This is a genomic window from Nocardioides sp. YIM 152588 (assembly GCF_040191335.1).
Classification (GTDB): domain Bacteria; phylum Actinomycetota; class Actinomycetes; order Propionibacteriales; family Nocardioidaceae; genus Nocardioides.
The window spans coordinates 55,458-103,848 of record NZ_JBEGDJ010000011.1 but is presented as its reverse complement, the minus strand read 5'-3'; the positions used below and the strand labels follow the sequence as shown (position 1 = coordinate 103,848).

49 protein-coding genes (1 of these 49 running past the window's edge) are annotated in these 48,391 nt (G+C 70.3%); 33 read left to right on the top strand and 16 right to left on the bottom strand.

The features are described from left to right. Nucleotides 1-260: HNH endonuclease signature motif containing protein (locus ABLM29_RS22325; protein ID WP_502889194.1), on the bottom strand; the 260-nt coding region annotated here is incomplete at its 3' end. A 70-nt stretch (nt 261-330) separates the two neighbouring features. After that, on the bottom strand, nt 331-1,065 hold the full coding sequence (locus ABLM29_RS08250; protein WP_349713608.1) for a response regulator transcription factor: 735 nt from the start codon (nt 1,063-1,065) through the stop codon (nt 331-333). A gap of 122 nt (nt 1,066-1,187) precedes the next feature. On the opposite strand from ABLM29_RS08250, the gene ABLM29_RS08245 reads away from it, so the two are divergent. After that, nucleotides 1,188-1,460, top strand: a complete 273-nt coding sequence (locus ABLM29_RS08245) for a MoaD/ThiS family protein (RefSeq protein WP_349713607.1) — start codon at nt 1,188-1,190, stop codon at nt 1,458-1,460. A 48-nt stretch (nt 1,461-1,508) separates the two neighbouring features. Beyond that, nucleotides 1,509-2,486, top strand: coding sequence for a GDP-mannose 4,6-dehydratase (gene gmd, locus ABLM29_RS08240; RefSeq protein WP_349713606.1), 978 nt, complete (start codon nt 1,509-1,511; stop codon nt 2,484-2,486). 95 nt (nt 2,487-2,581) lie between these two features. Here gmd and ABLM29_RS08235 read toward each other — a convergent pair whose 3' ends face one another. Then, nucleotides 2,582-3,616 carry a hypothetical protein gene (locus ABLM29_RS08235; protein ID WP_349713605.1) on the bottom strand — a complete coding sequence of 345 codons (1,035 nt, stop codon included), beginning with the start codon at nt 3,614-3,616 and terminating at the stop codon, nt 2,582-2,584. Between the two features lie 199 nt (nt 3,617-3,815). On the opposite strand from ABLM29_RS08235, the gene ABLM29_RS22320 reads away from it, so the two are divergent. The 8 genes from ABLM29_RS22320 to ABLM29_RS08200 all read left to right on the top strand — a co-directional run bounded on the left by ABLM29_RS22320 (nt 3,816) and on the right by ABLM29_RS08200 (nt 7,926). Then, nucleotides 3,816-3,962, top strand: a complete 147-nt coding sequence (locus ABLM29_RS22320) for a putative leader peptide (RefSeq protein ID WP_502889193.1) — start codon at nt 3,816-3,818, stop codon at nt 3,960-3,962. A 236-nt stretch (nt 3,963-4,198) separates the two neighbouring features. Then, entirely contained in the window at nt 4,199-5,047 is an 849-nt protein-coding gene (locus ABLM29_RS08230; protein WP_349713604.1) for a sulfurtransferase, read from the top strand. After that, a complete protein-coding gene (locus tag ABLM29_RS08225; RefSeq protein WP_349713603.1) occupies nt 5,047-5,343 on the top strand; it encodes a DUF1416 domain-containing protein in 297 nt (98 codons plus the stop codon). The genes ABLM29_RS08230 and ABLM29_RS08225 overlap by 1 nt, the downstream gene beginning before the upstream one ends. A 75-nt stretch (nt 5,344-5,418) precedes the next feature. Then, the gene (locus tag ABLM29_RS08220; RefSeq protein ID WP_349713602.1) at nt 5,419-5,883 is read left to right on the top strand and encodes a TlpA family protein disulfide reductase; all 465 of its coding nucleotides are present in this window, start codon (nt 5,419-5,421) and stop codon (nt 5,881-5,883) included. After that, nucleotides 5,880-6,311, top strand: coding sequence for a DUF4395 domain-containing protein (locus tag ABLM29_RS08215; RefSeq protein ID WP_349713601.1), 432 nt, complete (start codon nt 5,880-5,882; stop codon nt 6,309-6,311). Before ABLM29_RS08220 ends, ABLM29_RS08215 begins: the two co-directional genes overlap by 4 nt. Before the next feature lie 136 nt (nt 6,312-6,447). Further along, the gene (locus ABLM29_RS08210; RefSeq protein ID WP_349713600.1) at nt 6,448-7,155 is read left to right on the top strand and encodes a class E sortase; all 708 of its coding nucleotides are present in this window, start codon (nt 6,448-6,450) and stop codon (nt 7,153-7,155) included. 85 nt (nt 7,156-7,240) lie between these two features. Next, nucleotides 7,241-7,498, top strand: coding sequence for a type II toxin-antitoxin system Phd/YefM family antitoxin (locus ABLM29_RS08205; protein ID WP_349713599.1), 258 nt, complete (start codon nt 7,241-7,243; stop codon nt 7,496-7,498). Beyond that, nucleotides 7,495-7,926, top strand: a complete 432-nt coding sequence (locus tag ABLM29_RS08200; protein ID WP_349713598.1) for a type II toxin-antitoxin system VapC family toxin — start codon at nt 7,495-7,497, stop codon at nt 7,924-7,926. The genes ABLM29_RS08205 and ABLM29_RS08200 overlap by 4 nt, the downstream gene beginning before the upstream one ends. Before the next feature lie 3 nt (nt 7,927-7,929). Here ABLM29_RS08200 and dtd read toward each other — a convergent pair whose 3' ends face one another. Then, complete coding sequence (gene dtd / locus ABLM29_RS08195; protein ID WP_349713597.1) at nt 7,930-8,358, bottom strand: D-aminoacyl-tRNA deacylase; 429 nt, start codon at nt 8,356-8,358, stop codon at nt 7,930-7,932. A 152-nt stretch (nt 8,359-8,510) separates the two neighbouring features. On the opposite strand from dtd, the gene ABLM29_RS08190 reads away from it, so the two are divergent. After that, the gene (locus tag ABLM29_RS08190) at nt 8,511-9,623 is read left to right on the top strand and encodes a Fic family protein (RefSeq protein ID WP_349713596.1); all 1,113 of its coding nucleotides are present in this window, start codon (nt 8,511-8,513) and stop codon (nt 9,621-9,623) included. 10 nt (nt 9,624-9,633) lie between these two features. On the opposite strand, the gene ABLM29_RS08185 is transcribed toward ABLM29_RS08190, so the two are convergent. Further along, nucleotides 9,634-9,996, bottom strand: coding sequence for a DsrE family protein (locus tag ABLM29_RS08185; RefSeq protein ID WP_349713595.1), 363 nt, complete (start codon nt 9,994-9,996; stop codon nt 9,634-9,636). A 35-nt stretch (nt 9,997-10,031) separates the two neighbouring features. On the opposite strand from ABLM29_RS08185, the gene ABLM29_RS08180 reads away from it, so the two are divergent. The 19 genes from ABLM29_RS08180 (at nt 10,032) to ABLM29_RS08100 (ending at nt 32,123) form a co-directional block, all read left to right on the top strand. Then, on the top strand, nt 10,032-10,526 hold the full coding sequence (locus ABLM29_RS08180) for a heme-binding beta-barrel domain-containing protein (RefSeq protein WP_349713594.1): 495 nt from the start codon (nt 10,032-10,034) through the stop codon (nt 10,524-10,526). Next, a complete protein-coding gene (locus tag ABLM29_RS08175; protein ID WP_349713593.1) occupies nt 10,519-10,935 on the top strand; it encodes a Fur family transcriptional regulator in 417 nt (138 codons plus the stop codon). Before ABLM29_RS08180 ends, ABLM29_RS08175 begins: the two co-directional genes overlap by 8 nt. Then, complete coding sequence (gene ygfZ, locus ABLM29_RS08170; protein ID WP_349713592.1) at nt 10,932-11,930, top strand: CAF17-like 4Fe-4S cluster assembly/insertion protein YgfZ; 999 nt, start codon at nt 10,932-10,934, stop codon at nt 11,928-11,930. Before ABLM29_RS08175 ends, ygfZ begins: the two co-directional genes overlap by 4 nt. Before the next feature lie 183 nt (nt 11,931-12,113). Continuing rightward, nucleotides 12,114-13,208 (top strand): glycosyltransferase, encoded by a 1,095-nt coding sequence (locus ABLM29_RS08165; RefSeq protein ID WP_349713591.1) that lies wholly within the window; start codon nt 12,114-12,116, stop codon nt 13,206-13,208. 146 nt (nt 13,209-13,354) lie between these two features. Beyond that, a complete protein-coding gene (locus ABLM29_RS08160; protein ID WP_349713590.1) occupies nt 13,355-13,963 on the top strand; it encodes a Wzz/FepE/Etk N-terminal domain-containing protein in 609 nt (202 codons plus the stop codon). Continuing rightward, nucleotides 13,960-15,993, top strand: coding sequence for an O-antigen ligase family protein (locus ABLM29_RS08155; protein ID WP_349713588.1), 2,034 nt, complete (start codon nt 13,960-13,962; stop codon nt 15,991-15,993). The genes ABLM29_RS08160 and ABLM29_RS08155 overlap by 4 nt, the downstream gene beginning before the upstream one ends. Continuing rightward, nucleotides 15,990-17,174 (top strand): glycosyltransferase family 4 protein, encoded by a 1,185-nt coding sequence (locus tag ABLM29_RS08150; protein ID WP_349713586.1) that lies wholly within the window; start codon nt 15,990-15,992, stop codon nt 17,172-17,174. Before ABLM29_RS08155 ends, ABLM29_RS08150 begins: the two co-directional genes overlap by 4 nt. Next, a complete protein-coding gene (locus tag ABLM29_RS08145) occupies nt 17,171-18,205 on the top strand; it encodes a glycosyltransferase family A protein (protein ID WP_349713585.1) in 1,035 nt (344 codons plus the stop codon). Before ABLM29_RS08150 ends, ABLM29_RS08145 begins: the two co-directional genes overlap by 4 nt. After that, nucleotides 18,202-19,713: an oligosaccharide flippase family protein gene (locus ABLM29_RS08140; RefSeq protein ID WP_349713583.1), complete on the top strand. Its 1,512-nt coding sequence runs from the start codon at nt 18,202-18,204 to the stop codon at nt 19,711-19,713. Before ABLM29_RS08145 ends, ABLM29_RS08140 begins: the two co-directional genes overlap by 4 nt. Before the next feature lie 213 nt (nt 19,714-19,926). Next, nucleotides 19,927-20,778 (top strand): hypothetical protein, encoded by an 852-nt coding sequence (locus ABLM29_RS08135; protein WP_349713582.1) that lies wholly within the window; start codon nt 19,927-19,929, stop codon nt 20,776-20,778. Between the two features lie 39 nt (nt 20,779-20,817). Further along, nucleotides 20,818-21,948, top strand: coding sequence for a glycosyltransferase family 4 protein (locus tag ABLM29_RS08130; RefSeq protein ID WP_349713580.1), 1,131 nt, complete (start codon nt 20,818-20,820; stop codon nt 21,946-21,948). Further along, entirely contained in the window at nt 21,945-23,144 is a 1,200-nt protein-coding gene (locus ABLM29_RS08125; protein WP_349713579.1) for a glycosyltransferase, read from the top strand. Before ABLM29_RS08130 ends, ABLM29_RS08125 begins: the two co-directional genes overlap by 4 nt. A 64-nt stretch (nt 23,145-23,208) precedes the next feature. Further along, nucleotides 23,209-24,414, top strand: coding sequence for a hypothetical protein (locus ABLM29_RS08120; RefSeq protein ID WP_349713578.1), 1,206 nt, complete (start codon nt 23,209-23,211; stop codon nt 24,412-24,414). A 362-nt stretch (nt 24,415-24,776) separates the two neighbouring features. After that, nucleotides 24,777-25,178: a hypothetical protein gene (locus tag ABLM29_RS08115; protein ID WP_349713577.1), complete on the top strand. Its 402-nt coding sequence runs from the start codon at nt 24,777-24,779 to the stop codon at nt 25,176-25,178. Between the two features lie 139 nt (nt 25,179-25,317). After that, entirely contained in the window at nt 25,318-27,075 is a 1,758-nt protein-coding gene (locus tag ABLM29_RS08110; RefSeq protein WP_349713576.1) for a DUF4012 domain-containing protein, read from the top strand. Between the two features lie 26 nt (nt 27,076-27,101). Further along, the gene (locus ABLM29_RS08105) at nt 27,102-28,502 is read left to right on the top strand and encodes a tyrosine-protein kinase domain-containing protein (RefSeq protein ID WP_349713575.1); all 1,401 of its coding nucleotides are present in this window, start codon (nt 27,102-27,104) and stop codon (nt 28,500-28,502) included. Next, nucleotides 28,499-29,605, top strand: coding sequence for a glycosyltransferase (locus tag ABLM29_RS22315; RefSeq protein ID WP_502889191.1), 1,107 nt, complete (start codon nt 28,499-28,501; stop codon nt 29,603-29,605). Before ABLM29_RS08105 ends, ABLM29_RS22315 begins: the two co-directional genes overlap by 4 nt. 85 nt (nt 29,606-29,690) lie before the next feature. Further along, nucleotides 29,691-30,647 carry a glycosyltransferase family 4 protein gene (locus ABLM29_RS22310; protein ID WP_502889195.1) on the top strand — a complete coding sequence of 319 codons (957 nt, stop codon included), beginning with the start codon at nt 29,691-29,693 and terminating at the stop codon, nt 30,645-30,647. Between the two features lie 207 nt (nt 30,648-30,854). Continuing rightward, nucleotides 30,855-32,123 carry a hypothetical protein gene (locus ABLM29_RS08100; protein ID WP_349713573.1) on the top strand — a complete coding sequence of 423 codons (1,269 nt, stop codon included), beginning with the start codon at nt 30,855-30,857 and terminating at the stop codon, nt 32,121-32,123. A 935-nt stretch (nt 32,124-33,058) separates the two neighbouring features. On the opposite strand, the gene ABLM29_RS08095 is transcribed toward ABLM29_RS08100, so the two are convergent. The 5 genes from ABLM29_RS08095 to manA form a co-directional block, all read right to left on the bottom strand. After that, nucleotides 33,059-33,865: a hypothetical protein gene (locus ABLM29_RS08095; protein ID WP_349713572.1), complete on the bottom strand. Its 807-nt coding sequence runs from the start codon at nt 33,863-33,865 to the stop codon at nt 33,059-33,061. A gap of 503 nt (nt 33,866-34,368) precedes the next feature. Further along, on the bottom strand, nt 34,369-35,280 hold the full coding sequence (locus ABLM29_RS08090; protein WP_349713610.1) for a sulfotransferase: 912 nt from the start codon (nt 35,278-35,280) through the stop codon (nt 34,369-34,371). A 575-nt stretch (nt 35,281-35,855) separates the two neighbouring features. Beyond that, nucleotides 35,856-37,142, bottom strand: a complete 1,287-nt coding sequence (locus tag ABLM29_RS08085; protein WP_349713571.1) for a sulfate adenylyltransferase subunit 1 — start codon at nt 37,140-37,142, stop codon at nt 35,856-35,858. After that, entirely contained in the window at nt 37,142-38,056 is a 915-nt protein-coding gene (gene cysD / locus ABLM29_RS08080) for a sulfate adenylyltransferase subunit CysD (protein ID WP_349713570.1), read from the bottom strand. Before cysD ends, ABLM29_RS08085 begins: the two co-directional genes overlap by 1 nt. Before the next feature lie 123 nt (nt 38,057-38,179). Then, nucleotides 38,180-39,361 carry a mannose-6-phosphate isomerase, class I gene (gene manA, locus ABLM29_RS08075; protein ID WP_349713569.1) on the bottom strand — a complete coding sequence of 394 codons (1,182 nt, stop codon included), beginning with the start codon at nt 39,359-39,361 and terminating at the stop codon, nt 38,180-38,182. 183 nt (nt 39,362-39,544) lie between these two features. Between manA and ABLM29_RS08070 the strand changes: the two genes are divergently transcribed. Then, nucleotides 39,545-40,858, top strand: coding sequence for a UDP-glucose dehydrogenase family protein (locus ABLM29_RS08070; protein WP_349713568.1), 1,314 nt, complete (start codon nt 39,545-39,547; stop codon nt 40,856-40,858). Nucleotides 40,859-40,863: 5 nt separating this feature from the next. Here the strand turns inward: ABLM29_RS08070 and ABLM29_RS08065 are convergent, their stop codons facing one another. From ABLM29_RS08065 to cysC, 6 genes are all read right to left on the bottom strand, one after another. Then, nucleotides 40,864-41,553, bottom strand: coding sequence for a hypothetical protein (locus ABLM29_RS08065; RefSeq protein ID WP_349713566.1), 690 nt, complete (start codon nt 41,551-41,553; stop codon nt 40,864-40,866). Further along, nucleotides 41,546-43,660: a hypothetical protein gene (locus ABLM29_RS08060; RefSeq protein WP_349713565.1), complete on the bottom strand. Its 2,115-nt coding sequence runs from the start codon at nt 43,658-43,660 to the stop codon at nt 41,546-41,548. The genes ABLM29_RS08065 and ABLM29_RS08060 overlap by 8 nt, the downstream gene beginning before the upstream one ends. A gap of 222 nt (nt 43,661-43,882) precedes the next feature. After that, entirely contained in the window at nt 43,883-44,272 is a 390-nt protein-coding gene (locus tag ABLM29_RS08055; RefSeq protein WP_349713564.1) for an HNH endonuclease signature motif containing protein, read from the bottom strand. Nucleotides 44,273-44,902: 630 nt separating this feature from the next. Beyond that, on the bottom strand, nt 44,903-45,889 hold the full coding sequence (locus tag ABLM29_RS08050) for a sulfite exporter TauE/SafE family protein (protein WP_349713563.1): 987 nt from the start codon (nt 45,887-45,889) through the stop codon (nt 44,903-44,905). After that, the gene (locus ABLM29_RS08045) at nt 45,886-46,443 is read right to left on the bottom strand and encodes an arsenate reductase/protein-tyrosine-phosphatase family protein (RefSeq protein ID WP_349713561.1); all 558 of its coding nucleotides are present in this window, start codon (nt 46,441-46,443) and stop codon (nt 45,886-45,888) included. Before ABLM29_RS08045 ends, ABLM29_RS08050 begins: the two co-directional genes overlap by 4 nt. Continuing rightward, a complete protein-coding gene (cysC, locus tag ABLM29_RS08040) occupies nt 46,436-47,704 on the bottom strand; it encodes an adenylyl-sulfate kinase (RefSeq protein ID WP_349713560.1) in 1,269 nt (422 codons plus the stop codon). The genes ABLM29_RS08045 and cysC overlap by 8 nt, the downstream gene beginning before the upstream one ends. A 114-nt stretch (nt 47,705-47,818) precedes the next feature. Here cysC and ABLM29_RS08035 point away from each other — a divergent pair, with 114 nt between their 5' ends. Both ABLM29_RS08035 and ABLM29_RS08030 read left to right on the top strand, forming a co-directional pair. Then, entirely contained in the window at nt 47,819-48,298 is a 480-nt protein-coding gene (locus ABLM29_RS08035) for a helix-turn-helix domain-containing protein (protein ID WP_349713558.1), read from the top strand. A 5-nt stretch (nt 48,299-48,303) separates the two neighbouring features. Then, nucleotides 48,304-48,391, top strand: partial view of a hypothetical protein gene (locus ABLM29_RS08030; protein WP_349713557.1) — the 5' end (the start) only. 731 nt of this gene lie beyond the right edge of the window; only the first 88 of its 819 coding nucleotides appear in the window; it begins with the start codon at nt 48,304-48,306; its stop codon lies beyond the right edge, outside the window.

Here is a 48,391-nt window from a genome sequence, read left to right as displayed (position 1 = left end):
GCCGGATCGTGGGTCCGGTGGTGGTGGAACCCGCACAACAAGACCGCGTTGGCCAGGTCCGTGCGGCCGCCGGCTGACCAGGGGGCGGCGTGATGAGCCTCGCACCAGGAGTCGACCGCGACCAGCCCGTGGTGCTTGATCAGCAGCGACGCCGCCTCGTCCAGGGGGTCCTGGCCGTCGTCGCGGCGGCAGGCGCGGCGCACGCCCTCGATGGCGTGCAGAGCCGGATCGCCGGCGAGCAGGGCGGCGGTGAGGAACACCTCCGTCACGCTACCGGCGATCCGGGTCGCATCTCCGATCTTCGACCACTGGGTCGAAGGCGGCACCGGCTCAGGCGTCCTGGTGCTCCGGGTCGGCGATCCGCGCGGCGTCGGAGGCGGCGTCCTTGGAGGGGAGCACGAACCGGTAGCCGACGTTGCGGACGGTGCCGATCAGGGTCTCGTTCTCGGCGCCGAGCTTGGCGCGCAGGCGACGCACGTGGACGTCGACGGTCCGGGTGCCACCGAAGTAGTCGTAGCCCCAGACCTCCTGCAGCAGCTGCTGGCGGCTGAACACGCGGCCCGGGTGCTGGGCGAGGAACTTCAGGAGCTCGAACTCCTTGAAGGTCAGGTCCAGCACGCGACCGCCGACCTTGGCGGTGTAGGTGGCCTCGTCGACCACGACCTCGCCGGAGCGGATGACGTGGGCCTCCGGGTCCGCGGCGTCGCGGGCGGCGGTGAGGCGGCCGATGGCCAGCTTGATCCGGGCCTCGAGCTCGGCGGGACCGCACGTGTGCAGGACGACGTCGTCCATGCCCCAGTCGTGGGTCACCACCGACAGGCCGCCCTCGGTCACCACCAGCAGCACCGGGATGTCGGTGCCGGTCGCGCGGATCAGGCGGCACAGGTCGCGAGCGTTCGCGAGGTCCTGGCGACCGTCGACCAGCAGCAGGTCCGATTCGGGGGCCTCGAGCAGTGCGCTTCCCTCGGCGGGGAGGATCTTCACCTGGTGCCCGAGCAGGGCGAGGCCGGGCAGGACCTCGGCGGAGGGTTGCAGCGCGCTGGTGAGAAGCAGGAGAGTGCTCATCCCATGGTCTCCTATCGCGGCTTGATGGCCGTCCGAGAGACCAGAACGCAACGTTGAGCTCCGGCCGATTTTCGTTTGGGGGACCTTACCGAAACATGCGTGTCACGGGGAAGAGATTGAAAATGAGTGAGACACAGGTCATTCGGGTGCACTTCTGGGCCGCCGCCCGGGCGGCCACCGGCGTGGCCGAGGAGGACGTCGCGCTGCCCGCGCCGGTGACGCTGGCGGCGCTCCGCGACGCCCTGGTCGCGCGCCACCCGGGCCGTGCCGCCGACGTACTCTCCGTCTGCTCGGTGCTGGTCGGGGACCGGCCGGTGCGCTCGCTGGCGCCCGAGGACGTGGTCGTCCCGGCCGGCGAGGCGGTCGAGTTCCTGCCGCCGTTCGCGGGCGGCTGATCGTGAACACCTGCGGAACGCGAGCCGTCGCGCCGTAGGCTTCGCCGGGTGAAGCGCGCTTTCATCACCGGCATCACCGGCCAGGACGGCTCCTACCTCGCCGAGCTGCTGCTCTCCAAGGGGTACGACGTGCACGGGCTCGTGCGCCGCTCGTCCATGCTCAACCGGGGCCGGATCGACCACCTCCAGGACCACCCGCACCTCACCCTCCACTACGGCGACCTCACCGACGGGGTCAGCCTGGTGAACCTGGTGCGGCTGATCGAGCCCCACGAGGTCTACAACCTGGGCGCGCAGAGCCACGTGAAGATCTCCTTCGAGATGCCCGACCACACGGCGTCCACCAACGCGATCGGCACGCTGCGGCTGCTGGAGGCGATCCGCGCCGCCGGGCTGGAGTGCCGCTTCTACCAGGCGTCGACCTCGGAGATGTTCGGGCTGACCCCGCCGCCGCAGGACGAGGCGTCGGTCTTCCACCCCCGCTCGCCGTACGGCGCCTCCAAGCTGCAGGCGCACTGGGTGACGGTCAACTACCGCGAGGCCTACGACCTCTACGCCGTCTCGGGGATCCTGTTCAACCACGAGTCGCCGCGGCGCGGCGAGAACTTCGTGACCCGCAAGATCACCAAGGCGGTCGCCGCGATCGAGGCCGGGATCACCGACCACGTGGAGCTCGGCAACCTCGACGCCGTGCGGGACTGGGGCTACGCGCCCGAGTACGTCGAGGGCATGTGGCGGATGCTGCAGGCCGACGAGCCCGACGACTACGTGCTGGCCACCGGCGTCGGACACACGGTGCGCGACTTCTGCTCGGCTGCCTTCGAGCACGCGGGGCTGAACTGGGTCGAGCACGTCAAGCACAACGAGGCGTTCGAGCGCCCCGCCGAGGTGGACGCGCTGATCGGCGACTCCTCCAAGGCGCGCTCCGTGCTCGGCTGGGAGGCGTCGACGCGGGCGCCCGAGCTGGCGAAGCTGATGGTCGACGCCGACCGTGAGGACCTGCGGCGGTTGCTGCACGGGGGCTGACCTGTCTCTGTTGCGCGTCGTCACATCCCGATTGGCCCCGAAAAGGCCGAAATAGGGGCCAATCGGGATGTGACGACGAGAACCCGGGTCGACCTTCAGCTCCTGTGGCGGAGCCAGGTCGCCCTCTCGTACGCCGACAGCGCCCGCCGCCTCTCGACGGTGGAGGTGTCGACCCACCAGTCGGGTTGCTCGAGCGTCCACGTACGGCGGTCCGGATCGGCCCCCCGCGCGCTCGCGCGCCCGTACGCCCGGTGCAGGCGGCGCACGAACTGGCCGGTGTCGCGCATGTCGGTGGACATCATCGGGACGAGCTCGATGCCGGTGTCCCGATAGAGGTCCTCGCGGACGAGGTCCCGCCGGCGTGGGCCGAGGCCGGCGTGCACCGCGCCGTAGTACTCGCCCGCCACGCCGGCCGTCGGGTCGAGCAGGTCCGGCGTGAGCAGGTGCTTGCCGTCGCGGTCGAAGACCGGCGGGTTGGTCAGGGGCAGGTCGAGGCCGGCCTCCTCCCACAGGCACCGCATGACGCTCTCCATCGGTGACCATGCGTTCTCGTCGGCCCGACCGAAGGCCCGTCGTGCGCGACGGACCCCGGGACGGCTGCGGAGCCTCGCGAGGTGCCGGCCGAACAGCTCGGGTGAGGTGAGGTCGTCGAAGTACGCCATGTCGATGAGCTCGATCGCCGACCGGTCGGACAGCGCGCGTCGTAGGGCGAAGGAGAGCGACCGCTCGGGCACCGTGATCGGGATGCCGTCGACCGTCGTCACCTCACCGTCGAACAGCCAGTCGTGGCACGCCAGGGCGCCGGGGACGCGGACCAGGGTCCGGTGGTCGTCGATGGCGATGGGAACTGGCATCGGCGCGCCGGTGGCCGTCGTACCGGTGAACCACCGCCCGCCGTTCCACGCGAGCGCCGCCCACCCGGTGACCGCGGCGCCGTCCGGTGCGCCGGCGATCGCCTCGACGATCCGCTGCTCGAGGCCGGTCGGGTCGACGCCGGCGGGGACGAAGCGGTTCGCGCTGGTGCCGCGCCACCGGGGCCCGCGGGCCTGCTTGCGGGTGGGGCCGGTCAGGCCGGTGGGGTCGACGGCGACGGGGGCGACCACTCCGGGCCGGGTCACATGGAGGAGCACGCTGTCAGGCTGCCGAGGTCGGCTTCGCCGCGTGCGCGCTCTCCACAGGGGCTGTCGGCGGGCTGGGGTTCTGTCCGTCGTCACATCCCGATTGGCCCCGAAAACGCCGAAAAAGGGGCCAATCGGGATGTGACGACGCAAGACCCCGCCGACCTCCACCACCCAGCGACCGGCATCTCCACGCTCGCCATCTCATTATATGATCAGCGGTATCACGATGCGAGACCCGATTGGGCGCAACGGCACTTCCGCCCCTACTGTTGTCGCCATGCCCCAGACCATGCTGACCAAGCGCCGCGCGGTGGACAACTGCCGCGTCTCCTCGGCGCTGTGTCGCATGCGCTGAGCGGGGTTCATCTCCCGGCACCCGGCCTTCCGGCCGGCGAGCCCGACTGACTCCCGGCGCCACGCCAGATCGGCCAGCAACCGGTCACGCGATCAACGCGCCCCACGACCACCCCGCGTCGTCTCCGAGCCAGTCACCCGCAGCAGCAGCGCCGGCGCCACGTCGGCGTACCCAGAACAGGGCGAGCCTGCGCCACCAGGCCCGTACCACTCGAAACCGATTGCAAAGGGAACGCAATGAGCCGCGAGAACACCCTCGTCTCCGCCCAGTGGGTCGAGGACAACCTGGACAACCCGAAGGTCGTGCTGGTCGAGGTCGACGAGGACACCTCGGCCTACGACAAGGGCCACATCAAGGGCGCCATCAAGCTCGACTGGACCACCGACCTGCAGGACCAGGTCCGCCGCGACTTCGTCAACAAGGCCCAGTTCGAGGCGCTCCTCTCCGAGCGCGGCGTCGCCAACGACGACACCGTCGTCCTGTACGGCGGCAACAACAACTGGTTCGCCGCCTACGCGTACTGGTACTTCAAGCTCTACGGCCACACCGACGTCAAGCTCCTCGACGGCGGCCGCAAGAAGTGGGAGCTGGACAGCCGCGAGCTGACCGACGAGCTGCCGAGCCGCGCGGCGACCTCCTACACCGCCACCGAGCAGGACGCCTCGATCCGCGCCTTCCGCGACGAGGTCGTGGCCGCGATCGGCACCCAGAACCTGGTCGACGTCCGCAGCCCCGACGAGTACGCCGGCCGGCTGCTCGCCCCGGCCCACCTCCCGCAGGAGCAGGCGCAGCGCGCGGGCCACATCCCGACCGCCGCGAACGTGCCGTGGAGCAAGGCGGCCAACGACGACGGCACCTTCAAGTCCGACGACGACCTGCGCCAGATCTACACCGAGGCCGGTGTGGACTGGGACAAGGACACCATCGCCTACTGCCGCATCGGCGAGCGCTCCTCGCACACCTGGTTCGTGCTCAAGGAGCTGCTGGGTCAGGAGAACGTCAAGAACTACGACGGCTCCTGGACCGAGTACGGCTCCCTCGTCGGCGTCCCGGTGGCGCTCGGTGACGAGAAGGGTGACGCCTGATGTGCGGCGCGACCAAGGGCGGCCTCTCCCTCGACGGCGTCAACGTCGCCAAGGAGGCAGTGATCCAGGGGCAGGTGCTGCGCGGCGACGAGCCCGTGCCGAACGCCTACGTGCGCCTGCTCGACAAGTCCGGTGAGTTCACCGCCGAGGTGCCCACCTCGGCCAGCGGCCACTTCCGGTTCTTCGCCGGCGACGGCGACTGGACCCTGCGGACCCTGGCCCCCAAGGCCGAGCCGACCGACCGCCGCGTGCACGCGGCCGTGGGCTCGGTGGCCGAGGTGACCATCACCCTCTGAGGGTGAACGACCCGATGTGACGCGATCGATGGCGGGCCCCGGATGACGGGGTCCGCCATCGACGTTGGAGGAGACATGACCGGAATCGTCGTACTGGCCGCCGCGGTGGTCCTCGCCCTCGGGTTCGGCCTCTACCGTCGTACGACGGACGGCGCGTTCCGCGGCGCCGACGCCCCGGTGGTTGAGGTGCGAGGCGCCCCGGCGCCGAGCCTCGAAACCACCTGGACCCGGATCGCCGCCGCGATTCCGGACGCCGTCCCCGGCGAGCGGGCGACGTTCGTCCAGTTCTCCTCCGCCTTCTGCGCCCCCTGCCGCACCACCCGCACGCTGCTGACCGACGTCGCCGCCCGCACCGACGGCGTCGTCCACCTCGAGGTCGACGCCGAGAAGCACCTCGACCTCGTGCGCGCCCTCGACGTACGGCGCACCCCGACCACGCTCGTCCTCGACCCGTCCGGGGTCGAGGTCACCCGGGCCTCCGGCGCCCCGCGCCGCGACCAGGTGCTCGCCGCCCTCGACGCACTGAAGGAGACCGCATGACCGGCATCGACCCCCGCGGGCCGCGGTTCACGGCCGGCATCACCACGGTGATCCTGGCCGCCGCCCTGCTCAGCCCCAGCGTCGCGGTCTCCGCGGTGATCATGGGCGCGCAGGCCGCGTGCTTCGCGATCGGTGTCGTCGCCGGCATCCAGCACACCCCGACCGGCATCGCCTTCCGCCGCCTCGTGCGCCCGCGGCTGACCCCGCCGGCCGAGCTGGAGGACCCGCGCCCGCCGCGCTTCGCGCAGGCCGTCGGCCTGGTCTTCGCCACGTTGTCGCTGATCGGCTACCTGACCGGCGCGCTCGCCCTGGCCCAGGTGGCCGCGGGCTTCGCGATCTTCGCGGCGCTGCTGAACGCGGTCTTCGGGTTCTGCCTGGGCTGTGAGATGTACCTGCTCGGCCTGCGCCTGGCCCGCCGCCCCGCCTGAACCCTTCCGGTGGTTGAGGTGCGAGCGAAGCGAGCCTCGAAACCACCCTCGTCCGTCGGTGGTGGTTTCGAGGCTCGTCGCTAGCGCTCCTCGCACCTCAACCACCGGAGGTGTGCCGGCGACGTAGGGTCGCGTCATGACCCAGGACGAGCTCACCGAGGAGCCCGCGGCCCCCGAGACCCCGGCGAGGCCCCGGCGCCGCTGGGCATGGCGGGTGCTGATGGCGCTCGGCCTGGTGATGATCCTGGTCGGGCTCGCCATCCTCGGCTGGCTCGGCTGGCAGATCTGGGGCACCAACTGGGAGTCCGCGCGGAAGCAGGACGAGGTCACCCAGAACCTCGAGCGCGCCTGGCAGGACGGTGAGGACACCGCGACCACCGACTTCGGCGACGCCAGCGCGATCCTGCGGGTCCCGCGGTTCGGCGACGACTTCGCGGTCCCCGTGCTGGAGGGGTCGACCGACGAGGTGCTGGCCGCGGGCATCGGGCACGTCGAGGGGACCGGCGAGGCCGGCAGGGCCGGCAACTACGTGCTGGCGGCCCACCGGGTGACCCACGGTCAGCCGTTCGCGGACTTCCCGGAGCTGCGCGACGGGGACCGGGTGATCGTGCAGACCCGGAAGGCGACCTTCACCTACGAGCTCGACCTCGGCGGCACCGACCTGATCCTGCCGTTCACCGACACCTGGGTGCTCGACCCGTACCCGGACAACCCGGGCGACGGCCCCACGCCCACCGCCGACAGCAGGCGGCTGATCACGCTCATCACCTGCTCGGAGCTGTTCCACACCGACAACCGGAGCATCGTCTTCGGGCACCTGGTCGACCGCACGCCGGCGGGCTGAGGATCTCCACAGGCCCTCGTCCTCTGCCTCGGATGTGCGACCGAAGTGGCTACACTGGAATCCTCAATTGTGGCCACTGGGAGGCATGATGGACGTCGGGGTGCGCGAGTTGCGCGACGCTCTCAGCAAGCACCTGGCTGTCGTGCGCGAGGGCCGGACGATCACCGTGACGGATCACGGCCGCCCGGTCGCGCGGATCGTTCCGGTGGGGACGCCCACCAAGCTCGAGCAGCTGATCGCCGACGGCCTGGTGACGCCGGCGCGCCGAACGCCACAGGCGCTCCCGCCGTCGGTCGAGGCATCGGGGACCGTCAGCGACCTGGTCGCTGAGCAGCGACGTTGATCGTCTACTTCGACACCTCCGCGGTCGTGCCGATCCTCATCGCGGAACCGACGAGTGCGCTCTGTCGACGTGCCTGGCAGGACGCGGATCGGCGGGTCACCTCTCGACTGACGTACGTCGAGACGGGCGCCGCGCTCGCGATGGCCGAGCGTCAGGGCCGCCTGACGAGCGACGGGTACGACCAGGCATGGGGCGCCTTCGTCGCGATCTGGCCGGACCTCGACGTCGTGGACCTGTCCGACGGTCTCGCGCAGCGCGCGGCCGCGCTGGCCCGATCGAGCGCTCTTCGTGGCTACGACGCGGTGCACTGCGCAGCAGCCGAGGCGGTGGCCGACGACGACGTGGTCGCCGCGACGGGCGACGCCGGCTTGATCGCCGCCTGGCACGGGCTCGGCGTCAGCGTGCTGGACGTGAACCGGTCAGCCTGAGCGTCAGGGCGTCTCCAGCCAGACCGTGAACGGCCCGTCGTTCACCGACGCCACGGTCATCGCCGCCCCGAACACGCCCCGCTCGACGCGTGTCCCGAGGTCGGCGAGGGCGGAGCAGACCGCGTCGTACAGCGGCTCGCTCACCGGGCCCGGCGCCGCCGCTACCCAGGTGGGGCGGCGGCCCTTGCGGGCGTCGCCGTACAGGGTGAACTGGGAGACCACGAGCGCGCCGCCGCCGGTGTCGGAGAGCGACTGCTCGTCGCGGAGGATCCGGAGCGTGTGCAGCTTGCGCGCCATCCACTCGACCTCGGCGGGCCCGTCGTCGTGGGTGACGCCGAGGTAGACCAGCAGGCCGGGGGAGTCGATCGCCCCGACCACCTGCCCGTCGACCGTCACCGATGCCGAGGAGACCCGCTGCACCACCGCTCGCACGCGGCGATTGTCGCAGGAGGCGGGCACAGGTCACTTCGCGGGCGCAACCGAGAGCATGGAGACCCTTGTTCTCGTTTATGGAGATAAGCGATAACAAGAGTCTTCCAAGTATCGGTGGGGGAGTGAATGGCAGGCGCCGCGGGCTGGCTTCGGTGGAGGTCGAGGTCCCCGCAGCCATCGCGGGCCTACGGCTCGACCTCCAGCCGGCGACCCTGCGCGCCGGGGAGGAGGCGTCGCGGGCGGTCGCCGACCTCGAGGGCCGCGCCCACCACCTCAGCGGCATAGGCGACCTGCTCGTACGCACGGAGTCGGTCGCCTCGTCGAAGATCGAGCACGTGTACGCCGACCTCGATGACATCGCCCGGGCGAGCCTCGGCGCTGACGCGGGGGCGGCCGCGCGTCGTACTGTCGCCGCCAGCCGGGCGGTGCGGGCGCTGAGCGCCGCCACCGACGGCGGCGCGCCGCTGACCGAGCGCGCGATCCTTGGTGCGCACCGCGAGCTGCTGCGGGATGACCGCGTCGAAGGCGCGCACGCGGGGCGGTACCGGCGGGTGCAGAACTGGATCGGCGGCAGCGACTTCACGCCGCGCGGTGCCATCCACGTCCCGCCGCCCCACGACCTGGTCGAGCCGCTGATGCGCGACCTGGTCGCGTTCGCCAACCGCGGGGACCTCGGCGGCGTGCCGCAGCCCGCGATCGCGCACGCGCAGTTCGAGGCGATCCACCCGTTCACCGACGGCAACGGCCGGGTCGGCCGCGCGATCATCGGTGCCGTGCTGCGGCGGCGCGGCGTGACCCGGTCCGTGACGGTCCCGATCGCGGCCGCCATGCTGGCCGACGTCGACGCCCACTTCGATCGCCTCGACGCCTACCGCGCGGGCGACCCTGACCCGATCGTGGCCCACCTCGCCGAGTCGGCCATCGCCGCAGCGGGCGCCGCGGCGGTCTCGGCCGACCACCTGGCTTCGCTCCCGACAGTGTGGCGGCAGGCCGTGCCGGCACGCCGCGGCTCGTCGGTCGACCGGCTGTTGGCGGGGCTGCTGGACCACCCGATCCTCGACATCGCCCTCGCCCGCGAGGTGAGCGGCTCGACCCCCATCCGCACGTACGAGGCGCTTGACCGACTGACCGACGCCGGGGTGCTCGACGAGATCACCGGGCGGGGGCGGAACCGGGTCTGGGTCGCCGCGGACGTCATGGCCGAGCTGGGCGAGCTCGAGCGGCGGATCGGCCTGCGGGCGAAACCGTCGGATCGCTGGCGCTGAGTCTCCCGCGTCAGTACACGAGCGCCTGCACCCCGTCCCGCAGCGCCTCCTCGACGAAGACCGCCGCCCCGGCGATCCGCGCCCCCTCCACCAGGTCGCCCTCGCCGAGCGCCCGCCGCGCGGCGCACTGCCCGCAGACGGTGACGGACCCGAGCGCGAGCACCGCGTCGAGCAGCTCGGCGAGCGGGGTGGCGAAGGGGAGGTCGAAGGAGGCGGCCCGGCCGGGCACCGCCATCCACGCCGCGTCGCCGGTCAGCCACAGCGAGACCGGTACGCCGGAGGCCGCCGCCGTGGCCGCGACGGTGAAGCCCTGGTTGAGCCGCTCGGGGGCCTCGGGACCGCAGGTGACCTTGACCAGGAGCTCGCGAGTCATGGGCTCACCCTAGGTCCCGACTAGACTCACCCGACGTGGCGTTCGAACTCCCCGACAACCTGCACCCCAACTGTGGCCCGATCGCGTGGATGCTCGGCACCTGGCGGGGCAACGGGCACGGCGACTATCCGACGATCGACAAGTTCCAGTACGGCCAGGAGCTGATCTTCACCCACGACGGCCGACCGTTCTTCCACTACTTCGCGCGGTCCTGGATCGTCGACGAGGAGGGCAAGAAGGTCCGCGACGCGGCGCTGGAGACCGGGTTCGTGCGGGCCATCGGCGACGGCAAGCTGGAGTTGGTGCTCGCTCACAGCAGCGGCATCAGCGAGATCTGGTACGGCCAGGCCGAGGCCGGCAAGGTCGAGCTGCACACCGCCGGCGTCGGCTACACCGACACGGCCAAGGAGGTCACCGGCGGGCACCGCATGTACGGCAACGTCGAAGGCGACCTGCTCTACGCCTACGACATGGCCGCCGTCGGACAGGAGCTGCAGCCCCACCTGTGGGCGAGGCTCAAGCGTGCCTGACTGGCGTGCCAGGCTCCGGGCGAAGGGCTACCGCCTCACGCCCCAGCGCGAGCTGATCCTCGCCGCTGTCGAGGAGCTCGGCCACGCCACCCCCGACGAGGTGCTGGCCCACGTCCAGACCACCGCCTCCACGGTCAACGCCTCGACGGTCTACCGGACGCTGGAGGTGCTCGAGGAGCTCGGCCTGGTCCGGCACGCGCACCTGAGCGACCGCGCGCCGACGTACCACTCCACGAGCGGGCACGAGCACTTCCACCTGGTCTGCCGCGGCTGCCAGCGGGTGGTCTCGGTCGAGGTGGAGGAGGCGGCGCCGTTCGTGGAATCCCTGACCACCACCCATGCGTTCACTCCTGATGTGGGACACCTGACGGTGTTCGGACTGTGCTCGGAGTGTGAGGAGAACCAGTGACCAGCCCCCTGCTGAACCTGCCCGGAGCGGTCGCCGGCGACGGTGCCGACGCCGGCGTCGCGGCGCACTACGGCTCGCTGTACGGCGAGCAGCGCGCGCTCGCCGCGGGCGAGGGATTCGTCGACCTCTCCCACCGCGACGTCCTCCGCGTCAGCGGCCCGGAGCGGCTGGGCTGGCTGCACTCGCTGACCACGCAGTACTTCGAGGGCCTGGCCCCCGGCACGTGGGTGAACGCGCTGGTGCTGAGCCCCCAGGGCCACATCGAGCACGCCTTCTCCGGCGTCGACGACGGCGAGGCGTTCACCGCCCACACCGAGCCCGGCCGCGCGGCCGCGCTGGTGCAGTTCCTGGAGCGGATGAAGTTCATGACCCGCGTCGAGATCGCCGAGGTCGACGACGTCGCCGTCATGTGGCGGCCGACGTCTCCGGTGGTTGAGGTGCGAGGCGCCCCGGCGCCGAGCCTCGAAACCATCGGTCGCTACGACCTCGTCCCGCGCGACCAGCTCCAGCAGTACGCCGACGCGGCCGGTCCCGCCGCGGGCCTGTGGGCCTTCGAGGCGCTGCGGATCGAGCGCGGCGAGCCCCGCTTCGGCGTGGACACCGACGAGCGCACCATCCCCAACGAGGTCGGCTGGCTCGAGGGGGAGTCGTCCTGGGCCGCGGTGCACCTGGACAAGGGCTGCTACCGCGGCCAGGAGACGGTGGCCCGCGTGCACAACCTGGGCCGTCCGCCGCGCCGGCTGACGCTGCTGCACCTGGACGGCTCGGAGAACCGGCTGCCCGCGCCGGGCGAGGAGATCACCGCGGCCGGCAAGGACCGGGCGATCGGCGCGATGGGCTCCTCGGCGCGCCACCACGAGCTGGGCCCGATCGGGCTGGCGCTGCTCAAGCGCAACACCCCGACCGACGCCGCGCTGCTCGTCGGCGGCCTGCCCGCCGCCCAGGAGACGATCGTCGACCCCGACGTGGGCATCCACTTCCGCCCCACCCGCTGAACCACTCGACCCACCGGGGCGACGCCGGCTGCACAACGCTGCTGGCGGCGGGAGGTGACGGGTTCGGGAACGTGGGAAGAACCACTCGGGATACGGCGGCGCAGCGGCGGCACAACGGGCACTCTGCTCCACGCCTCCCGTGAGCAGAGCTGCTCACGCACGCTCGTCCAGAAAGCTCCCCGCGTGGACAGAAGCTCCCACGTCGCGCTCGCCGCCGCCGGCGCGTTCGCGGCCTGCGTGACCATCCCCCTGCTCGCCCGCCCCGGCCCGACCTGGACCGGTGGCGCGCGGCTGACCCCGCTGACGCGCTCGCCCAGCGTCGACGTGATGGTGCCGGCGTACCTCGAGGCGTCGACGATCGGCCCGAAGGTCGCGTCGCTGCGCGCCGAGTTCGAGCGGTACGACGGCGCGGCCCGCGTCGTCGTGCTGGCCAGCGACGACCTGACGGCCGCCGCGGCGGCCCGCGCGGGCGCCGACCAGGTGGTGGTGCGACCGCGGGAGGGCAAGGCGGTCGCCCTGAACACCGGCGTGGCCGGCAGCGTGGCCGACGTCGTGGTCTTCACCGACGCCAACTGCGAGATCGGCCCCGCGGGGTGGCTGGACCTGGCGGTCGACAAGCTCCGCGAGAGCCACCTGGTGACGGCCACGAAGACGGAGTCGGGTGGTTCGGAGCGCGCCTTCTGGCTCTACGAGCGGGTGCTGGCCGGTCGGTCCTCGGACGGGGAGACGCTGGCGGTGGCGGGGGAGTTCCTCGCGACGCGCCGGGCCGACTACGTGCCGCTCTCGGCGACGGCGATCCTGGACGACTTCGAGCTGGCGGCGCACTACGTGGCGCGCGGTCGCCGCGTCACGAAGGCCACGGCGATCCTCACCTCCGAGCCGGCGGCGGCGCCCGCGGACCAGTGGGAGCGGCGGGTCCGCATGGCCGAGGGGGTGCTCACCGAGGCGACCCCGCGGCTGCGGCACCTGGCGCGCTGGCCGGTCGGGCGGCACTACATCGCCCACAAGTACGTGCGGATGACCCTGGGGCCGGTCGCGTTCTGGTCGGGCGTGCTGGCCGCGGCCGCGCGGGGGCGCGGCGTCGGCGCGGCGGTCCTCGCCGCGACGGCGTACCTGGTGCTCGGCTACCGCGGCGCGGTCCCGGTCGCGGGCCCGCTGCGACCGGTGGCCGCCGTGGTCGGCATGCAGGCGGTCCCGCCGGCGGCGCTGGGCCGGATGGCCCGGAACAGCTGGCGGCGCGACCACTCCGCGGCGCTGTGGAAGAAGGTCCCGCGGTGATCGGCGGCGTGGGGCTGCGGCGCTCGGCACCATCGCCGGGACGCCCCGCGTGGGCATCCCCGGCAAACGGCCGTCGCGACGCGCGCGCGGCGGATACGCTCCCGCAGTCCGAGCGCCAGGTGGCCGTCAGGGTGGGGGGAGACCGCATGGGCATCCGCTCCGTCCTGCGGCAGAGCCGCTGGCTCGTCGTCGGCCTCACCGTCGCCGGCGCCCTCCTCGGCATCGTCGCGGCGGCCGTGGTCGGCGAGGCGCCGCCGCGCTACCTGGCGACGGCGACGCTGGCGATGACGCCGGCCGAGGGCACCCGGCCGGCCGAGATCGGCGGCCGCTGGGAGGTGCTCAGCGGTGGCCAGGCGACGCGCACCGCGGCCGCCGTGCTCGGCCAGCAGACGTGGCTGGACGAGGCCGCGTCGCGGGCCGGGACGGAGGCCGCCGACCTCGGGCTCGAGGCGGGGGCGGTCCCGGACACGACGCTGATCACGATGCGGCTGACCGCCGGCGGCGAGGAGGCCGCCGCGACCGCGCTCGCCTCGGTGATCGACCAGGCCTCCGACCAGGCGGCCAGCGTGTCGGGGCCGTTCGCGCTGGTCGTGGTGGAGGAGCCGAGCAGCACCGAGCTCGCCAGTCTGGCCGGCGGGTGGCAGCGCACCTTCGTGCTCACCCTCGCCGGCGGCCTCGTCGGCTACGGCCTGGGGCTGGCCCTCACGCGGCTCCTCGCGCGCCGCGGGCCCGCGCCGTCGTACGACGTGCCGTGAGCGTCCGACGGGAGCCGACCGTCCAGGGCCCGTGGCCGGCCCTGTTCGTCGTGGCCTGCGGGGCGGCGCTGGCGATGAGCCAGCTGCCCGGGACGGGCGCGCTCGGGGCGGCGCTGCTCGGGCTCGCGGTCGCGGTCCCCCTGCTCGTCCACTCGGTACGCCGGCCGGCGCTCGTCGCCGCGCAGATGGTGGTCGTGGAGGTCGCCAACGTCTCCGGCGTCCTGGCGGAGTGGGGGCTGCCGTCGGTCTTCCGCCTGATGCTCCTCTACGGCGCGGTGGCGGCGGCGCTGGCGCTGCGGCGCCCGGAGCTGCGGGCGCGCCTGGACCGCTGGACGTTCCTCGCGGCCGCGCTGGTCGGGGTCTACCTCGGCTCGCTGGTCCTCACGCTCCCCAGCAGCGTGGACGTCGGCGCGAGCGTCGGCGCGATCGCCCGGGTGGCGATCGACCTGGCGTTCGGGCTGATCGTGCTGGTGCTGGTCCAGCTCGGCGGGCGGACGTGGTTCGTGGCGTCGGCCGCGGTGCTGACGATGGCGGCGATCGCGGGCCTGTCGGTGGTCAACCAGCTGGTCCTCCACGACCCGGCGGCGTTCGCCGGGTTCGCCCGGATCTCCCTCAACGAGGGGGAGCTGATCGTCACGCCGCGGCACTCGGGGCCGCTGCCCGACTCGAACTTCTGGGGCCGGCACCTGGTGATGGGCCTGCCGTTCGCGCTGGCGCTGGCCACCCACCAGCTGAGCTCCGGCACCAGCAACGCGCGCCGCTGGCAGGGCCTGCTGCACGCCGGCGCCGCGCTCGCCATCGCCGCCGGCGTCTACCTGACCCAGTCGCGCGGCACGCTGCTCGCGGCGGGGGTGGCCGTCGCGGTGTGGGTGGTGGCGAGCGGCCCGCGGGCGCGCCGACTGGGGCTGCGGCTGGTGCCCGTCGTCGTGGTGGCCGCGTTCCTCGTCCCCGGCATCGGCGACCGGTTCCTGCTGCTCGTCGAGCAGGCGTCGTCCACGGCGACGAAGTACACCGTCGACCCCTCCGTGCTCGGCCGCGTGGAGGCGCAGGAGGTCGCGTGGAAGATCTTCTCCGAGCGGCCCCTGGTCGGCTCGGGGCCCGGCACCTACGAGGGCCTGGTGCCGGCCTACGCGGGGTTCGTCGAGACCGCCGTGCCCGACCCGCCGCCGGCCACGCACAACCTCTACCTCGAGCTGCTCTCCGACACCGGCGTGGTCGGGCTGGCCGGCTGGGCGGTGATGTTCGGCGGGTTCCTGGCGATGACGCTCGTCGCGCTGGCCCGCACCCGGCAGTGGGCGCCGGGGCGCCTGGTGCTCGCGGCCGCCCCACCGGCGGCCCTGCTCGCCTGGGCGCTGGCGAGCGTCCTGCTGCACCTGGCGTTCCCGCGGACCCTCGCCGTCTTCCTCGCGCTCGGCGTCGCGGTGCTCTCCGACGCGGGCCCGCCCGTCCCGGCCGCGACCCGCGCGCGGCTGCTGCGCTGGACGGGGACGGTGGCGGCGGCGGTCGCGGTCGCCACCGCGGTCGGCCTCGGCGTCGCCCGCGCGACGGCGGGCACCGCCGCCACCGCCACCCAGCAGGTCACGCTCGTCCCCGTCCTCGACGAGCACGACGGCTGGTATTCCTACCTGCTCGACCTGCGCACCCGGCGCAGCACGCTGCCGTCGTACGCCGCCCTGGTGATCGACCCGGACGACGCCGCTGTCAGCGCGGTGTCGGACCCGGTCCGCGGCCTGATCACCGTGAGCGCGGAGGCCCCGGACCGCGGGACCGCCGCCGAGCAGCTGCGGGTCGCGATCGACCGCGCGCAGGGGAGGAGCGCGGCGAAGCCCTACCTCGGCTACGTGCTGCGGCTCGTGGGCGAGCCGACGACCACCCGGCACCGGACCCACCCGACGCCCGGGCTGCTGCTCGCGGCGGGCTCGGCGACCCTGGCCGGTGGCGGGGTCCTGCTGCTGGCGCGGTTCCGCCGCCGGCGTACCCCGGCCGCCCCGGCCCCGACCACGATGCCCCGTGAGGAGGCGCTGGCGTGACCGGCCGGCAGATCGTCCTGGTCGAGATGTCGCCGTCGGGCGGCCTCTTCCAGTACGCCGCCCAGCTCGGCCGCGCCCTCGCCCGCCGGGGCGAGGAGGTCGTGCTGCTGACCGGCCCCGACCCCGAGCTCGACAGCGGCGTGCCCGGCTTCGAGATCAGGCCGGTGCTGCCGACCTGGCACCCCACCGAGGGCGAGGACGCGCCGAGGGCCGTCCGCCTCGCGCGCCGCGGCTGGCGCGCCGCCCGGCTGGTCCTGGCGTGGGTCGTCCTCACGGTCCACCTCGTGCGCCTGAGGCCGGGGGCGGTCCTGTTCCAGCACTGGCGCTTCACCTTCGAGCCCGCCTTCGCGGTCGCGATCGCGCGCCTGCTCCCGGGCACGCGGATCGGGATCGTCGCCCACGAGCCGTTCCCGCGCTCGGACGCGAGGGACACCAGCACCCCCAGGTCGGGCGCGCTGCTGGAGCGCACCTTCGGCGCGGCGTGGCGGGAACTGGACGTCGCCTTCGTCCTGGGCGAGCGGACCCGGTCCGCGGTGCTCGACCACTGGCGGCCGCGGTGCCCGGTGGTCGTCATCCCGCACGGCGACGAGGCCGCGCTCGCCGGCGGCACCGCGCCGGTCCGGCCGGCGGCCTCGACCGCGCCGGTCGCCCTCTTCTTCGGCACCTGGACGACCTACAAGGGCATCGACGTCCTGCTCGACGCCTGGGCGCTGGTCCGCGACGAGCTCCCCGAGGCGCGGCTGGTGCTCGCCGGGGCCGTCGGCGCGGACGTCGACCGCGCCGCGCTCCTCGCCCGCGCCCAGGGCATCGGCGGGGTGAGCCCCCGGCCCGGGTACGTCGCCGTCGAGGACGTGCCGGGCACCGTCGGCGAGGCGCGGGTGGTGGTGACGCCGTACGTGCGCGCCAGCCAGAGCGGCGTCGCGCACCTGGCGTACACGTTCGGCCGGCCGGTCGTCGGCACCACCGTCGGCGACCTCCCCGAGGCGATCCGGGACGGGGTCACCGGCCTGCTCGTCCCGCCGAGCGACCCGCCGGCGCTCGCGGACGCGATGGTGCGCCTGCTCCTGGACCCGGACCTCGCGCAGCGGCTCGGGGACGCCGGCCACGACCACGTGCAGCAGTCCTGGGCGGTCGCCGCCGAGCGGGTCGCCGCCCACCTGACCGAGCGGGTCCCGCGATGACCGGCGGGACGGGTGCGGCACTGCCCAGCGTCGGCGTGGTGATCCCGGTCCGCAACGGCGCCCACCTCGTCGCCGACACCATCGAGTCGGTGCTCGCCCAGACCTACCCCGGCCCGGTCACCGTGCTGCTCGTCGACGACGCCTCGACCGACGGCACCGCCGACCTCGTGCGGGCGCGCTGGCCCGAGGTCCGGGTGATGCCCATCCCGGCCAGCGGCCTGGCCGTCGGCCGCAACCGCGGCGCCGCGGCGCTCGGCACGGACTGGGTCGCGTTCCTCGACGGCGACGACGTCTGGCACCCCGAGCACCTCGCGCTCCTGCTGGAGTACGCCGCCGCGCACCCGGACGCGCACGCGCTCAGCGCGGGCAGCATCCGCTTCTCCACCAGCCCGCTCGCCGACCCGCGGACGGCCGACCCGCTCGACATCCCGGGGCCGCCGCGCGCCGCCTCCGTCCCGCCGCGGGTGATCCCCGACCCCTCGACGATCCGCGACCTCCCGGTCGAGCCGCTGGCGGACGGGGCCTGGCTGCTGCGGCACGAGGACTTCCTCCACGGCAACCCGATCACCTCCGCCAACGGCCTGTTCCGCCGGGAGCACTTCTGGGCCGCGGGCGGGTTCCCCGCGGCGCTCGCCGCCGCCGAGGACTACGGGTTCTGGCTGGCGGTCTCCCTGCTCGGCCCGGTCCACTGCACGCCCGGCGCGACCTTCTTCTACCGGGTCGCGGAGGCCTCGATGAGCTCGCGCACCAACGTCGGCCTCAGCCACATCGCCGCCGTGCTGCCGCACCTGCTCAGCGTCGACCTCGAGCGCCGGCCCGAGGTCGTCGGGCCCCGGCTGACCGGCCACGAGCTGGCCGGCAACGTGCTCTGGCTCGCCTCCCGCTCCGCCATCGCCCGCGGACGGCCGGCCGAGGAGGCCGTCGTCACCGGGCTGACCCCACTGCTCGTCCCACGACGGAGGAGGCGCTGGCGGTTCCGGCTCTCCCACCTCGTCGCCCGCACCCGCAACCGATCGGGGACCCCCACGTGACCACCACCGAGAACACGCCGGAGCGCACCCCGGAGAGCGCACCCGACAGCGGGGACCAGGGGTTTCTCAAGCGCGCCACCAACATCGCGATGTTCGGCTCGTTCGCCAACATCGCCCTGGGGCTCATCAGCGCCGTGGTCATCTCCCGCATCTACGGCGCCTCGATCCTCGGTGAGTTCGCCCTGGCGTACGCCGCCATCGCCGCCCTCTCGGTGATCACGACGCTGGGCGAGGACGTCGCGCTGGTCCGCCTGCTGGCCGTCGAGCCGCCGCGGTCGGTGAAGGGGTCGGGCATCGCGCTGGCCACCATCTCGGCCTCGCTCGGCGTCACCGTCGTGCTGCTCCCGGTGGTCGCGGTCGGCACCGCGATCTACCTGCGCGACGCGGCGGACGTGCCGCAGGCGGTCGGCCCGATGCTGGCGCTGCTGGGGGGCTACCTCCTCTTCGACAAGCTCGCCTGGAACCTCGACGGCGTGCTGTCGGCGTACCGCGCCGCGGGGCCGCTCGCCACCGCGCGCATCCTCAACTCGCTCACGCTGACCGTCGCCTCGGCCGCCCTCGCGGTGGTCACGCACTCAGTGTGGGCGATCACGTTCGCCTCGCTGATCGCGTCGGTGGTCAGCCTCGGCTACCGGCTGTGGCAGGCCCGCCCGTACCTGTCCTGGCGGGCGGGGCGCGGCGGCTTCCGCGAGGGTTGGCGCGAGGTCCCCGGGCTGTACAAGTTCGGCCTGACGGTCGCGCCGGGCGCGCTCGCGATCGGCTTCCAGTCCCAGGGCCTGCTCTGGATCCTCGGCGCGCTCGCCCCGATCGCCGTCGTCGGCGCGTTCAGCCGGGCGCAGAGCATCGCGATCCGGATCTTCGACGTCCACTACCGGCTCGCGGCGATCATCTACCCCTCGCTGGTCAAGCGGCTGCACGAGGACCGGCAGGCGGGCTCGGGGCTGGGCGGCTTCGTGTACGACATCGTGGCCACCCTGCAGCGCACGTTCGTCCCGCTCTTCGTCGGGCTGTGCGCGGCGGCGGGCGCGAGCCGGACCGGCCTGACGTTCTTCGGCGAGGACTTCCTCCCCGCCGAGGGCGCCCTGGCGATCCTGCTCGTCTCGGGCGGCGTCGCCGCCCTGACGATGGTGTTCAGCCAGGCGCTCAACGCGCTCGGCCGGACCGTCGTGGTCTCGGTCGGCTGGGTGCTGGCGATGCTGCTCACGATCGCGCTCGCGGTCCCGCTGAGCCGGGAGTACGGCGCCACCGGGGCCGCGCTCGCCTACCTGGTCGGGCTGGTGGCGGTGACGGTCATCCTCCTCGTCGTCCTGGTGCGGGCGACGCCGGGGGAGTGGGCGGGCTACCGCCTCGGGCTGCGCGGCCTCGCGGTCGGCGCCGCGGGCGCGCTGGCGTTCGGCGTGGTGCACGAGGTGCAGGCCGTCGGCGGGCCGGTGGTCACCGTGGCGCTCGGCGTCGTCGCCGTCGCGGCGGGCGCGGTGGTGCTCGTGCGGCGCCGGCGGTCCCGGTAGGCCGGTCTCAGCAGTCGGCGGAGGGGTCGAGCGGTGGCTGGTCTGTCTGCGACGCTGAGTCGCATGATTCTCTCGGGTCCCTCCGTCCGACGGCGACGCTGGCTGGTGCCGGCGGTCGTCCTCGCCTGCGTCACCGGCGTCCTCCTCGTGACCTGCCCGGGGACGGCCACCCCGCCTCCGGCGGAGAGGGCGGCCGCGGCCAGGGCGAGCGGCATGACGAGGGGCATCCCGAACCAGCTCTTCTCGGAGAGGAGCCCGTGGCGGCAGAAGGACGCGAGGGCCGCCGACGTCGCCCGGGGCAGCGCCGCCCAGGTCGCCGCGGTCGTCCCCGCCGACGCCGTCTACGCGAACCTCTACGAGTTCGCGATCCCGCTGTACGCCGCCGGCGACGCCCCGACGTACTCGGTCGGCTGCCGCGTCTACACCTGGGGCCCCTGCCCGTTCAGCGGCGTCCGGATCCCGATCCCCGACAAGGCCCGGCCGCACACCGGCTCCGACGGCGCCCTGGTCGTGGTCGACCGCGCCGCCGGGAGGAGCTACGAGTTCTGGCAGGCGGCGAAGTGGGGCAGCACCTGGACGGCCTCGTGGGGCGCGATCAACTCGATCACCGGCCGCGGCTGGGGCGGCGCCGCCACCGGCTCGGGCGCCTCCCGCCTCGGGGGCGTCGTCCGCACCCACGAGGTGGCCTCCGGCCGGATCAGGCACGCGCTGGCGTTCCAGTCCAGCAACGTGTGCCGGGGCGTCTTCGTCAGGCCCGCGCTGAAGACCGACGGCGACTCGACCCGCTCCGACTGCCTCCCGATGGGCAGCCGGCTCCGGCTCGCTCCCGGCGTGAGGCTCAAGGCGCTCGACCTCACGCCCGGCGAGCGGGCGGTCGCCAAGGCGCTCAAGCGGTACGGCGGCTTCGTCATGGACAAGGGCGGCGCCGGCCTCAGCATCAGCTTCGAGCTCGAACGCGACTCAACGTCCGGGAATCTCGGTACCGTCTACCGCGCGGCCGGTTTCACCGGTGACTACGACTCCCTCCGGAACGTCCCGTGGAGTCGGCTCCAAGTTCTTGAGTAGCCAGTCCTCGACCAGCCAGTCCTGAAGCAGCCACCGGGGGTGCCCGTGCGTGTCCTGACGCTGATCGACGCCTTCCGCATGGGCGGCGCCGAGACCCTCCTGGCGCCGCTGGCCGTCGCCGCCCGCGACGCCGGCCTCGAGCTGGACATCGTCGCGGTGGGCCCGGCGTCGCACAACGCGGCGAAGACCGTCGAGATCCTCAGGGACAGCGGCATCGAGCCGCGCAACCTCGGCGTGAAGCGCCTCCTCGATCCGACCGCGGTCCCGCGGCTGGTGGCCGAGATCCGGCGCTCGCGGTGCGACGTGGTGCACGCCCACCTCGAGATGGCGATGACGCTGGCGGTGCCGGCGGCGGCGATCGCGCGGCGGCCGGCGGTCTGCACCTTCCACCACGTCCAGCGGCCGCTGGAGGGGCGCGCCGCGCAGCGCGAGCGGCTGGCCGTCGCGGCGGCCACCCGCAGCCGTGGGGCGGTGTTCGTCTCCCAGGCCTCCCTCGACTCCTTCCACCGCGCCTACCGACCCACAGCGACACCGCCGAACTGGTCGGTGGTGCACAACGGCATCGACCTCACGCTCTACCGCCCCGGCCCCGCGGACCCGGAGGTCCGCGCCGCGCTCGGCGGGGGAGCGGAGCACGTCGTGGTGGTCCCGGCCGCCTTCCGCGACTTCAAGGGGATCCCCGTCGCGCTCTCCGCCTGGCCCGCGGTGCGCGCCCGCTTCCCCGACGCGGTCCTCGCGCTGGTCGGCGGCGGCGAGCTCGAGGACGACCTGCGCAAGCGGGTCGCCGACCTCGGCCTGCACGACGCCGTCCGCTTCGCCGGGGTGCGCTCGGACATGCCGGACGTGTACCGGGCGGCTGACGTCGTACTGCTCCCGTCGACGCACGGCGAGAACCTCCCGACCGTGGTGATGGAGGCCGGCGCCTCGGGGAAGCCCGTGGTGGCCTCGGCGATCGGCGGGATCCCCGACATGGTCGTCCCCGGGGAGACCGGCCTCCTCGTGCCGCCGCACGACCCCGCCGCGATCGCCGACGCGGTCGCCGGCCTGCTCGCCGATTCCCCGAGATCCCAGGCGCTCGGCGCGGCCGCGGCCACCCACGTCGACGCCCACTTCTCCGCCCGCGCCTGGGTGGGGAACCTCCGCGCCCTCTACTACGACGCGGTCCGATGAGGATCGAGTACCTCACCTCGCGCTTCCCCCGCACGTCGGAGACGTTCATCGTCCGCGAGCTCGACGCGCTCGCCGGGCTGCCCGGGGTCGAGGTCGGCGTCCGGTCGCTCTTCCCGTCGCCGGACACGACGGTGCACGACGTCGCCCGGCCGTGGGTGCCGCGGCTGGTCCGGCCCTCGCGCGCCGACGCGGCCCGCGGCCTGGCCTGGGCGCTCGCCACCCGCCCGCTGCGGCTCCTCGCGGCCCTGGCCATCGTGGTGCGCGCCCATACCGGCAGCCCGGCGCTGCTCCCGCGCGCGCTCATCGCGTTCGCGCTCGCCACCAGCCACGCGCGTCAGCTCGCCGGCACGGGCGCGCACGTGCACGCCCACTACGCGACCTACCCGGCGCTGGCGGCGTGGGTCTGCGGGCGGCTGGCGGGCACGACGTACTCCTTCACGGCGCACGCGCACGACCTGTACGTCGACGCCTCGATGCTGCACCGCAAGGTCGCCGACGCGGAGTTCGTGGTGACCATCTCGGAGTTCAACCGCGCGCTGCTCGACGACCTGGGGACCGGCACCGAGGTCGACCTCGTGCACTGCGGGGTGGACACGGCGGCGTACCCGTTCGTGCCGCGGAGCATCCCGGCGTCGGGTCCGGTGCGCGGGCTCTGCGTCGCGTCGCTGCAGGAGTACAAGGGCCACGCCACCCTGCTGCGCGCGCTGGCCGTGGTCGACCGGCTGCACCTGGACCTGATCGGCGACGGCGTCCTGCGGACCGACCTGGAGAAGCTCGCCGCCGAGCTCGGGGTGGCCGACCGGGTGCGGTTCCTGGGGCCGCGCAGCGAGGCGGAGGTGCGCGAGGCGCTGGCCGCGGCGGACCTCTTCGTGCTGCCCAGCGTGGTGGCGCGGGACGGGCAGATGGAGGGGCTGCCGGTCGCGCTGATGGAGGCGCTCGCCTCCGGCGTACCGACCGTGTCGACGCGGCTGTCGGGCATCCCGGAGATCGTGGTCGACGGGGAGACCGGTCTGCTCGCGGAGCCCGCCGACCCCGCCAGCCTGGCCGCAGCCCTCACCCGCATCCTCGAGGACGCCCCGGAGGTCGTCCGGGCGCGGGTCGAGGCGGGGCGCGCGCTGGTGTGCCGCGACTTCGAGCTGCGCACCGAGGTGGGGCGCCTGGCGGGCCTGTTCCACAGACATCTGGACCGGTCCTGACGACTCGGTGAACCTGCTGCGGTTTCGCCTCGGCGGCGCCGACGCCGTCCCTACAGTGTCGGCCGTGTCAGTCACGCCCCTGCGCACCCGCGACAAGTACTGGTCCCGACTGCAGTCGGCCTTCGCCGGCGGCCCGGTCCCGGGCCTCACCGCCGACCGGGTGCGCGACCACCTGCGCCACCTGGCCGAGGTCGATCCCGGGCACCGCTACTTCCGGCGCTTCGACCCCGACGGGCTGCGGTGGGACGAGGCCACCTCGACCGAGGAGCTCCACCGGCGCATCGACGAGATCGTCGTGGAGTCGCCCTCGCTCGCCCTCGACGCGCTCGACGGCGCGACCGAGCGGATCGTCAACCAGCCGATCGGCACCGTGCCGTTCCGCGTCGAGGTGGGCAACGAGATCGTCGTCTACCACAACATCCACGCCCTGGGGGATGCCCACAACTTCGTCCAGAGCCGCTGGCTGATCGACCCCGAGGCGCCGGAGGTGAAGGCGGACCGCCACGACGACGGCCGGCTGACCCGCCGCGCGATGGCGCACGCGCTGCGCGAGCCCGGGACGCTGTGGCAGGCGAAGAAGGCGTACGACGCCGACCGGGCCCGCTTCGCCGAGGCGCTCGCCGCCGGCCCGTCCACCGCCCTGCACGCCGACGGCGCCTCCCGGATCCGCAGCGTCTCGGTGATGAGCGACACCGGGAACGTCGCCGAGCTCAACCGGTGGCGCAAGACCCAGGAGTCGCGGCCGGGCCGCACGGCGATCCGCGCGTCGGTGATCCAGAACGAGATGCTCCAGCGCGGCCTCGTCCACCCCACCGCCGGCCCCACCGTCCTCGTCGACCTCCGCCGCTACCTCCCCGGCCAGGGCGCCGGCCTCGGCAACTTCGTCGGCAGCATCTGGATCCCCGAGGCCGCCCCGACCCCGCAGGACATCGCCGCGAAGCTGAAGGCCGACCTCAAGCTCGGCGTACCGCTGGTCGCGGAGGCGAAGGGCCTGCGGGCCTTCCAGAAGGGCTGGTACTCGATGGGCGACTTCAGCTCCCCGACCCCCGCCCCCCGCACGATGACCTTCGTCGACAGCCTCCCCTGGAACCGCCCCACCGACTTCACCGACATCTCCTGCGTCGCCGCCCCCGGCGGCCCCAGCGCCATCACCGTCTGCGTCGGCGAGACCAACGGCGCCACCTACCTCACCGCCGCCTTCCTCGACGACGCCTTCGACGCCGCCGAGGTCAAGGCCGCCCTCCACGCCTCCCTCCTCGTCCCCGCCTAACCGCGCTTCGGTGGTTGAGGTGCGCGCCCAACCGGTGGTTGAGGTGCGAGCGAAGCGAGCCTCGAAACCACCCAACGCGAGCCAGGCCGGTGGTTGAGGTGCGAGCGAAGCGAGCAAGGCCGGTGGTTGAGGTGCGAGGCGCCCCAGCGCCGAGCCTCGAAACCACCCCACCCAGACGCCCCAGGTTCACCCCACACCCACCCCCCGAAACACCCCGGAAACCCGCAATCCCGGCTTTCTCCTCCAGGTTGATGAAACGGCTCAATTTCGCCGGACCCAGGACAAGTGGCCCTGTCATCCTCCTGATTCGTCTCGACCGCGGGCTGCGTTGCGCCCGCGGCCATCGATCTGGGGGCTCCACCATGAAGAAGTTGATCGTCTATCTGCTTGCGGTCGCGCTGGCGACCGTCGGGCTCGTGACCACTGCGGCGACGCCGGCGCAGGCCGGCTGCTCGGGCTACCAGAGCTGCCCGAAGCCCATCGTCGTCGCTGCCGCACCGAAGTGGGCCAAGAAGAACAAGACCGTCCCCGTCGCCGTGAAGGTCAAGATCCCGGGCAACATCAAGCCCGAGCCGGGCACCACGGTTCTCGTGAAGTGCTGGAAGGGCAAGTCGAAGGTCACCGACACCGACGGCCTCAACAAGGCCGGCAAGGCGCACGTCGACCTGTCCTTCGCGAAGTCGGGCAAGTGGAAGTGCATCGCGAAGTACAACGTCAAGGGCCTCAAGACGGCTCGGGACCGCTTCGCCGTCAACGTGAAGTGACGCAGGACTGATCCGCCGACGGCGCGCCCGCGGGGCGGTGCGCCCCGGCCCCAGGGACACACCCGGGGACCGAGGGCGCGCCCGGGCGCGGCTGTCGGCACGCCCAGCAGGGCACGACCAACGGGGGTAGAGGATGCGGGTGCGCTCGCTGTGGATCGGCGGTGCCGTCGCGGCAACGCTGGTGCTCGGCGTCGCGGTGTGGTGCGCGTGGCAGGCCTGGCAGGTCGCGCGCAGCCTCGAGGAGGCGGTCGACCACGCCTCGGCGCTGCGCTCGGCGCTGACGGCCGAGGACGCGGACGCCGCGGAGGCGACGGCCGCGGCCGAGGTCGAGCTGGCGGCGCTGCGCGAGGCGTCGGCGGACGCGGCCGACCGCACGGACACGGCGACCTGGGGCATGCTGACGCGGCTGCCCTGGCTGGGCGACGACGCCCACGGCGTGCGGACCACGAGCCGCGTCATCGACGACCTGGCCACCGACGGCCTGGCCCCGCTGCTGGAGGTCTCCGACCGGGTGGACCAGCTGCTGCCGCACGGCGGCGCGGTCGACCTGGACGCGCTGCGCGACCTGTCCGGCCCGGTCAGCGACGCCCAGCAGGCCTTCGACGACGCCGACCGCACCCTCCAGGCGGAGGACGCCTCGGGCTTCACCACCCGCCTGGCCGACCGGTTCCACGACTTCCGCGGGCAGGTCGCGCAGGCCGACAAGGCGATGACCGCGGCCAGCACGACCCTCGACATCCTGCCGGGCATGCTCGGCGCGGACGAGCCGCGCACGATCCTGATGGTCTTCCAGAACAACGCCGAGATCCGCGCGACCGGCGGCCTGCCGGGCGCGGTGACGGCGCTGCACGCCGACGACGGCGTCCTGACGATCGGCCGCCAGGTCTCCGGCGGCTCCTTCGGCGAGACGGCCGCGCCGGTCCTCCCGCTGACCAAGCCGGAGCGCGACCAGTTCGGCAACCTGCTCGGCACCTACTTCGTCAACGCCAACCTGACGCCGGACGTGCCGCGGGCCGCGGACCTGATGCGGGCGCGCTGGGAGCTGGCCTATCCGGGGGAGTCGGTCGACGGCGTGCTCCTGGTCGACACGGTGTCGCTCGGCTACGTGCTGGACGAGACGGGACCGATCACGGTCGACGGCATCGAGCTGCGCGGCGACACGGTGGTCGAGGAGCTGCTGCACACCACGTACCTGCGTCTGGACGACCCGCGGGCCCAGGACCAGTTCTTCGCCGACGTCGCCGCCGAGGCCTTCGAGCGTTTCACCTCGGGCGCAGGCGGTGGCGCCGGCCTGGTCGGCGCGCTGGCCCAGTCCGTGGACGAGCACCGCGTCTTCGCCCACTCCTTCCACACCGAGGAGCAGGAGCACCTGTCCGGCTCCCCGGTCGCCGGCGAGCTGATCACCGATCCGGAGGTGAAGGAGCCGCAGATCACGGTGACGATGAACGACACGACGGCGGCGAAGCTGTCGTACTTCCTCCGCTACGAGGTCGACGCCAACGCCACCTACTGCACCGACGGCGTCCAGGGCTTCGCGGCGAAGGCCCGCCTCTGGTCGACGGCCCCGACGGACGCCGCCGACCTGCCGGCCTACGTCGCCGGCCGCGGTGTCACGACCGAGCCGGGCAGCCAGATCGTGACGGTCCGGGTGCTCGCCCCGGCCGGCGGCCGGGCCCAGGCGTTCACCCTGAACGCCAAGCCGCTCACCCCGCTCCGCACGGTGCAGGACGGGCGTCCGGTGGCCGAGTTCTACATCGAACTCGCCCCGGGCCAGAAGGTCGACCTCGCGTGGACGATGCGGGGCGGCGCCGGCCAGACCGGCGACTCCGCCTACACCGTCACACCGTCGATCGCAGAACAGGACCACTCGGGGTCGATCGAAAGCGCCTGCCGATGAGCGCGCGCCGAGAGGGGGCATGACCCATGGAACTCCGCGACTACCTACAGATCCTGCGCAAACGCTGGCCGAGCATCCTGCTGATCACCCTGCTGGTGACCGGCATCGCCGCCGGCGTCACCGCGCTGCAGACCCCGATGTACGCCTCGACGGCGCGGCTCTTCATCTCGACCTCGGAGGCCGACGACGCGGCGCTCTACAGCGGTGGCCAGTTCTCCGCGCAACGGGTGAAGTCGTACGCGGACCTAGTCACGAGCCGCGAACTCGCCGATCGGGTTGCCAAGGACCAAAAGCTAGGCGGCAATACGGCGGCGCTGACGGACCAGGTCTCGTCATCGGTCGTACTTGACACGGTGAACCTGACACTCACGGTCACGGACACCGACCCGGCCGAGGCTCAGCGGATCGCCCAGTCGTACGCCGAGCAGTTGACCGATCTTGTCCGCGAGCTCGAGACGCCGCCGGGGGAGAAGATCGCCCCGATCAAAGCCACCATCGTCGACGATGCCTCGTTTGGTGACGTCCCGGTCGCCCCGAACTGGGTTCGAAACATCGGCCTCGGCATCACGTTCGGAGGTCTCCTCGGATTGGCTAGCGCAGTACTGCGCCACGCCCTCGACACGCGGGTTCGCACAGCGGCGGACCTCAACGAGATCACCGGCGCCCCGATCCTCGGATCGATCGGCTTCGACCCGTCGGTCCCCAAGGCCCCGCTGATCACGGACACCTCCACCCACTCGCCCAGAGCGGAGGCGTTTCGCGTGCTGCGCACAAACCTCCAGTTCGTCGACGTGGACGCCAAACAGAAGGTCTTCGTAGTTACGTCGTCCATTCCTGAGGAGGGCAAGACGAGCACGGCTGTCAATCTTGCCGTGAGCCTCGCGCAGGGCGGCACCAAGACCCTGCTGATCGAGGGCGATCTGCGTAGGCCGCGTGCGGTCACGCGCCTAGGCCTGGACGACGCTGTTGGCGTCACGAGTCTGCTACTCGGAAGGGCTTTGTTCGCCGACGCGATCCAGACCCACACGCGAAGTGGGCTGCATGTCCTTGCATCGGGTCCCGTCCCCCCGAACCCGGCTGAGCTTCTCCAAACGAATGCGATGCGCGAGTTGATTGATGTTGCGCGGCAGTCGTACGAGATAGTCCTCATCGATACGCCGCCGCTACTCCCTGTTACGGACGCCGCGTTGCTGGCTGCGGAGGCGGACGGTGCGATTGTCGTGGTGAGTCACGGCAGGCCATCGCGCGACCAAGTCGCGCAATCTGTGGAGCGTTTGACACAGGTTGATGCGTCGCTCGTCGGCGTCGTCTTCAACAAGGTGCCAGCGACCTTGGAATCCAAGGGGTACGGGTATGGATACGGCTACGCACCAGAGCGCGCGCCCAGGCGTCTCAATTCCTCGGCACCTAGCCAGGCGCAGCCGTGAAGATCCTTCACGTTAGCCAGCCGACCGAGGCGGGTGTCGCAAAGGTTCTCGTCGGCATGGTGCGTGATCAGGTGGAGATGGGCTGGGACGTCCATGTTGCATGCCCCAGGGGAGGCGAACTTGCGGACGCCGTCGTCGAGGCGGGCGCAAACCACCATCGATGGGACGCCAGGCGGTCGCCCAGGCCGAGCACGTTACGCGAGACACGCGACATAGCCCAGATTGTGAGGCGGACGCGACCCGAGGTGGTGCATCTTCACTCCGCGAAGGCGGGGCTAGCGGGCCGACTCGCAATTCGCGGTCGCCGTCTGACTGTGTATCAGCCGCACGCCTGGTCGTTCCACGCGGCGGCTCCCGTTCTGCGTCCCGCCGTAGTGACTTGGGAGCGCCTAGGAAGCCGGTGGTCGACCGCTACGGTCGCGGTCTCTGCCGACGAAGCTGCGCAGGGGCGGGCGGTGGGCATCACTGGGTCGATAGTAGTAATCCCGAATGGCATCCACATACCCACGAGGGAGTTTCGCACACCCAGCGAGGCCCGCCAATCGCTCGGGTTGAAGGACGCACCAACTGTTATCTGCGTCGGCCGCCTGTGTCTACAGAAGGGCCAGGACAGACTCGTTGGAGTCTGGCGAGACGTGCTAGCAGAGATTCCGTCCGCGCAACTCCTATTGGTTGGCGATGGGCCGAATCACCTCGAACTTCTACGCCTCGCGGACCGAGTGTCCGGCATCAATATCGTCGGCGCCAAAAGGGACGTATGGCCGTGGCTGGAGGCGGCCGACCTCGTGGCACTTCCGTCCCGTTGGGAGGCCGGCCTCAGTCTCGCCGCGATGGAAGCCATGGCTGCAGGAAGAAGTCTGGTCGTTACCCGCGTTGAGGGATCGGGAAGTATTCCGCCAGGGGCTGGAGAAATCGTTCCTCAAGACGCGCCGGAACAGTTATCCGCGGCGATAGTTGCGCGGTTGTCCGACCCAATGAGGTGTGAATTTGAGGGCGGACAGGCTTGGCGCGAAGCACGCGTGCGCTACGACCTGCGCCGCGTGAAGTCGGCCACCACAAGAATGTACGAAGACCTCCATTCAGATCCCACAGTCAGCCGTTAGGAATCTAGTGATTGCCATCAATGGATACTTTCGAAGTCAGCCGGTCACGGGGCAGCAGAGGTATGCAACCGAGATAGCCAATCGAATGCTGGAAACCGAAGAGGATGTATTCGAGATTCGGTCCAGCAAATTTGCGAGGTCGCGAACGGCGGAGTGGATCGATCTTCAGGTTCGTCTTCCCGTCCAGGGGAGGGGGAAGGTCGTGTTGTCCCTGACATCGCGATCTCCGGTGTTGGCAAGCGAGCACATCGTTACTATTCACGATCTCTTTCCCCTTACTAATCCCGAATGGTTCAGTCCGCTATATGTCTCGCTGCATCAACGACTGCTCAGATTCCACTTGCGGAACGCACGTGCAATCGCGGTCGTTAGTGATCCGGTGCTCGAGGAGGTGCAAACATTGGCTGCACCCGGAATACCCGTCAAGGTCGTACCCAATGCTCCAACCAAGTTGCACGATGGCGAGCTGAGAGAGCCCTCATTCAACATTCCGGCTCGATACTTTCTGACAGTGGGCAACCTTGAGCCCCGGAAGAATCTGCGGCGCCTAATCAGTGCGCACCAGGCGCTACCTATCCGGATCCAGTCGGAATTTCCCCTGCTTGTAGTCGGCGCCGAGGCCGCCGCATTCAAGGCCGATACAGATCTTCGAAGCATCGCTGGGGAAAATGTTCGATTTCTTGGTCGAGTCCCTGATCCTGAACTTGCGTATCTGTACATGCGCGCGACGGCCTTCGTTAGTGTGAGTCTCGCAGAAGGATTCGGTATCCCAGTCGTTGAAGCTGCTGGCGTGACCAATGGCGCTCTCATCTTGAGCGATATACCGAGTTACAGGTGGCTCGCGGCGGGTAATGAGTCGACTGCGATCTTCGTTGACCAATTATCTGTCGACTCAATCCTGAATGGCTTGGAATCGGCCGTCTGCGCAACTCCGAACACTGAAGCCATTCGCGATATCTCGAGACGATTCACGTGGGATCGATCAGCGAGGACCATGACTGATCTTGCTCGATCGCTAGCCGGGGGACAACAGTACGTCTAGAAGACCGATCGGAAACCTTCTGTCGGTCTGACGGAGCGCGCTTGCCTGCCGCAAGTACACGCGGCCAAGGGATATTGCGCGGCAAGCGTACAGATCCAAGTTGGACAAGGAGTGGTCGTGAGCGTTCGCAGAGATCGTGAAGTTGCGCAGTCGGGGTCGCCCACGCGCGCGCTCCTGAGGGTCGACGGGTCTTGGTTGGTGCATCCCATGTCGCTGCTCTTTATCGGACTCATACTTGCAGTCGCGCCAGCGTTGGTGTCGACTCCTGAGCAGCATGAATCGTGGGGCGTGCAATGGCATTTCGGGAGTGCCGACCTTGCGATCTCGCTGCTCGGTGCGGCGTGCATAGCCCTCGGAATCGGGATATCAAACGCTGATTCTGGGGGGCGGCCGGTGGCGGTCGAGCTTTCTGTCGATGTGGATCGCCTGGTGCGGGCATCCAATTTCCTGTTTGGGCTAGTGTTAGTGGGATATGCCACGTGGCTTGTGTCGGCGGTCACGCACGGATTGACACCCGATATCGCATACTCTGCACTGATGGGGGAGTCGGGTGCTTCCTATCGTGCCCGCGCAGTATTGGTTACCGTTCCAGGCCTGAGTACGTTGACCGAAATGGCGCCCAGCCTTGCCGTATGCCTTGTCATCCTTTGGAGATGCGGGCGCCGAAGGGCGGTGATGGTTAGCGCGGTCTTGACGCTGTCAATACTTCGGGCATTCCTGAATAGTGAACGCCTCAGTCTGATAACCGTCGTGGTTCCCGTGGTCGCGGTCGCCCTGCTGGTAAATGTATCGCGCGGAGGTTCCGAGTCCTTTGTTAGGGGCGGAAATCGGTGGGCAAAGGCCGTCTACCTACTGGCGCCGATGTTGATGCTGCTCCTGTTCGCGATCACAGAGCGTGGCCGGAGTTGGAGCAGCCATTATGCGAGTAGAACCGAAGGTGGTTTGATGTGGTTCGCCTACGACCGAATTCTTGGATACTATGCCACCGCAGCGAATAATGGCGCGATTTTGCGCGACTCGGGCTCGTTGGGCGGTTGGCCGCTCTCGACCCAGTTCCTAAGCGATGCCCCTGGTTTCGGACATCTATTTAGCATCTATACGCCTGCCGAATATCACGCGTGGTGGGTTGCTTTGCTATCTACAACCGGGAATCCGGAGTTCAACAATCCGAGCGGGATCGTTCCCATCTTTGTCGAGCTCGGCCCGATGGCGGTTATCCTGTGGGCTCTTTGGGGAGTCCTGGCTGGTGGGCTTTATAGATCTTGTCGGCGTGCCAGTGTTGCCGGAATCGTCGGATACTGCAGTCTCTGTGTCGGGCTCGTTGAACTTGGAAGGATCCCATACTTCACAAGTGGGCGGTTCGTCGTCAATGTGCTCGCGATCGTGATTGTTTATCTCGTATATCGTGGCAGAGCAGCGAATCGGCGCGGGTTGGAGCCAGGCGGATCGCACTACCTCGCGATGCGGGCGCAGTGACCTTCAGAGCACGGCTAGCTCGCGTGGCGTCGCAAGCTCAGCTCCATTTTCCGATTCGCGGAATGGCGATGACCCGCTCACCCATGAATGTCCCGACCATGCGCCCAAGGGCTGCCGAGACCGACAACGCAAGCGTGGTCCTATTGCCCTCTAGTGTCTTCCTGCGGACGAGTGTGAGTAGTGGTCCAGGAAAGGTCGCAGCAGCGCGAAGTGCTCCGAAGTGGCGCCGCGCGACCGCGCCGTACCCAACCGAGTAGTAGAACTCTTTCCGGAGTGCTTTGCCCGTGTGGACGACCGTGTGCTGCGCGATGCCTTGGACATGGAGCCGTGCTGTCACTGTCCGGTAGCCCCGGTCCTCCAGGCGGCAGAGAAGGTCGGTTCCTTCGCCTGATTGCGCCCATCCGTAAGAGCCTGTCCCAATCCGTTCGTCAAAGGATCCAGTTTGCCGTAGTGCAATGCGGTTCCAGATGATCGCTGGCTCCAGTGCCAACCAAAGGGACCATCCGGACAGTTGGCCCAAGTGAGAGACGCGACGCCGCGGGTGTTCGCCGACCACGTAGTCCAGCGCGACTGCGCCTGTAGTACGAGTGTTGACATCCGTCAGACAATGGCGCAGTTGGTTGAAGAATCCGCGTGGAGGTCGACTAGTGTCGTTCGGGGTCCAGCACCAATCGATGTCTGGAGGTAAGGCCCCTAGGGCGAGATTCCTCGCGCGACTGGCTCCGCTGCAAGGGTCGTAAACCGCCCTGACGTCGTGGAGGTCCCCGCTCTCGGCGCGGATGGCCGATATCTGTGCTTCCAGTTCATTAAAGTCAGCTCGTGTTCCCTGGAATGCAATGACCGTCGCTGTCCGGGTTCCGTGCTCATCGAGTATGGTGCCGACCAACTCGACGGCCTCGCGGCGCCGACGCGTCGCGATGGCGATGCCAATTCGTCTATCGGCCTGCAAAGAAGACCTCCGCAAGTTCCTTCCGAAGCCTGTATGCGCCCAAAGTGGCAATTGCCGCGCAAGCAACTGCCGAAGCGACTAGCGGGCCGATCATGCCAAGTTCCATGGTCAGTATGACGGACGCCAGTGCATTTGCGATAGATAGTGGCACGCTGATTTGGCGCCAGACTCGCAAACCATCTGTTGTTGATGTGATGGCTGCCAGGCAACGGCGGATAGAATCGAGCAGCGCCCAAGCTCCGGCTGTGGCTGCGAGACTGATCGATATCGAGATCTGGTTTCCAGTAAGAATGTGCGCGGCCGTGCCGCACACAGCGACAAATGCAATGATCCCCACCAATTGCAGCGCCAGCACTGCCGCGACGGTCCTTCGTGTGGACTTTCCACTGGTGGTGCACTGGTGCGCCCTTGCCTCGCCGGCGACTCGAAGCAAGACGGGCAACGATCCGATTGTAATGGTCGACGCGATTGCGGCCAATCTGGTGACTAGTCCGTAAGTTCCTGCAGCGACCGAACCTACGATTGCGGTTATGATCACTAGGTCGAATCCGATTGCCAATTGGGATGCACATGAAATCCACATATTGTCGCGTGAGATGGATCGCACACTTGGGTCGGCGCTGATCGGATTCGATCCCGGTCGAATTGATCCAATCGAGCGGAGTGCCCAGAAGGTTGCTGGAATTGCCGGAATTCCGAGCGACGCTACCCAGATCATGCAGAACACTGCTGTAGGTGCGTCCATGATTGCTGCGACCGCAGTAAGTGTTACTGTGCCGGTGACGCCGGCCATGATCGATATATTCTGGATGCCGAATCTGCCTCGCGTCGTTGCTACGCCTAGAAGCGCAGCGCCGGGGATTCCGAAGAGCGCGATCGCGCAACAGGTTGCCAAGGTGGGAACTAGGGCCCATGTAGGTATCGTCCCCGTCGGGTCCACGAGGCTCGAAAGCGGGAGGACGAACACGGCTAGCATCGCAACGATCAGCAATCCTGTCGCCGCGCGCAGCGTGTTTCTAGCTGCAGCCCAGGTCGTTTGAGTCTCGGTGTGCGACGTCGCGTCGGTGCGATATGCGATGGCCGCACCGCTCGTCTGTCTCGCCGCTGCGCTTGCGGTGTATATCCATCCGCTGAGACTGCTGATCGTTGAGACCACGCCGTATCCGGCGGCGCCCAACGCCGACACGGTCAACGGGATCCTGACAAGTGAACCGGCCGCGCCCAAGACCGTTGACAGCACGGAGGATGCCAAGCCATCGCTGAGGTGGCGCCGAGATGTGGCGAATCTTCGACCGGTTAGTCCTTGTAGTCCCACAGGGCCGCCTCGGTTCGGGTCTGGCTTCGGACAATCGCGAACTCGGCTCGCTCGAGGAGTGTTGTTCGGCGTTTCTCGGTGGCCCCCACGACGGTCCGCCACACTGCTGGATCGAGCCTGAGTCCGAGGCTTTGTCCGAGGGCGTCTGGGAAGTCTGGATCGCCGGCGATGTCCTCGTGCCGAAAGATGTGGAACCTCGGGTCGTCTCGGTAGGTGCGGAAGGCCCTGGCGACTCGAATCCAATTTCGGCTGTACCCGCGTGGCCCCTTGATCCACTCTAGCTTTGCGAACTGCCCAGGCTTGGTGGCGACGCCAGAAATGACGAACTTCCGGAACGACCTATAGGCGCTTATTGGATTCCTTACGATGCAGACGAAGTGCGCGTCCGGGAATGTCTCGGCAAGCAACCGGAGTTGCTCCGGCGTCGTTACGACTTCTTTGATGCCCCAGGATGTGAAAGATGTTTCCTGTAGAGGCGTCCAGTAGACGGTCTCCAGCATTTCTTTGATTCCTGCCATGATCGTCGACGCCGCGGGGTTGGTTGTAGCGATCCAAGCCGTTGACATGTGGGGGCCGATCTGAGACGGCGCAATGGTGCGGTCAGGCTGACCGTCGACAACGCCTACCTCGGCTGCGATTCTCTGGAGTCGCGGAAGCAGGCGCGCGGTTGGGAATGGCTCGCCCCAGACGAAGACCTCGCCGCTCGACACAATCAGGCGCTGTACCGCAGTAGACCCCGACCGCCATCCCGCGGAAATGACGAATACCGGCGGACGCGTTGGTCGCTTCGTCTGATGCGCGTCAGTGGGCAGCGGTGGATAGTTGGTGGCCCGGGCGAGCCGGTATCGGACAAGCCTGGACTTGGCGATGCGCCCGATTCTGCTCGCCGACAACGGGCGGGTGCTGACGGTGGCCGTACGCCGTGAGGCGTCGGTGGAGTTCAAGGCGCTGTCCCCTAAAGAGTCCGATGCGGATTGTTGGTGGGTGGTACTCGCGGTGGCAATCTTGGCTCTCCTTGGTTCGCTTGTCTGGTCATCAGGGATCCTTTGCCAAGGCAGCGGGACTCGGGCATCGGGCGTAGGCGATTCGTTGCCTTGAGTGTCGTGATGGTCACTTCGCCCAGTGCCGAAACTTGTGGCGTCGTAGGTTTCGCGACGTCAACGGCGCATGTAGGTCGCTTGAGGCGCCGTCGCCAAGAGCCGTCGATCGTCTCTAGGCTCCGTGCCGCTGGCTAATATGACCAAGCGGCTTTGGACGTTAGCTTCGTGGCATGGGCGTCCGGCGCTGAATCGCTGTGCGGCTACCGATAAGTGGGCATGCTCGGTGTACACGTCCACGCCAACGATGTGTGAGGCTGAAGTCGGATGGCTTGGCCGTGTGACGTGTTTGGTCGCATGGGTCCCATGTCGGCGAATAGCAAAGCGGCGCCCTCCCAAGTGGGAGGGCGCCGCTTGCGCCTGAGCGAGAGTCAGCCGTTGATCATGCCGGCACCGACGGTCACGCCGGTGGCCTCGTCGATCAGGATGAACGAGCCGGTGGTGCGGTTCTTCGAGTACGGGTCGCACAGCAGCGGCACGGTGGTGCGCAGCTGGACGCGGCCGATCTCGTTGAGGCCGAGCTCCTTGGTGTCCTGGTCGCGGTGCAGGGTGTTGACGTCCATGCGGTACTGGATGTCCTTCACCAGGGCGCGGCCGGTGCGGGTGGTGTGCTTGATGGCCAGCTTCTGCCGCGGCTTGAGCGGGGTGTTGGTCATCCAGCAGACCATCGCGTCGATGTCCTGCGAGGGCTCCGGGGCGTTCTTCACGCGGGCGATCATGTCGCCGCGGGAGACGTCGACGTCGTCCTCGAGGCGGACGGTGACCGACATCGGCGGGAACGCCTCGTCGATCTCCTGGTCGAAGAGGTCGATGCCCTGGATCTTGCTGGTCATGCCGGAGGGCAGCACGATGACCTCGTCGCCGGGCTTGAGGACGCCGCCGGCGACCTGGCCCGCGTAGCCGCGGTAGTCGTGGTGCTCGTCGGACTTCGGGCGCACGACGTACTGCACCGGGAAGCGGACGTCGACCAGGTCGCGGTCGGAGGCCACGTGGACGTGCTCGAGGTGGTGCATGAGGGTCGGGCCGGAGTACCACGGCATCGCCTCGGACCGGTCCACGACGTTGTCGCCCTTGAGCGCGGAGATCGGGATCACCGCGAGGTCGGGGATGTTCAGCTTTGTGGCGAACTGGGTGAACTCGGCGTGGATCTGCTCGTAGATCTCCTCCGAGTAGTCCACGAGGTCCATCTTGTTCACGCACAGCACCAGGTGCGGCACGCGCAGCAGCGACAGCAGCACCGCGTGGCGGCGCGACTGCTCGGTCAGGCCGTGACGCGCGTCGACCAGCACCAGGCCCAGGTCGGCGGTGGAGGCGCCGGTGACCATGTTCCGGGTGTACTGCACGTGGCCCGGGGTGTCGGCGATGATGAACTTGCGGCTCGGGGTCGCGAAGTAGCGGTAGGCGACATCGATGGTGATGCCCTGCTCCCGCTCCGAGCGCAGGCCGTCGGTGAGCAGGCTCAGGTCGACGTAGTCGTGGCCCTTGGCGCTCGACGTGGCCTCGACGGCCTCGAGCTGGTCGGCGAAGATCGACTTGCTGTCGTACAGCAGGCGGCCGATCAGCGTGGACTTGCCGTCGTCGACGGAACCGGCGGTCGCGAAGCGAAGGAGGTCCATCGGCTTCTTCTCGCCCGTCATCTCAGCAGTGGGGGTGCTCATCAGAAGTAGCCTTCCTTCTTGCGGTCCTCCATGGCGGCCTCGGAGAACCGGTCGTCACCGCGGGTCGCGCCGCGCTCGGTGAGCCGGGCGGCCGCGACCTCCTCGATGATCTCGGGGATGTTCGAGGCGGTGGACTCGACGCAGCCGGTCAGGGTGATGTCGCCGCAGGTGCGGAAACGGACGGTGCGCTCCTCCACGACCTCGCCCTCGCGGGTCGGGTTGAGCGGGGTCTCGCTCATCAGCATCCCGTCGCGCTCGAAGACGCGGCGCTGGTGGCTGAAGTAGATGTTGGGGATCTCGATGCCCTCGCGGCCGATGTAGTCCCAGATGTCCAGCTCGGTCCAGTTGGAGATCGGGAAGATCCGCATGTGCTCGCCCTCGTGCAGGCGGCCGTTGTAGAGGCTCCACAGCTCGGGGCGCTGGTTCTTCGGGTCCCACTGGCCGAAGTCGTCGCGGTGGGAGTAGACGCGCTCCTTGGCGCGGGCCTTCTCCTCGTCCCGGCGACCGCCACCGAAGGCGGCGGTGAAGCCGTTCTCCTCGATCGCGTTGAGCAGGGTGCCGATCTGCAGCCGGTTGCGGCTGGTCTTGCCGTCGTCGACGACGACGCCGTTGGCGATCGCCTCGTCGATGCTGGCCACCACGAGCTTCACGCCCAGGCGGTTGACCCAGTTGTCCCGGGTGCTGAGCACCTCGGGGAAGTCCAGGCCGGTGTCGACCTGCAGCACCGGGAAGGGGATCTTCGCGGGGAAGAAGGCCTTCTCGGCGAGGCGCAGCATCACGATGGAGTCCTTGCCGCCCGAGAACATCAGGACGGGCTTCTCGAACTCGGCGGCGACCTCACGGAAGATGTGGATCGACTCCGCCTCCAGCTGATCCAGCTGGCTCATTCGATAGTCGGCATGCGTTTGCGTCATGGGTGGACAGGCGTCCTCTCGGATCGGTACAAGCAGCGGCCATCGTAGCCGCCAGTCGCTTGCGCAGAGTAAACAGCACCTGCGGTGGGCACCCCCAGCCGACGCAGGCCTCTGGACCCAGGTTTACACCAGATCGGTCAACTTGCCCGCGTGCGCGTCCTCCGGTTGGTACGCCTGCGCTACCTCTCCGGTCCCGACCACCCGCAGGATGCCGTCCGAGTCGTCGGCGTACGCCGCGTCGCCGCGCTCCAGCCACAGCGACTCCCCGCTGCCGTTCACCACCGCGACGTCGCCCGCCGTGCAGACCAGGATCCGCTGGCCGGTGGCGGGCAGTACGACGCCGGTCGGCTCCGCCTGGGAGGTCTGGGTCACCGACAGGGCGAAGTCGCCCAGGCCCGGCCGGTAGACGTCGGTGGAGAAGCCGAACAGCTCCGGGGTCACCCGGGCCACCCGCGACATCCCCTCCTCCAGGCAGTGCACCATGTCGGTCGGCGCGATGTGCTTGCTGGTCAGCCCCGCGCGCATCACGTTGTCGGAGGAGACCATCACCTCCAGGCACATGCCCGACAGGTGCGCGTGGATGATCCCCGCGTCGAGGAACGCCGCCTCGCCGGGCTGCAGGGTCAGCCGGTTGAGCAGGAGCGAGATGATCACGCCGACGTCGCCCGGGTGGTGCTTCTCGACCTCGACCGCGGTCTGGTACGCCCGCTTCACGTCCAGGCCGCGCTCCAGCGCGGAGGCGCAGGCGGCCACCACGTCGGCCACCTCGTGGGCCCCGGGCGGGTCCATCAGCCGGCGCTCGACCAGCTTGACGATGCCCTTGAAGCCCGGCTTGCTGCGCAGCTCCGCGGCCATCTTGCGGGTGATCGGGGTGTCGAGGCCGGCCAGCACCCGCAGGATCTCCGCCGTCGGGCGGAAGCCGACCAGGGTGTCGAACTGGGAGAGGGCGTAGACCATCTCGGGCTTCGGGTACGGGTCCTTGAACACCCGGTCGCGCGAGTTCAGCGGGATCCCGGCGGCCTCCTCGTCGGCGTACCCGGCCTCCGCGCGGGGCGCGTTCGGGTGCACCTGGATGGAGAGCGGCCGGTCGGCGGCCAGGATCTTGAGCATGAAGCCCAGCTCGCCGGCGACGTCGGTCAGCGGCTGCTCGCCCTCGTCGGTCCGCACGCACGCAGTACCCAGCGGGTGGGTCCCCATCCACACCTCGGCCACCGGGTGGCCGTCGGCCTCGTGGCGCCGGAACCGGGGGATCCCGTCCGTGGAGCCCCAGTCGTATCCCTGGGTCGGACAGTTGAGGGCGTACAAGCGGAACTCCTTTGCGCCATCGGAAGCGGACACGAACGGCGCGCCCAGACTATGCCGCACGCCACAGGGCAGTCTGGCGAATGGGTACCTACTAGTGGGTGCGCAAGAGGGGTCATTCACCGTACATAGGGGATTCACCTCACTCCGGGTGTCGCGTTTCGAACGCGACCTAGCGTCCGGGACATGCGGATCTCCGTCTTCGGCTGCGGCTATCTCGGCGCCGTCCATGCCGCATGCATGGCCCACCTCGGTCACGAGGTCGTGGGCATCGACGTGCTGCCCGAGCAGGTGCAGCGCCTTCGCCAGGGCCAGGCGCCTTTCTACGAACCGGGACTCGACGAACTGCTGGCCCAGGGGCGGGCCTCCGGGCTCCTGGAGTTCGCGACGGCCCCGGAGGCCGCGGCCACGGCGACCGTGCACTTCGTGTGCGTGGGGACGCCCCAGCGCAAGAACGAGCTCGGGGCGGACCTCAGCTACGTCCGTGCCGCCGTCGACTCCCTGCTGCCGCACCTGAAGCCGGGCGACGTGGTGGTCGGGAAGTCGACGGTGCCGATCGGCACGGCCGAGCAGCTGGCCGAGGTGATCCGCGGGGCGGTTCCCGGGGCCGAGCTGCTGTGGAACCCCGAGTTCCTGCGGGAGGGCTTCGCCGTCGAGGACACCCTGCGCCCCGACCGATTCGTCTACGGGATCGCGGACACCGATCAAGGGCGGGCGGCGGCCGCCGTGCTCGACGCGGTGTACGCGACCGCGCTCGATGCCGGCACGCCCAAGATCGAGACCGACATGGCCACCGCCCAGCTGGTCAAGGTCGCCGCCAACTCCTTCCTCGCCACCAAGATCTCCTTCATCAACGCCATGGCCGAGCTCTGCGAGGCCACCGAGGCGGACGTGAAGAGCCTCGCCGACGCCATCGGCCACGACGACCGCATCGGCCGCCGCTTCCTCAACGCCGGCCTCGGCTTCGGCGGCGGCTGCCTCCCGAAGGACATCCGCGCCTTCATGGCCCGGGCCGGCGAGCTGGGCGTCGACCAGGCGCTCTCCTTCCTCCGCGAGGTCGACTCCATCAACATGCGCCGCCGGATCCGGATGGTCGACCTCGCCCGCGAGGTCTGCGGCGGCTCCATCGTCGGCCGCCGGATCGCGGTGCTCGGCGCGGCGTTCAAGCCGGACAGCGACGACGTCCGGGACTCGCCGGCGCTGAACGTGTCGGCGCAGATGCAACTCCAGGGCGCCTACGTGACCGTCACCGACCCCAAGGCGATCGACAACGCGGCCAAGCGGTGGCCCGACCTCGTCTTCGTGACCGCCGTCGAGGACGCCGTCGCCGGGGCCGAGGTGGTGCTGGTGGCGACCGAGTGGCCCGAGTACGTCGGCCTCGATCCCGTCGCGCTGCGCGGGATGGTGAAGACGCCCATCGTGATCGACGGCCGCAACTGCCTCGACCCTGTGACCTGGCGGGCCGCGGGGTGGACCTATCGCGCGCTGGGGCGACGCTAGCCCTGCTACACCTTGAACCTGACGAAGGCGCGGTGGGTGAAGTTGGCCACGCCGTGCACCCCGGGCTGGTGGGACGTGAAGAAGCGAATCGGCTCCTGTCCGCCGATCGCTGCCAGCCTGTCCTCGGCTGCCTCCAGTGAGTCCGGCAGGTCGAGCGCCGGGAGGAATCCGTCGGTCATCAGCGCGACCTCGGAGGCGTCGCGGACATCTACTCTCGCTACCTCGGGCTCGTTCTCGATGGCGCCGGTCCCCGCCTGGGCCGCGGCCGACCTCGCCACCTTGTTGGGGCGGATCCCTGGGATCTTCGGCAGTGGGAACTGTGGTTGGCCATTCTTCATGACCACAGCGCGGACGTTGGGTCCACTCAGGTACAGCTTACCCAGGCGACTGTCGTAGATCGCGAACGAGACGCAGAGGTCGTCCTGGGACGTCGGACAGCGGGTCAGCGGGGTGTCGGGGAAGCCCTCGCACGCGCGCAGGAAGGCGTCCAGGTCTCCGTCCTCCCCCTGGAGGCGGAGCCTCTCCATCACCATCCGCACGCCACACCAGCCGGCGTTGGGCTCACAGATGTTGCATGCGCATGCCCCCTGCCCATCGAACACGGCGACGTAGCGGCCGTTGGCGTAGACAGTGTCGACGTTGTAGTCGGCCGTGGTCCCGTCGTCGTCCGGATACCGCTCGATGACCTCAACCATGGGTGCCCACTCCGTCGAGCGTGAACATCTGTTTCCTCTCCTCCAGCAGCGTGCTGATCGCGTCTTCCCAGGCCGTCGAGTTTGCCGTGTCCATGTCGAAGCCGATCGGCCTCGGGATTCCTCCCCACAGGTCGCGGGACCAGTCGTCGAACGGTCGCTCACCCGACTCTGGGTCCACGAACAATGAGGCCGGTTCCCTGCACACGCGGGACAGCGCGCCGCTGGGGAGCGTGGGCCAGGCGCGTGCCCACCACGGAACTCCGTGCATGGCGTCCCGGAACGCCGCGGCCGTCGCCTCGGAGCCGAAGGTGTTCCGCGAGGCATAGAGCGCCGAGACGAGCGCTGCCTGGTCGAGCCAGTCGACGATGCGAAAGCTGGGCTGGTGTGGGTGCGGGTCGGCGCGGAAGTCGGACCTGATCGGTCGGCGTTCCGACCCCGCGTCAGCGGTCGATCGCGTCCAGTAGCCCTCGAGGAGGTTGCGTGCGAAGGTCGCCGCGCTCTCTCCCATCGGTACGAAGAGCAGCGAGTGCTGCTCGTAGAGGCCCCGCGTTGCCGATGCCCTGGAGCGACGCTTGAGAATCGTTTCCGGCTTCAGGTGTGTCACCCCGGTGAACATCACGGTCGCCACCAGCTCGCCCGTGGCCCGCTTGTAGGCGCCGGCGTCGTCGACGGTCGGCCGCGTCCTGTTGTTGGACAGGAAGACCGTCGAAGCGCCCATCTCGTAGTCATCGGGCTGTAGGCCCAGTTCCTCCTGCGTCTCCGCCTGCACACCGCGAACGAAGTCAACGGCGCCGAACGGGTCGCCGTGGCGAACCTCCGGCCCCACCGGGAGCTCCATCACGCCGCCCGCGGCCTGGGTGAGGCACCTCGCCGCATTCGACACCTTTCCGGATCGGACCATGAGCACGAGGTAGGTCGCGTCGGCTGTCTCCGAGACCAAGCCGAGCTTCCCGTTGAGGAGAACCGCCCGCTCGGCATCGAAAGGCTCGGTGGTGTCCGTCGCGCTGGAGTCGCTCTCGGCTCCGATCAGCGGCTTGCCCGCGCGGTCGCGAATGGGGCCGAAGGTAGGATAGAGGGAGTCGTGCCTGCTGGGGAGGAGCTTCTTGGACTCGGTGCGTGCCTCCCGGTAGCCGTGCTGCCGATCACCCGAGTACGGCTCGGTGCTGTAGTAGTCGCTCTCCTGGGTGTGAACCACGATGGACGCCCCGTCGAATCCAGGCCTTTGGCAGACCTCCACCCTGGAGAGGGTGGGCACGCGGCCGTTGTACTCCGACAGCGAGACGTGCGTCCGCAGCTGGTCGGTCCGGAAGTAGTCGAACGGTGTCGAGTACTTAGGCCGAATAGTTGGGCTCGTCGAGTTGGAGCACTTGGGGGCTCTTCCCGTCCACTGCGGGCGGTGCCACGTGACGACCGCATCAGCCATGCCGGCCTTGTGCTCGCTCATGTCGGCCACGACGATCGCGCCGGTGATGGCGGAGACGGCGGTGCCGAAGGTCGAGGTCTCGCTCTGGTCTTGGTAGGACACCGGCGTCAGGTCGGCGAACTGGTCGCAGTAGTCCAGCAACGACCGCAGCTTGGCATGTGACGTCGCCCAGGCGCCGTTCAACATGTAGCGCACGAGGATGCCCTCGTACTTGGGGTCCAGGGCCTCGGCGAGGAGCTCGCGCATCGTCCTGAACTCGGGGGTGAGGTACGCCGGACCCGGGTTCGGGTCCATGACGGCTTCGGCGAGGATGTCATCGACGGCGATGGCGCTCAGGTTGCCTTCGAATGGCGCGTTGGAGCGCAGGAACTCGCGGATCGCGCGAGCGACGCGCTGGTCCGTCGTGTGCCGCCGCCAGTGGCGCTGGTACCAGAACCACCCCATGCGGTCTCGGCACGCCCGTCGCCACGGTTGGAGGGAGTAGCTCCGATCCCTGAAGCGCAGAAACGCAACGATGATGATGGCGGCCAGAGTGACCGGCTCCACCAGGACGACCTTCTCCCACAGGAGGCGGCAGGCATCGAGAAGGCCGGCGGCGGCAGCCAGAAGAAGGTCGAGGCCTTCCCCGAGAGCGTCGCGGAGCAAGCCGAGGAACGCGTCGGCGGTGACGTAGTGCCTCCACATCACGTCTCCAGCGGGTGGCTGGGAGAGACGTGGTCCGGATTCGTCATCCCTGCCCCGTTCGGGAAGTGCGTGCCAACGGCGCGCGAGTACCGCGGAGTGTAGGGAAGCTCGTGCTGGCGGTCAGCGGAATGCTCCGCCGTGTCGCAAACGAGGTGCGGTGGTCCAGGCCGCCGGCGCGGCGCTGGGTCCCACCGGTCTCGGCTTGCGTGTCTGGCTATGTGGTCAGCCTGCTGGCCCGGCGGGGCAGTGATCAGCGATCGCGCGGGTGCCCTGCGGGTCGACGATCCATTGGCGATCGGAGGGGCTGGTCCAGAGGTAGGTGCCGGGGTCGAGGGCCTGGTAGCGCCAGCGGGTGTGGGTCTTGGTGCGGTGGTGCCGTCGGCACAGTGGGGTGAGGTTGCAGGGGCAGGTGGCTCCGCCCCGCTGCCACGGCGTGCGGTGGTCGAGGTCGCAGTGCTCGGCGGCGCGGGTGCAGTGGGGAAAGCGGCAGGTGGGGTCCCGCAGGACGACCTGGCGGCGGTGGCGGTCGGGGATCTCGTAGGCCTCGACCGGGGCGTGGTCGGCGAGGTCGAGGACGGGCCGGGCGAAGGAGTTGGGCCGCCTCGGCGACACCGCCCGGCTCGACGTACGACGCGCGAAGGCCGCCGGCGAGCTCGCCCGCGCCGACCTCACCCTCCCCCTCGCCCGCGTCGGCAACACCCGCACCCCGACTACCGCCGCCCAGGTCCAGCAGTGGTGCCAGGTCGCCAAGGTCACCGGAAGCGGCGGTGGTCGGCGGCGTCCTAGCGCCGCTGCTCGCGGCGTTGGGCTGGAGCGTCCAGGTGTGCTCGGCGATCCGCAGGGCCCGCCACAGCGGGACCTCGTTGCCCCGAACCCGAATGCGTGTTCGACTAGAATCAAGCCATGTCGGCGCTCCCCTCCACCTACGGCTACCCCGAGCCGCAGGTCGACGAGACGCTGACCCTGATCGCGGCCCGTACTCACGAGGCGACCTTCGTCGAGAACGACCGCGCGCGGCACCTGCTCGACTGGGCCGAGGCACACGTCATCGCCGGCCCCGACGACCACCAGCCGGCCGCGACCGCCCTCCTCGAGGGCATGGATACCGGCCTCCCGCTCGCCGGCCCGGGCGCACCGCTGATCTCCGAGCAGGCCGTCATCGAGCTCAGGGTCGTCTGGACAGGTTGGTGCAGGTCAGGGGTGGTTTCGAGGCTCGCTTCGCTCGCACCTCAACCACCGGCACTACTTCTGGCGCGCGTGCGGTTTCTCGATCTGGGCGACGGTCGGGGCGCCGAACATCGGCATCCCCTCGGTCTTGCGGATCAGGCCCCAGATCAGCGGGACCAGGATGATCATCGCGAGGCCGACGAGGCCGACGAGCTCGGGGTGGGTCTCGTCCTTGCCCAGCGGCGCCCAGCCGGCCTTGTCGAGCAGCGCGACGCCGGACATGGTCAGCACCACCACGATGCCGCGGCGGATGTAGGACTGCGGGACCAGCGGGGCGATGCGGCTGCCGATCAGGGTGCCGGGCACCGAGCCGAGGATCAGCGGGATCGCGATCGACCAGTCCAGGCCGTGGATGGCGATGTTGGCGATCGCGGCGGCCAGCACCAGCGGCACGGCCTGCACCAGGTCGGTGCCGACCAGCTTCACCGCGGACAGGCCGGGGTAGAGCATCAGCAGGGCGATCATGATCACCGAGCCCGAGCCGACGCTGGTGACGCCGACCAGCAGGCCGCCGAGCATGCCGACCAGCAGGGTCGGGATGGGGCGGATCGGCGGGTTCGGATCGCCGGCGTCGCCGCCCCGGTTCAGCTGCCGCAGGCCGATGTAGAGGCGCAGCGCGTACGTCGCCGCCGCGAACAGCAGCGCGAAGCCGATCGCCATCTTCAGGACGTGGTCCAGGTCCTCGGGTGAGTCGGTGAAGACCTTCACCAGGTAGGGCCCGAGGAACGCCATCGGCACCGACCCCGCGATCAGCCACGCGGCGAGCTTGAGGTTCGGCGAGCCGTGCTTGGCGTGCATGGCGGCGCCGCCGGTCTTGTAGACCGCGGCCGCCGTCAGGTCGGCCGTGACCACCGTCGCCGCCTCGCCGCCGCCGACGCCGAGGAAGATCAGCGCCGGCGTCATCAGGGCGCCGCCACCCATGCCGGTCAGGCCGACGACGATGCCGACGATGAAGCCGGCGGCGATGATCGCCAGGGCGGTGAGCGTGAGGAGGTCGTTCATCGGGTGACCTTTCCGGTCAGGCGGGGGAGTACCTCAGCCAGCAGGGCGTCGATCGCGTCGGCGGCCACGGCAGCGGCCGCCGGGCCGTGCCGGTAGGGATCGGCGATGTCGAGGGCGGGGTCGGCGGTCGCGCGGTGCTCGCCGACCGAGGGGAGCACCGCGGCGCCGTACAGGTCCGCGGGGGCGCGGCTCACGGACTGCGCGAACTGGCCGACCGTGAAGACCTTGCGGAACGCCGCGGGCGCCTCGTCCAGCACGCGGGTCCGGTGCGCGGCCTCCGCCGTCAGCACCAGGTCGGCCGCGCCCACGAGATCGGCGGTCAGCGGCCGGCTGCGGAAGCGCCGGATCGCGTTGGGCTCCGCGCCGCGCGCGTGCAGCTCGGCGGCCATCGTGTCCGAGACCGGCTCGTGGTCGTGGCCGCGGACGCCGGCGCTGGCGAACTCGATGCCCGAGCCCGCGGCGAGCTGGCGGGCGCGCAGCTCGAGGTACGGCGAGCGGCAGATGTTCGCCGTGCAGACGAAGAGGACGCGGAGCGGGGTGTCGGGCTCAACCACCGTGTGGCTCGCTTCCGCCGTGCCCGTGGGCGCGGCCGGCGGGCGCGAGGTCGTCGCCGGTGAGGTCCAGGTAGCCCGACTCCTGCAGCGCGACGAGCACGTCGTCGAGCGCCTCGTCGATGGTGCGGCCGGTGGTGTCGACGCGGACGTCGGCGTCGTCGGGCTCCTCGTAGGGGGAGGAGATGCCGGTGAACTCGGGGATCTCGCCGCGGCGCGCCTTGGCGTACAGGCCCTTGCGGTCGCGCCGCTCGCACTCCTCCAGCGGGGTGGCGACGTGGACCAGGAAGAAGGCACCGCCGGCGTCGGAGACGTACTGGCGCACCTGCTGCCGGGTCTCGTCGAACGGGGCGATCGGGCTGCACACCGCGACCCCGCCGTGGCGGGCGATCTCGGCGGCCACCCAGCCGATCCGGCGGATGTTGGTCTCCCGGTCGGCCTTGGAGAAGGTCAGGCCGGCCGACAGGTTGCGGCGCACGACGTCGCCGTCGAGGCTGGTCAGCGAGCGGCCGCCACGCTCCAGCAGGCGGTCCATCAGCGCCTGGGCGAGCGTGGACTTGCCGCTGCCGGACAGGCCGGTGAAGAAGAGGACGAGGCCCTGCTCGTCCTTCGGCGGGTGCTCGGCGGCGACGATCGGGGCCACCTCCGGCAGCACCGCGCCGCCCGGGGCGAGCTCGAGGACGCGGGACGAGCCGGCGTACGTCGCCACCACCTGGGCCCGCAGCGCCGCGTCGCCCTCGGCGTCGCCGTGGGCGGCCAGCGGTACGGCGACCACCTCGGCGTCCAGGTCGGCGGTGGCCACCAGCGTGGCCCGCAGCAGGCCGACCGCGCTCAGCGACGCGGTGCCGTGGCCGACGAGCGCCAGCACCAGCACGGGGCCGGCGGCGGCGAGCTGGTCGCGCTGGGTGTCGGTGAGGGGCTCGGTGACCACGACGAGGGGGCGGCCGGCGTACCGCTCCGAGGTCTGGGCGGGGGAGAGGTAGAGGCGGCGGAACGGGCCGTACTGCGCGTGGGTCAGCGGGGTCACCGCGAGGCCGTGGCCGTCGTCGACGACGGTCGCCAGCGGCAGGCCCTCGGGGTCGACGAGCTCCACCGTGCCGCCGTCGGCCAGCGCCTTCTCCAGGTCCTCGGGGAGCGCGAGGGTGACCGGGCTGCCCGGCCGGTTGAAGCCGGTCAGGGGCGCGAGGGCGCCGCTGGAGAGCAGCTCGAGGTCGTCCAGCTCGCGGGGCGCGGGGCAGTGCTGTGCCGTGGGGGAGGTCGTCACGGGGAGCATCTTGCCAAATAAAGTCAAGTCACTCGTCTTTGGCGACCATAGATGTGAACTGGATCACCGGTCTAGATGCTTGCTCTTGCAAGCATCTGCTAGCAGACTGGAATCATGGTGAAGGGAAAGGTCGGGCAGGCCGTCGGCTCCCTCGGCGAGTATCTCAAGGAGCAGCGGCTCGCGAGCCGACTCTCGTTGAGGCAGCTCTCCGAGCTCGCCGGCGTCTCCAACCCCTACCTCAGCCAGATCGAGCGCGGGCTGCGCAAGCCGTCCGCCGAGGTGCTCGGCCAGCTGGCGAAGGCGCTGCGGATCTCCGCGGGTCAGCTCTACGTCCGCGCCGGGATCATCAGCCTCGACGAGGCGCCGGCCGGTGCCGTCGAGGTCGCCATCCTCAGCGACGGCGGACTGACCGAGCGGCAGAAGCAGTCGCTGCTCGACGTCTACGCCTCGTTCCTCGCGCTCAACGCTGCTGAAACGCCCGCCGCAACGACCGACGCCGGGGGCAGCGACGCCCCCGCCCCGCCCGACGAGCTCGCCGACCGGATCTCCGACCTGGTCGCCACAGACCCCACCGAGAACCCAACAGAAGGGTGAAGACAATGCCGAAGCTGGATCTCCCGAAGTTCGAGCTGCCCAAGATCGACCTGCCCAAGGTCGACCTGCCGAAGATGGAGCTCCCCAAGGTCG

Excerpts from the sequence above, each read along its gene's own strand:
- ABLM29_RS08225 (WP_349713603.1), top strand. The coding sequence starts at position 5,047 with ATGTGCGGCGCGACCAAGGGCGGCCTCTCCCTCGACGGCGTCAACGTC.
- ABLM29_RS08105 (WP_349713575.1), top strand. The coding sequence starts at position 27,102 with ATGGAACTCCGCGACTACCTACAGATCCTGCGCAAACGCTGGCCGAGC.
- ABLM29_RS08070 (WP_349713568.1), top strand. The coding sequence starts at position 39,545 with ATGCGGATCTCCGTCTTCGGCTGCGGCTATCTCGGCGCCGTCCATGCC.
- ABLM29_RS08210 (WP_349713600.1), top strand. The coding sequence starts at position 6,448 with ATGACCCAGGACGAGCTCACCGAGGAGCCCGCGGCCCCCGAGACCCCG.
- ABLM29_RS08035 (WP_349713558.1), top strand. The coding sequence starts at position 47,819 with ATGGTGAAGGGAAAGGTCGGGCAGGCCGTCGGCTCCCTCGGCGAGTAT.
- ABLM29_RS08065 (WP_349713566.1), bottom strand. The coding sequence starts at position 41,553 with ATGGTTGAGGTCATCGAGCGGTATCCGGACGACGACGGGACCACGGCC.
- ABLM29_RS08250 (WP_349713608.1), bottom strand. The coding sequence starts at position 1,065 with ATGAGCACTCTCCTGCTTCTCACCAGCGCGCTGCAACCCTCCGCCGAG.
- ABLM29_RS08085 (WP_349713571.1), bottom strand. The coding sequence starts at position 37,142 with ATGAGCACCCCCACTGCTGAGATGACGGGCGAGAAGAAGCCGATGGAC.
- ABLM29_RS08095 (WP_349713572.1), bottom strand. The coding sequence starts at position 33,865 with ATGGCCGGCGTCACCGGCACAGTAACACTTACTGCGGTCGCAGCAATC.
- ABLM29_RS22320 (WP_502889193.1), top strand. The coding sequence starts at position 3,816 with ATGATCAGCGGTATCACGATGCGAGACCCGATTGGGCGCAACGGCACT.
- ABLM29_RS08220 (WP_349713602.1), top strand. The coding sequence starts at position 5,419 with ATGACCGGAATCGTCGTACTGGCCGCCGCGGTGGTCCTCGCCCTCGGG.
- ABLM29_RS22310 (WP_502889195.1), top strand. The coding sequence starts at position 29,691 with ATGCTGGAAACCGAAGAGGATGTATTCGAGATTCGGTCCAGCAAATTT.
- ABLM29_RS08115 (WP_349713577.1), top strand. The coding sequence starts at position 24,777 with ATGAAGAAGTTGATCGTCTATCTGCTTGCGGTCGCGCTGGCGACCGTC.
- ABLM29_RS08145 (WP_349713585.1), top strand. The coding sequence starts at position 17,171 with ATGACCGGCGGGACGGGTGCGGCACTGCCCAGCGTCGGCGTGGTGATC.
- ABLM29_RS08100 (WP_349713573.1), top strand. The coding sequence starts at position 30,855 with ATGTCGCTGCTCTTTATCGGACTCATACTTGCAGTCGCGCCAGCGTTG.
- cysD (WP_349713570.1), bottom strand. The coding sequence starts at position 38,056 with ATGACGCAAACGCATGCCGACTATCGAATGAGCCAGCTGGATCAGCTG.
- ABLM29_RS08205 (WP_349713599.1), top strand. The coding sequence starts at position 7,241 with ATGATGGACGTCGGGGTGCGCGAGTTGCGCGACGCTCTCAGCAAGCAC.
- ABLM29_RS08215 (WP_349713601.1), top strand. The coding sequence starts at position 5,880 with ATGACCGGCATCGACCCCCGCGGGCCGCGGTTCACGGCCGGCATCACC.
- ABLM29_RS08050 (WP_349713563.1), bottom strand. The coding sequence starts at position 45,889 with ATGAACGACCTCCTCACGCTCACCGCCCTGGCGATCATCGCCGCCGGC.
- ABLM29_RS08160 (WP_349713590.1), top strand. The coding sequence starts at position 13,355 with ATGGGCATCCGCTCCGTCCTGCGGCAGAGCCGCTGGCTCGTCGTCGGC.
- ABLM29_RS08230 (WP_349713604.1), top strand. The coding sequence starts at position 4,199 with ATGAGCCGCGAGAACACCCTCGTCTCCGCCCAGTGGGTCGAGGACAAC.
- ABLM29_RS08135 (WP_349713582.1), top strand. The coding sequence starts at position 19,927 with ATGACGAGGGGCATCCCGAACCAGCTCTTCTCGGAGAGGAGCCCGTGG.
- ABLM29_RS08185 (WP_349713595.1), bottom strand. The coding sequence starts at position 9,996 with ATGACTCGCGAGCTCCTGGTCAAGGTCACCTGCGGTCCCGAGGCCCCC.
- ABLM29_RS08125 (WP_349713579.1), top strand. The coding sequence starts at position 21,945 with ATGAGGATCGAGTACCTCACCTCGCGCTTCCCCCGCACGTCGGAGACG.
- ABLM29_RS08060 (WP_349713565.1), bottom strand. The coding sequence starts at position 43,660 with ATGTGGAGGCACTACGTCACCGCCGACGCGTTCCTCGGCTTGCTCCGC.
- ABLM29_RS08245 (WP_349713607.1), top strand. The coding sequence starts at position 1,188 with ATGAGTGAGACACAGGTCATTCGGGTGCACTTCTGGGCCGCCGCCCGG.